48 protein-coding genes, 1 tRNA gene and 3 pseudogenes (2 of these 52 running past the window's edge) are annotated in these 57,671 nt (G+C 59.9%); 17 read left to right on the forward strand and 35 right to left on the reverse strand.

Annotated features, from left to right (window positions below):
• On the reverse strand, positions 1-315 hold the start of the coding sequence (locus tag C2846_RS03255) for an arylsulfatase (protein ID WP_119700651.1). The gene continues 1,479 nt to the left of window position 1, outside the view; the window shows 315 of its 1,794 coding nt (coding positions 1-315); the start codon lies at positions 313-315; its stop codon lies beyond the left edge, outside the window.
• Between the two features lie 332 nt (positions 316-647).
• On the opposite strand from C2846_RS03255, the gene C2846_RS03260 reads away from it, so the two are divergent.
• The 4 genes from C2846_RS03260 to C2846_RS03275 all read left to right on the forward strand — a co-directional run bounded on the left by C2846_RS03260 (position 648) and on the right by C2846_RS03275 (position 4,557).
• Positions 648-1,331: a type 1 glutamine amidotransferase gene (locus C2846_RS03260; protein ID WP_119700652.1), complete on the forward strand. Its 684-nt coding sequence runs from the start codon at positions 648-650 to the stop codon at positions 1,329-1,331.
• Positions 1,332-1,559: 228 nt separating this feature from the next.
• Positions 1,560-3,239, forward strand: a complete 1,680-nt coding sequence (locus C2846_RS03265; RefSeq protein WP_095625469.1) for a carbon starvation CstA family protein — start codon at positions 1,560-1,562, stop codon at positions 3,237-3,239.
• A gap of 28 nt (positions 3,240-3,267) precedes the next feature.
• Positions 3,268-3,525: a cory-CC-star protein gene (locus C2846_RS03270; protein WP_095625468.1), complete on the forward strand. Its 258-nt coding sequence runs from the start codon at positions 3,268-3,270 to the stop codon at positions 3,523-3,525.
• A gap of 24 nt (positions 3,526-3,549) precedes the next feature.
• Positions 3,550-4,557, forward strand: a complete 1,008-nt coding sequence (locus tag C2846_RS03275) for an ArsA family ATPase (protein ID WP_080050569.1) — start codon at positions 3,550-3,552, stop codon at positions 4,555-4,557.
• A 5-nt stretch (positions 4,558-4,562) separates the two neighbouring features.
• On the opposite strand, the gene C2846_RS03280 is transcribed toward C2846_RS03275, so the two are convergent.
• Positions 4,563-5,216 carry a TetR/AcrR family transcriptional regulator gene (locus C2846_RS03280; protein WP_165443747.1) on the reverse strand — a complete coding sequence of 218 codons (654 nt, stop codon included), beginning with the start codon at positions 5,214-5,216 and terminating at the stop codon, positions 4,563-4,565.
• A 105-nt stretch (positions 5,217-5,321) separates the two neighbouring features.
• On the opposite strand from C2846_RS03280, the gene C2846_RS03285 reads away from it, so the two are divergent.
• Both C2846_RS03285 and C2846_RS03290 read left to right on the forward strand, forming a co-directional pair.
• Entirely contained in the window at positions 5,322-6,377 is a 1,056-nt protein-coding gene (locus C2846_RS03285) for an efflux RND transporter periplasmic adaptor subunit (protein ID WP_119700653.1), read from the forward strand.
• Positions 6,374-9,427, forward strand: a complete 3,054-nt coding sequence (locus tag C2846_RS03290; protein WP_080050572.1) for an efflux RND transporter permease subunit — start codon at positions 6,374-6,376, stop codon at positions 9,425-9,427. Before C2846_RS03285 ends, C2846_RS03290 begins: the two co-directional genes overlap by 4 nt.
• On the opposite strand, the gene C2846_RS03295 is transcribed toward C2846_RS03290, so the two are convergent.
• Positions 9,420-10,700 (reverse strand): ABC transporter substrate-binding protein, encoded by a 1,281-nt coding sequence (locus C2846_RS03295; RefSeq protein WP_119700654.1) that lies wholly within the window; start codon positions 10,698-10,700, stop codon positions 9,420-9,422. The genes C2846_RS03290 and C2846_RS03295 overlap by 8 nt on opposite strands.
• A 186-nt stretch (positions 10,701-10,886) precedes the next feature.
• Between C2846_RS03295 and C2846_RS03300 the strand changes: the two genes are divergently transcribed.
• Positions 10,887-12,071: a GGDEF domain-containing protein gene (locus C2846_RS03300; RefSeq protein ID WP_119700655.1), complete on the forward strand. Its 1,185-nt coding sequence runs from the start codon at positions 10,887-10,889 to the stop codon at positions 12,069-12,071.
• A gap of 7 nt (positions 12,072-12,078) precedes the next feature.
• Here C2846_RS03300 and C2846_RS03305 read toward each other — a convergent pair whose 3' ends face one another.
• A complete protein-coding gene (locus C2846_RS03305) occupies positions 12,079-12,501 on the reverse strand; it encodes a hypothetical protein (protein WP_080050575.1) in 423 nt (140 codons plus the stop codon).
• Between the two features lie 1,532 nt (positions 12,502-14,033).
• Between C2846_RS03305 and C2846_RS19020 the strand changes: the two are divergent.
• The 3 genes and pseudogenes from C2846_RS19020 to C2846_RS03315 all read left to right on the forward strand — a co-directional run.
• Positions 14,034-14,159: pseudogene (locus tag C2846_RS19020) on the forward strand (HAMP domain-containing protein); the annotation flags it as partial.
• A gap of 324 nt (positions 14,160-14,483) precedes the next feature.
• A pseudogene (locus C2846_RS19025) lies at positions 14,484-15,026 on the forward strand (methyl-accepting chemotaxis protein); the annotation flags it as partial.
• Between the two features lie 91 nt (positions 15,027-15,117).
• A complete protein-coding gene (locus C2846_RS03315; protein WP_080050577.1) occupies positions 15,118-16,656 on the forward strand; it encodes a phospholipase D family protein in 1,539 nt (512 codons plus the stop codon).
• Between the two features lie 7 nt (positions 16,657-16,663).
• On the opposite strand, the gene C2846_RS03320 is transcribed toward C2846_RS03315, so the two are convergent.
• The 7 genes from C2846_RS03320 to C2846_RS03350 form a co-directional block, all read right to left on the reverse strand.
• Entirely contained in the window at positions 16,664-17,035 is a 372-nt protein-coding gene (locus C2846_RS03320; RefSeq protein WP_080050578.1) for a DUF6746 family protein, read from the reverse strand.
• A gap of 110 nt (positions 17,036-17,145) precedes the next feature.
• Positions 17,146-18,588, reverse strand: coding sequence for a cardiolipin synthase (cls, locus tag C2846_RS03325; protein WP_080050579.1), 1,443 nt, complete (start codon positions 18,586-18,588; stop codon positions 17,146-17,148).
• A 62-nt stretch (positions 18,589-18,650) separates the two neighbouring features.
• Positions 18,651-18,989 carry a TusE/DsrC/DsvC family sulfur relay protein gene (locus tag C2846_RS03330; protein WP_095625457.1) on the reverse strand — a complete coding sequence of 113 codons (339 nt, stop codon included), beginning with the start codon at positions 18,987-18,989 and terminating at the stop codon, positions 18,651-18,653.
• Positions 18,986-19,285 (reverse strand): sulfurtransferase complex subunit TusB, encoded by a 300-nt coding sequence (gene tusB, locus C2846_RS03335; RefSeq protein WP_080051737.1) that lies wholly within the window; start codon positions 19,283-19,285, stop codon positions 18,986-18,988. The genes C2846_RS03330 and tusB overlap by 4 nt, the downstream gene beginning before the upstream one ends.
• An 8-nt stretch (positions 19,286-19,293) precedes the next feature.
• The gene (tusC, locus tag C2846_RS03340) at positions 19,294-19,647 is read right to left on the reverse strand and encodes a sulfurtransferase complex subunit TusC (protein ID WP_080050581.1); all 354 of its coding nucleotides are present in this window, start codon (positions 19,645-19,647) and stop codon (positions 19,294-19,296) included.
• A 2-nt stretch (positions 19,648-19,649) separates the two neighbouring features.
• Entirely contained in the window at positions 19,650-20,039 is a 390-nt protein-coding gene (gene tusD, locus C2846_RS03345) for a sulfurtransferase complex subunit TusD (RefSeq protein WP_080050582.1), read from the reverse strand.
• A gap of 69 nt (positions 20,040-20,108) precedes the next feature.
• Positions 20,109-20,774, reverse strand: a complete 666-nt coding sequence (locus tag C2846_RS03350) for a Bax inhibitor-1/YccA family protein (protein WP_240638141.1) — start codon at positions 20,772-20,774, stop codon at positions 20,109-20,111.
• Positions 20,775-20,962: 188 nt separating this feature from the next.
• Here C2846_RS03350 and C2846_RS03355 point away from each other — a divergent pair.
• Positions 20,963-21,052 (forward strand) — tRNA-Ser (locus C2846_RS03355).
• Between the two features lie 257 nt (positions 21,053-21,309).
• Here the strand turns inward: C2846_RS03355 and C2846_RS03360 are convergent.
• The 8 genes from C2846_RS03360 to C2846_RS03400 form a co-directional block, all read right to left on the reverse strand.
• The gene (locus C2846_RS03360) at positions 21,310-21,561 is read right to left on the reverse strand and encodes a hypothetical protein (protein ID WP_119700657.1); all 252 of its coding nucleotides are present in this window, start codon (positions 21,559-21,561) and stop codon (positions 21,310-21,312) included.
• A 245-nt stretch (positions 21,562-21,806) separates the two neighbouring features.
• Entirely contained in the window at positions 21,807-22,556 is a 750-nt protein-coding gene (locus C2846_RS03370; RefSeq protein WP_119700659.1) for a hypothetical protein, read from the reverse strand.
• Between the two features lie 10 nt (positions 22,557-22,566).
• The gene (locus C2846_RS03375) at positions 22,567-23,964 is read right to left on the reverse strand and encodes a hypothetical protein (protein ID WP_119700660.1); all 1,398 of its coding nucleotides are present in this window, start codon (positions 23,962-23,964) and stop codon (positions 22,567-22,569) included.
• On the reverse strand, positions 23,961-24,317 hold the full coding sequence (locus C2846_RS03380) for a hypothetical protein (protein WP_119700661.1): 357 nt from the start codon (positions 24,315-24,317) through the stop codon (positions 23,961-23,963). Before C2846_RS03380 ends, C2846_RS03375 begins: the two co-directional genes overlap by 4 nt.
• A gap of 412 nt (positions 24,318-24,729) precedes the next feature.
• Positions 24,730-27,408, reverse strand: a complete 2,679-nt coding sequence (locus tag C2846_RS03385) for a hypothetical protein (RefSeq protein ID WP_119700662.1) — start codon at positions 27,406-27,408, stop codon at positions 24,730-24,732.
• Entirely contained in the window at positions 27,405-27,725 is a 321-nt protein-coding gene (locus C2846_RS03390) for a hypothetical protein (RefSeq protein WP_119700663.1), read from the reverse strand. The genes C2846_RS03385 and C2846_RS03390 overlap by 4 nt, the downstream gene beginning before the upstream one ends.
• The gene (locus tag C2846_RS19030) at positions 27,726-27,908 is read right to left on the reverse strand and encodes a helix-turn-helix transcriptional regulator (RefSeq protein WP_119700664.1); all 183 of its coding nucleotides are present in this window, start codon (positions 27,906-27,908) and stop codon (positions 27,726-27,728) included.
• Between the two features lie 314 nt (positions 27,909-28,222).
• On the reverse strand, positions 28,223-29,605 hold the full coding sequence (locus tag C2846_RS03400; RefSeq protein ID WP_119700665.1) for a tyrosine-type recombinase/integrase: 1,383 nt from the start codon (positions 29,603-29,605) through the stop codon (positions 28,223-28,225).
• Positions 29,606-30,330: 725 nt separating this feature from the next.
• Here C2846_RS03400 and C2846_RS19035 point away from each other — a divergent pair.
• Together C2846_RS19035 and C2846_RS19040 are read left to right on the forward strand one after the other, a co-directional pair.
• Positions 30,331-31,254, forward strand: a pseudogene (locus tag C2846_RS19035) (nitrate- and nitrite sensing domain-containing protein); the annotation flags it as partial.
• 21 nt (positions 31,255-31,275) lie between these two features.
• The gene (locus C2846_RS19040) at positions 31,276-32,115 is read left to right on the forward strand and encodes a methyl-accepting chemotaxis protein (protein WP_420848999.1); all 840 of its coding nucleotides are present in this window, start codon (positions 31,276-31,278) and stop codon (positions 32,113-32,115) included.
• A gap of 43 nt (positions 32,116-32,158) precedes the next feature.
• Here C2846_RS19040 and C2846_RS03410 read toward each other — a convergent pair whose 3' ends face one another.
• Positions 32,159-33,127 carry an alpha/beta fold hydrolase gene (locus C2846_RS03410; RefSeq protein ID WP_080050584.1) on the reverse strand — a complete coding sequence of 323 codons (969 nt, stop codon included), beginning with the start codon at positions 33,125-33,127 and terminating at the stop codon, positions 32,159-32,161.
• A gap of 223 nt (positions 33,128-33,350) precedes the next feature.
• On the opposite strand from C2846_RS03410, the gene C2846_RS03415 reads away from it, so the two are divergent.
• Positions 33,351-33,755 (forward strand): ribonucleotide reductase subunit alpha, encoded by a 405-nt coding sequence (locus C2846_RS03415; protein WP_080050585.1) that lies wholly within the window; start codon positions 33,351-33,353, stop codon positions 33,753-33,755.
• Between the two features lie 76 nt (positions 33,756-33,831).
• Here C2846_RS03415 and C2846_RS03420 read toward each other — a convergent pair whose 3' ends face one another.
• From C2846_RS03420 to C2846_RS03475, 12 genes are all read right to left on the reverse strand, one after another.
• On the reverse strand, positions 33,832-35,199 hold the full coding sequence (locus C2846_RS03420) for a tetratricopeptide repeat protein (protein WP_119700666.1): 1,368 nt from the start codon (positions 35,197-35,199) through the stop codon (positions 33,832-33,834).
• Positions 35,200-35,614: 415 nt separating this feature from the next.
• Positions 35,615-35,788, reverse strand: a complete 174-nt coding sequence (locus C2846_RS18600) for a hypothetical protein (RefSeq protein ID WP_165443748.1) — start codon at positions 35,786-35,788, stop codon at positions 35,615-35,617.
• A 146-nt stretch (positions 35,789-35,934) separates the two neighbouring features.
• Positions 35,935-39,417: a cellulose synthase complex outer membrane protein BcsC gene (gene bcsC / locus C2846_RS03425; protein ID WP_119700667.1), complete on the reverse strand. Its 3,483-nt coding sequence runs from the start codon at positions 39,415-39,417 to the stop codon at positions 35,935-35,937.
• A complete protein-coding gene (bcsZ, locus tag C2846_RS03430) occupies positions 39,405-40,508 on the reverse strand; it encodes a cellulose synthase complex periplasmic endoglucanase BcsZ (RefSeq protein WP_119700668.1) in 1,104 nt (367 codons plus the stop codon). The genes bcsC and bcsZ overlap by 13 nt, the downstream gene beginning before the upstream one ends.
• An 8-nt stretch (positions 40,509-40,516) precedes the next feature.
• Positions 40,517-42,811: a cellulose biosynthesis cyclic di-GMP-binding regulatory protein BcsB gene (gene bcsB / locus C2846_RS03435; protein ID WP_095625453.1), complete on the reverse strand. Its 2,295-nt coding sequence runs from the start codon at positions 42,809-42,811 to the stop codon at positions 40,517-40,519.
• Positions 42,798-45,410, reverse strand: a complete 2,613-nt coding sequence (bcsA, locus tag C2846_RS03440) for a UDP-forming cellulose synthase catalytic subunit (protein ID WP_095625452.1) — start codon at positions 45,408-45,410, stop codon at positions 42,798-42,800. Before bcsA ends, bcsB begins: the two co-directional genes overlap by 14 nt.
• On the reverse strand, positions 45,410-46,129 hold the full coding sequence (bcsQ, locus tag C2846_RS03445; protein ID WP_080050591.1) for a cellulose biosynthesis protein BcsQ: 720 nt from the start codon (positions 46,127-46,129) through the stop codon (positions 45,410-45,412). The genes bcsA and bcsQ overlap by 1 nt, the downstream gene beginning before the upstream one ends.
• Complete coding sequence (bcsR, locus tag C2846_RS03450; RefSeq protein ID WP_080050592.1) at positions 46,126-46,326, reverse strand: BcsR/BcsP family cellulose biosynthesis protein; 201 nt, start codon at positions 46,324-46,326, stop codon at positions 46,126-46,128. The genes bcsQ and bcsR overlap by 4 nt, the downstream gene beginning before the upstream one ends.
• Complete coding sequence (gene bcsG, locus C2846_RS03455; RefSeq protein WP_119700669.1) at positions 46,296-47,939, reverse strand: cellulose biosynthesis protein BcsG; 1,644 nt, start codon at positions 47,937-47,939, stop codon at positions 46,296-46,298. Before bcsG ends, bcsR begins: the two co-directional genes overlap by 31 nt.
• A 170-nt stretch (positions 47,940-48,109) precedes the next feature.
• Positions 48,110-49,672 carry a cellulose biosynthesis protein BcsE gene (gene bcsE / locus C2846_RS03465; protein WP_119700670.1) on the reverse strand — a complete coding sequence of 521 codons (1,563 nt, stop codon included), beginning with the start codon at positions 49,670-49,672 and terminating at the stop codon, positions 48,110-48,112.
• Between the two features lie 339 nt (positions 49,673-50,011).
• On the reverse strand, positions 50,012-50,737 hold the full coding sequence (gene lpxH, locus C2846_RS03470; protein WP_119700671.1) for a UDP-2,3-diacylglucosamine diphosphatase: 726 nt from the start codon (positions 50,735-50,737) through the stop codon (positions 50,012-50,014).
• Position 50,738: 1 nt separating this feature from the next.
• Positions 50,739-51,233, reverse strand: coding sequence for a peptidylprolyl isomerase (locus tag C2846_RS03475; RefSeq protein WP_119700672.1), 495 nt, complete (start codon positions 51,231-51,233; stop codon positions 50,739-50,741).
• A gap of 164 nt (positions 51,234-51,397) precedes the next feature.
• Between C2846_RS03475 and C2846_RS03480 the strand changes: the two genes are divergently transcribed.
• Positions 51,398-53,065, forward strand: coding sequence for a glutamine--tRNA ligase/YqeY domain fusion protein (locus C2846_RS03480; protein ID WP_119700697.1), 1,668 nt, complete (start codon positions 51,398-51,400; stop codon positions 53,063-53,065).
• A complete protein-coding gene (gene cysS / locus C2846_RS03485) occupies positions 53,065-54,450 on the forward strand; it encodes a cysteine--tRNA ligase (protein ID WP_119700673.1) in 1,386 nt (461 codons plus the stop codon). Before C2846_RS03480 ends, cysS begins: the two co-directional genes overlap by 1 nt.
• 90 nt (positions 54,451-54,540) lie before the next feature.
• Here the strand turns inward: cysS and C2846_RS03490 are convergent, their stop codons facing one another.
• A complete protein-coding gene (locus tag C2846_RS03490; RefSeq protein WP_119700674.1) occupies positions 54,541-55,758 on the reverse strand; it encodes a serine hydrolase domain-containing protein in 1,218 nt (405 codons plus the stop codon).
• 145 nt (positions 55,759-55,903) lie between these two features.
• On the opposite strand from C2846_RS03490, the gene C2846_RS03495 reads away from it, so the two are divergent.
• The gene (locus tag C2846_RS03495) at positions 55,904-56,281 is read left to right on the forward strand and encodes a YkgJ family cysteine cluster protein (RefSeq protein ID WP_119700675.1); all 378 of its coding nucleotides are present in this window, start codon (positions 55,904-55,906) and stop codon (positions 56,279-56,281) included.
• A 52-nt stretch (positions 56,282-56,333) separates the two neighbouring features.
• Here the strand turns inward: C2846_RS03495 and C2846_RS03500 are convergent, their stop codons facing one another.
• On the reverse strand, positions 56,334-57,296 hold the full coding sequence (locus C2846_RS03500) for an alpha-E domain-containing protein (RefSeq protein WP_119700676.1): 963 nt from the start codon (positions 57,294-57,296) through the stop codon (positions 56,334-56,336).
• A 14-nt stretch (positions 57,297-57,310) separates the two neighbouring features.
• A protein-coding gene (locus C2846_RS03505) for a circularly permuted type 2 ATP-grasp protein (RefSeq protein ID WP_119700677.1) crosses the window boundary here: on the reverse strand, positions 57,311-57,671 show its end. 1,094 nt of this gene lie beyond the right edge of the window; 361 of the gene's 1,455 nt are visible here — the last part of the coding sequence; its start codon lies off the right edge, out of view; it ends in the stop codon at positions 57,311-57,313.

Genomic DNA, 57,671 nt, shown 5'->3' on the forward strand with positions numbered 1-57,671 from the left:
GCCTTTCTGGTTGTCGGCCATGATCTCCTTCATGTTGCCCATGCCGACCTTGTGACTGGTGACGCCGGTCATCAGCATTGCCCGGGTTGGTGAGCAGGTGGCTGACACGTTGAAGTTGCTGAACTGCAGGCCTTCGGCGGCCAGCGCGTCGATATTCGGGGTGCTGATCTCGCCGCCATAAACACCGGGGTCGGAAAATCCCAGGTCATCGGCAACGATCAGCAGAATGTTGGGGCGGGTGTCTGCCAGGGCGGATAACGGCGCCAGTAATGCAAGAGCGCCCAACAGCCGGGCCAGGGGAGGGAGTCTGAACATGCAAGTAGTCCGCTTTGTCGTTGTTGTTATGGGAGCACTGGTTAGATCGAGTTCAGAGTCTGCCCGATTGGCGCTGACCTGTTCTGGACACGCCGTAAACCCTTCCCTGGGGGCTCGTAGATGCCATCCCTGGCATCTAACGGTCCAGAACAGGTCAGCGCCAACCGGGCTACTGAGCTTTCGTGCAGCTAATCAGTGTTTCTCTGGAGCATAGCGCAGAGTTGGCTCATGGCCGAGCATTCGTTGGCACTGTTTCTTAAACACAATGTTCCGGGGAAAGGCCTGCACTGCTACATTGACAGCCCTGTTCAGCGCTTTTGCCAGGAGGATGCATGCGCGCCCATTATCTCCAACACGCACCCTTTGAAGGATTGGGGCGGCTTGAGCCGGCTCTGCTTGCCCGGGGCTATCAGATTAGCGTTACCCGGCTGTTTGCCAATGAGAGCCTGCCGGCATTGGCCGATATCGATCTGCTGATCGTGATGGGCGGGCCAATGAGCGTCAATGATGAGGCCCAGTTTCCCTGGCTGGTCGCCGAAAAGGCCTTTATTGCCGGGGCGATAGCCGCAGGCCTGCCGGTCCTGGGAATTTGCCTGGGCGCTCAGTTGATTGCCTGTAGTCAGGGGGCCAGGGTGTACCCCAATCATCTGCGGGAAATTGGCTGGTTTCCGGTCCAGGCTGTTGGGGCCGGAGCCGAGAACTGGCAGTTTCCGGCGCAGGTACTGGTGTTGCACTGGCATGGTGAGACCTTTGACTTGCCACCTGGTGCAGTGCATCTGGCCCGCAGCCCGGGTTGCGAGCACCAGGCATTCCAGTTGGGGCGCAATGTGATTGGCTTGCAGTTCCACCCCGAAGCCACGCCGGAGCTGTTGCGCGAGTTCGTCGAGCAGGCCGAGGATGACCTGACGGCTGATCAGTATGTGCAGCCGGCCGAGCACATTCTGGCTGTCAGTACCGAGCAATTGGCCCAGACCGGCGCCTTGCTGGAAAATCTGCTCGACTATCTTCTGGCGTAGCTCGTCCACTGACGAGCACGGCCAAGGCTGTGCCGGTATCTATGCTTTGTCCGAGTATTCACTCTGGAATGGGGCTTTGGGAGGAGTTTGCGGGTCATTGGTTTGACCTATTTGTGGAGTTCTGGCTGAATTCGGCACGATCAATACGACCTTTGTCTATATTGAACTGGTGGGGCAGGTCTTTGAAGCTTGCGAGTTCATAACTAAACCAATAAGCAGGAGCCTTGCATGAGTGCCATGATCGTGATGTTCGCGGGTCTGGCCATGATGGCGCTGGGGTATTTCATTTACTCCAAGTTCATCGCGGAAAAGATCTATCGCCTCGATCCCGATTTCAAAACACCCGCCCATGAATACGAAGATGGCGTCGATTTTGTTCCGACCAACAAATTCGTGCTCTGGGGTCACCATTTTACTTCGGTAGCTGGTGCGGCGCCGATTGTCGGCCCGGCGATCGCGGTGATCTGGGGCTGGGGGCCGGCGTTTGCCTGGGTCGTTCTTGGTACTATCTTCTTTGCCGGTGTGCACGATGCCGGGGCGATCTGGGCCAGCGTGCGCAATAAGGCCAAGTCGGTCGGCGCCTTGACCGGCGATGTGGTCGGCAAGCGGGCTCGCAGCATTTTCATGATCGTGATCTTCCTCGTGCTGCTGATGGTCAATGCGGTGTTCGCGGTGGTTATCGCGCGCTTGATGATGAGCTTTCCGACGGCGGTGGTGCCGGTCTGGGGGGCGATCTTCGTTGCCTTGATCATCGGTCAGGTGATCTATCGGCGGATTCTCAGCCTGCCGGTGGTCTCAATCCTCGGGGTGATTGCCCTGTACGCGCTGATCTGGGCAGGCCCTTCCATGCCGCTGCAAATGCCGGCTGAAGTGCTGCCGGGCGTGTCCGGCAACGCTACCTGGATCCTGCTGTTGTTCGTCTATGCCGCGATTGCTTCGGTACTGCCGGTCTGGGTACTGCTGCAGCCGCGTGACTATATCAACGGCCTGCAACTGTTCGTCGGTCTGTTCGTGCTGTATGGCGCGGTGGTGATGCTTAATCCGACCATGGTCGCGCCGATGTTCAACAGCGATGTACCGCCGGGAACGCCTTCGCTGGTCCCCTTGCTGTTTGTGACCATCGCCTGTGGTGCGATTTCTGGCTTCCATGGTCTGGTGTCCTCGGGTACTACCTCCAAGCAGCTCAATCGTGAGCCTGACGCCCGGTTTGTCGGTTACTTCGGTGCCATGGGCGAAGGCGGTCTGGCGCTGGCCGCGATTCTGGTCGCCACTGCCGGCTTTGCCAGCCTGGCTGATTGGCAAGCCATGTACCATGCCTTCGGCCAGGGCGGTGTAACTGCCTTCGTACAGGGCGGTGCTTACATCATTCACCATGGTTTGGGTATGCCGGAAGTTACCGCAGCAACCTTGCTGACCGTAATGGCTGCGCTGTTTGCCGGTACCACTATGGATACCGGCCTGCGTCTGCAGCGCTACATCTTCCAGGAGTGGGGTGAAATCTATAAGCAGGAATGGATGAAGAAGCCGCTGCCGGCAACTCTGCTGGCCGTAGGCTCCTGTCTGTTGCTGGCCTTTGGTGCCGGTGGTGCCGATGGTTCAGGCGGCATGATCATCTGGCCGCTGTTCGGTACTACCAACCAGTTGCTGGCGGGCCTGACTCTGCTGGTGATCACTGTCATGCTGGTTCACCTGCGCCGGCCCATGTGGTTTACCCTGGTACCGCTGTGCTTCCTGCTGGTGATGACCGTGACGGCGCTGCTGTTCCAGTTGCGCACCTTCTACGAGCAGGGCAACTACTTCCTGCTGGGGCTGGATATCGTAGTGCTGATTGCCGCGATACTGGTGGCACTGGAATGTGCCGCGGCGCTCAAACGTCATCGCGCTGCGGTGGCCAGCGAGTCTCAGTAGCATGAAGGCTTCCAAGCCACCGAAAGATATGCGGGCCTGGCTCAGCCAGGCCCGCTTCTTTGCTGAAGAGGTCTACAGCTCACGCTATCGGGGTGCCATAGCCCGGGCCCGGCGCGATGAGGATGACCTGTTCATGTTGCTGGTGTTCTCTGAATTGATGGGCGTGCCGAATCCCGCTTCGTATTACACCCTAGAGTTGCAACCACTGCTGCTCGAGCGCTTCCATGACTGGCATCGACGGATGGGGATGGAACATTCGCCGCTGGATCATTTTCGTTGTTGCTGAGCCGCATACGGCAGGGATATTCGCATGTTCGATTTGCTAGACCGACGCTTGGTCTGGGTTGGTGGAAAGGGTGGGGTGGGCAAGACCACCGTATCTTCAGCTCTGGCGGTGTTGGCCGCCTCCCGGGGTAAACGTTGCCTGGTGGTGTCGACCGACCCGGCGCACAGCCTGGGGGATGCCCTGGGCCGTGAGCTGGACGACAGTGCTACCCGGGTGTTGCCTAATCTGGATGCCATTGAGATTGATCCTGATGCCGAGGTGGACAGCCATCTCAAGCGGGTGCTGGGGCAGATGCGCCGCTTTGCTTCCTCAACCATGATGCCGGAGCTGGAGCGGCAGATGCAGTTGACCCGCCAGTCGCCCGGTACTCAGGAAGCAGCTTTGTTGGAACGGATCGCCCGGTTGATCAATGATCGGGAGTCTGAGTATGACCTGATCATCTTCGATACCGCTCCGACCGGACACACCCTGCGGCTGCTGACCTTGCCGGAGGCCATGGCGGCCTGGACCGATGGTTTGCTGGCACACAATCGCAAATCCCAGGAGTTGGGCAAGGTGCTCAAGCATCTGACGCCGAAAAGCGGTCGTGATATGCCGACCCCGTTCGATGATCCGGACAAGGACCAGTTCAGTGATCTGGATGAGCGCACCCGTGAGGTGGCGCAGACCCTGATCAACCGGCGACGGCTGTTCCATCAGGCCCGGCGTCATCTGGAAGATCCGAAGGAAAGTGGCTTTCTGTTCGTGCTTACGCCCGAGCGGTTGCCGATTCTGGAAACCGTTCGAGCGGTGGCGACGCTTGAATCCGTAGGTATTCCGGTGGTGGCGACCTTGGTCAACCGGGTGATTCCCGAAGATGCCGATGGCGAGTTTCTGCGCCGTCGGCGGGAGCAGGAAGCGACCTATCTGGAGCGGATCGATCAGGAACTGGCCCGCTTGCCTCGGCCGCGCCTGCCCTGGATGGAGACCGACGTGCAGGGGTTGGAGGCTTTGCAGGAGGTGGCCGGGCAATTAGAACGCCTGGGGTTTTAGGTTCCTTAGCTACGTGAGTGAGCGCGCAATAGCAGATCTACCCCGCGTTCGACCCGGCGCCGGCGTGCGGCACTGTCCGGCACGTCGCAGCCATTCATCATCAGCCCGGTAATCAACGAACCTTTCCACAGGCCGATCAGTTGTTCGGCACTTTCAACGGGGTCATCAAGCTGGATCTGCCCACGGGCCGCTGCGGTTTCCAGATACTGTGCCGCACGCAGGACAAAGGCCCAGGGACCGTCTCGGTAGATCATGCGACCGTGTTCGCCATGTCGTGCACCATGGGCAATGATCGAGCGCATGATTTTGATGCCCCGTTCACTAGTCAGAAAATCCAGCAGGTGCTCGCCCAGAGCGACCAACTGCGTGCGCAGGTCATCCAGTGAACCGTTGTGTTCGGGCAGGTGCCCGACCATGGTCTGGTGATGGCGTTCCAGCACTGCCTGCAACAGCGCTTCGGCATTGTCGAAATAACGGTAGAGCGTGCCCTTGGCCACACCGGCGCGGCGCGCCACCGACTCCATGCCAAATTGCGGATCACCCTCGGCAATGCTTTCCAGCGCCGCTTCAAGGATGTCATCCAGCTTGCGTGGATCTACTGGGCGACCGGGTCCATTGCCACTGGATCGTTTACCGGAAAGCTTGCTGGCTGGGGCCATATTGTTATCCATCTATGCGAGTAATGCTCCGGTCATGCTATTTACTGCACGGCACCGTTCTGTAATTATCGGCCTGACTAAAGCCAACAACAAGGTTAACAGGCTATGCGTATTTTCGTCCCGGTTATGGGCTTGGTTTTGCTGGCTGGTTGCGGTTCTGATGCGGCAGCGCCGCCAACTCAACAGGTAGTCAAAGTCCGAGCAGTCGAGGTGCAGGCGGGTGCGGAGCGGCACTGGACGTTGAACGGTACGGTACAAGCCCGGCATCAGGCCAGCCTGGCATTCCGTCTGCCTGGCGAAATCAGTGAGCGGCTGGTGCAGGCTGGCGAGCGGGTTGAGGCTGGTGATGTGTTGTTGCGACTGGACCCAAGGGACATTCGCCAGCAACTCAATGCGGCCCAGGCGGCTTTGAGCGCGGCCAGGGCTCAGGCTGATAACGCCGAGGCCAATCGGCGCCGGCTGGCAACCCTGCGTGAACAGGATCTGGTGCCATTGCAGGTGTACGAGGATGCTGCCGCCAGTGCCCGGGCTGCGCGTGAAGCCATGCGCAGCGCCGAAGCGGCACTTGAGCAGGCCCGCAGTGCTCGGGATTATGCCGAGTTGCGAGCGCCGGCCAGTGGCATTCTGGTTGAGGTCAGTGGCCAGGTCGGGCAGGTGGTGGCGGCCGGGCAGAGTGTGGCTCAACTGGCCTATGACGGGCTCCGCGAGGTCGAGGCATTCATTCCCGAGCTGCGTCGGCGCAGCATCCCACAGCAGGGCCGTGTAGAGCTGTTTGGCAATGGCCAACAAGCCAATGTGACACTGCGTGAAATGGCCGGTTCGGCCGATCCCCAGACCCGTAGTTGGCGGGCCCGTTTCGTGATCGAGCAGCAAGCCAGCGACTGGCCTCTGGGAAGCAGTGTAACGCTGCACCTGAATGGTCAAACCGGCACGGACAGTGAGTTGTTGCTGAGCTTGCCTTTGGGCGCCCTGATTGATCGTGGCCAGGGGCTCGGGGTCTGGGTTATCGAAGAAGGGCGGGTACACCGACAGCCGGTCGAACTGGTTCGCACTGACACCGAGCAAGCCTACGTGCGCAGTGCTCTGGCTGCTGGAGCGCAGGTGGTGGCGCTGGGCGCGCACCTGCTCGAGGATGGTCAGCGGGTCGAGGTGCTGCCATGAGTCTTGACCCTTTGCGCTTCAACGTCTCGGCCCTGGCAGTACGCGAGCGCTCGGTCACCCTGTTTTTCCTGCTGTTGATCTCGCTGGCCGGGCTGTATGCCTTTCTGGCCCTGGGGCGCGCCGAAGATCCGAGCTTTACCGTACGCACCACGGTGGTAACTGCGGCCTGGCCGGGCGCCAGTGCGCTGCAGATGCAGCAGCAGGTGGCGGACCCGCTGGAAAAGCGCCTGCAGGAAGTGGCCTATTTCGACAAGGTGCAGACCACGGCTCGTCCTGGCCGGGTCGATATGCAGGTGACCTTTCAGGACTACACCCCCTCCAGTGCCTTGCCGCAACTGTTCTATGAAATTCGCAAGCGCATGCAGGACGAAGTGGCCAACCTGCCGCCGGGGGTTCAGGGGCCATTCGTCAATGATGACTTTTCCGATGTGTACTTTTCGCTGTATGCCCTCACAGCACCGGGTCTGCCGGCCCGGCAACTGGTGCGTGAGGCCGAGCAACTGCGCGATCAGTTCAGTCGGGTAGCCGGGGTGCAGAAAGTGCGGGTAATCGGTGAGCGCCGTGAACAGGTGTTTGTCGATGTCGATCAGCACCAACTGGCGCAAATGGGAGTTACCCTGGAGCAGATCGGCGATGCACTGGATGCCTATAACCGCTTGCTGCCGGCAGGCCTGATCGAGACAGCCGGGCCTCGTCTGTACTGGCGTCTGGATGCCGATCTGGCCGACCTTGAAGCCATTGCGGCGGTGCCGTTGCGTATCGGTGAGCGGCTGATTCGGCTGGGCGATGTCGCTGAGGTTCAGCGTGGTTACGAGGAGCCCGCGAGCTATCTGGTACGCGCCTTCGGTGAAGAGGCGTTGTTGATCGGGGTAGTAATGCAGGCTGGCGAGAATGGTCTGGAAGTGGGCCAGCGCCTGGCCGAGAAGCATCAGCAACTGGTGGCCGGTATGCCGCTGGGTATGGAGCTGCGCCAGGTCACCAACCAGCGCGAGGCCATCACCCGGGCGGTTGAGCTGTTCCAGTACAAGTTCCTGCTGGCGGTGCTGGTGGTGATGCTGGTCAGCTTTGCCAGTATCGGTTTGCGCCCGGGTCTGATTGTCGGTATTGCCGTGCCGCTGACTCTGGGCATCACCTTCATGTTGATGCTGATGCGCGGGATGAATCTGGACCGGATCACCCTGGGGGCGTTGATCATTGCTCTGGGCTTGCTGGTGGATGATGCGATCATCGCCATCGAGATGATGTTGGTGAAAATGGAGGAGGGCTGGGACCGGGTCAAGGCCGCCGCCCATGCCTGGACGGTGACCGCCGCGCCCATGCTGTCTGGCACCCTGGTGACCATTATCGGCTTTGTGCCTATTGGTTTTGCCCGCTCCGGTGTAGGTGAGTACACCGGCAATATTTTCTGGGTATTGGCCTTTGCGCTGCTGGCCTCATGGCTGGTGGCGGTGGTGTTTACCCCGTTTCTGGGCGTGGTTCTGCTCAAGGACGTGCCCAAGTCTTCTCAGTCACACCAGGGCCAGTACCAGAGCGCCGGTTATCAGCGGTTTCGCCAACTGATCCAGAACTGTGTGCGTTACCGCAAGACGGTAGTGCTGGCCACCTTTGGTTTGTTTGTGCTGGCAGTATTGGGAATGATGGGGCCGGTACAGAAGCAATTTTTCCCCTCATCGGACCGACCCGAAGTGCTGGTCGATATCTACATGCCCGAAGGCTCCAGCATGACCACCACCGAGGCGCTGGCACGGCGGGTTGAGGCGGTTCTGGTGGAAGACCCGGATGTACTGTCACTGTCGAGCTATATCGGTGCCGGGGCGCCGCGGTTCTTCCTGTCATTGAATCCGGAACAGGCCAACCCGGCCTTTGCCAAACTGATTGCGATTGCCGAGGATGCTGCCGGGCGTGATCGGATCATGCAGGCTTTACGGCAACGGGTTGCCGCCGGCGAGTTTGGCGAGGCTCGGGTGCGGGTGCATCGGCTGGTATTTGGCCCGCCAGTGACCTGGCCGGTGAGTTTCAGAGTGCTTGGTCCTGACCCAATGCAACTGCGTGCCTTCGCTGCTCAGGTGCGTGAGGTGCTACAGGCTCATCCGCATATCGTTGATGCCCACCTGGACTGGGGCGAGCGGGTACCTTCGGTGCGTCTGGATATTGACCCTGAACGCCTGCGCGCGATTGGTCTGACACCCCGTGAGCTGGCGCGCCAGCTACAGCTGCAATGGGGTGGGGTGCCGGTCACCCAACTGCGTCAGGACGTGCGCAGTGTGCAGTTGGTGCTGCGTGGCGATGGCAGTGGTCTGGGCGAACTGGCGGACCTGCCGATTCGCACGGCCGACGGGCGCAGTATCAGCCTGGCCCAGGCAGGGTTGATTCGGCTCGACAGCGAAGACCCGGTACTCAAGCGTTACACCCGTGAACCCTATATCACCGTGCAGGCCGATGTTCAGGGTGCCCAGCCGCCGGACGTGACCTGGGCCCTGTGGCGTGATCTGGCTGAACTGCGAGCAGCCTTGCCGCCGGGCTACTACCTGGATATTGGCGGCACTGTGGAGCAATCGGCCAAGGGGCAGGAGTCGATCCGCAAGGTTCAGCCGGTGATGCTGGCGCTGATGCTGGTGGTGATCATGCTGCAGATGCGCAGCTTCTCCGGGACTTTCATGGTACTGGCAACTGCGCCGCTGGGGGTGATCGGGGCGACGCTGGCCCTGTTGGTCGGAAATCAGCCGTTCGGGTTTGTTGCGCTGCTGGGGCTGACCGGGCTGGCTGGAATCCTGATGCGCAACACGCTGATTCTGGCCCAGCAGATCGATGACAACCTGCAAGCTGGCATGGCCCGGCATACGGCTCTGGTCGAAGCGACGGTACAGCGTACCCGGCCGGTTCTGTTGACCGCGTTGGCGGCGGCACTGGCCTTCGTCCCCCTGACTTTCGATGCGTTCTGGGGGCCGATGGCCTATGTGCTGATCGGCGGAACTTTGGTCGGGACCCTGATTACCCTGTTTTTCCTGCCGGCGCTCTATGCGCTGTGGTTCCGGGTAAGGGCTACCTGAGTTGTTCCGGCTGGCCGTGGGCACGGCGCTCGGCCAGCCACTCCGGGTGTGAGATAACGGCCTGTTCACCGGCCAGCCGGCTGACGATCTCGAAATAGTCCTGGCGCATGGGGTCGCGCATGACCTCAGCCCGGGGCTTGATCCGCACAGCATAGACGCTTTGCACATTCTGGTGATCAAACCCGCGCCAGCGCTGTGCGTCTTTGAGCAGTTGATACTCATGGTCTTCCAGAGCACTGATCAGTGCTTCACTGGCCAGTGTGCCGTTGCGGGTAACCGCCTCTGCCCATTGATAGACAATGCTGTAAGCTGAGGCCGCCGAGGTTGACGGGTAGCTCTGATAGCGCTCGGCGAAGTCGCGAACAAAAGCCTGGCCGCGCTGATTGCCCAGCTCGAAGGGCAGGTTCCAGGTCCAGGCGGAGCCAGCCAGCACGCCCTCCATGATCGCCGGGCCAACCTGCTCGACCATGCTCAAGGTAATGTTGGGAACCACGATCTGGGAGTTGCGAGTCAGGCCGAACTCATGGGCCACGCGCATGGCCTTGACCATCTGATCACCGAACAGCACCAGTACCAGCACATCCGGCTTGGCGTCGGCAGCTTGACGCAAGGCGGCACGCAGCTCGCTCTGGGTGGCGCCGGGGAATGACAGCAGGCTGGCGGGATGCTGGCGGCTGTCTTCGGTGGCGGTGAAGCGGCGCATTGAGGCTTCAGTGGTATGGCCCCAGGTATAGTCAGCGGTCACGTAGTAGTAACTGCGTCCTGGCAGTTGCTCCTGCAAATAGCCGCCCAGAACCTTGGAGGCCATCCAGGCGTTGTAACTCTCGCGGAACATGTAGCGATGGGCATCCTTGCCGGTAGTATCGTTGGAGTAGGTCAGGGTGCCGAAATACACCACGCCACGCTGGGCGGCACGCTTGCCGGCGGCGATGGCAACTGCGCTGGAGGCGCCCCCAAACAGCATCCTTGCGCCCTGATCGACCAACGAATCGACATTGGCAACGGCCTGGGCCGGGCGCGAGGCGCTATCGGCTTCGATCAGTTGCAGAGGCCGCCCAAGTACGCCGCCGCGATTGTTGAGTTCTTCCACTGCCAGCAGCGCGCCACGGATCTGCATCAGTCCCTCTTCACGGTATTCGCCGCTACGCGGAACATTCAGACCCAGCACGATGGGCTCGGCAGCCAGGGCAGGGAAGGCTGCCAGCAGGGCCACAACCAACAACAGGTGTTTTAGTGGGGCGAAGAAAAAAATGCTCAGTGAGGGGCGACTCATGGCCTATCCTTGTTTTGTTGTTGTTTGAGTGTCACCTGTCTGGATAACACGGACTGGCACCAGCCCGGCATTACCTATTGGTCGAGTGTTTACAGGGTTGTGAAGTCGATCAATGAACTGGTATCCGCTGCGTGCAGGCATTAGGATGGCGGCCATTACAATACGCCAAGGAACCCGGCGACCTTCATGCTTGATATCAAAACCCTCATGCTGGTGTTGGCACTTGCCACGGTGGTTTCCGTGGTGGGCTTGCTGATCGCCAGTTTGCTCAACCGCCAGGTGCTGGCCATTCGTTATTGGGCGGCGGGTCTGGCCTGCTTCTTTACCGGTCTTTTCCTCCAGGTCGCCAGCCCGCCATTGCCATTGTGGTTGAGTGCTGTAGCCATTACCCAGGCCTACTTCGTGATCTGGTGGGGCACCCGCTGTTACCGCTTCTCGCAACGACTGCCGCGTTTCTGGCTGGTCATGATGCTGATAGGCCTGGCTCAGGGCCTGACGTTCTTCATACTCAGCGATTTGCTACGTTGGAGCATCGTGTTCCACAGCTCAGTGGCAGTTGTTATGTGTGGGCTGACCATCCGCGAGCTGTGGAAGCTGAATCTTGGTCAGCCGCTGCTGCCATTGTTCTGGACTCTGCTTTGGGGCGTACACGGTCTGGTGTATCTGCGCCGGACGTTGCTGTACCTGTTCGACAGCCACTACAGCCAGGTGACCAGCTTCGAGCAGGCAATTGAGATTGAGGCGCTGAACTACCTGGAGGGCACGGTATTTCTCTATGGGTTCTCGCTGATGTGCGTGATTCTGACCACGCTGCGCCTGCAACAGGCTCTGCGTCGCCAGGCGACCCGTGACCCATTGACCGATCTGCTGAACCGTCGGGCTTTTGAAGAGGCAGCACTGAATGCACTGGCTTTGGGGCGGCGCGGGCAACGGCCGTTGACCTTGTTGCTTATGGATCTGGATAAATTCAAGTCGATCAATGATCAGCATGGTCACAAGACCGGTGATCAGGTGCTGGGCGCTTTCGCCGAACACTTGCACGCCCACGCCCGCACGGCTGACCTGATTTGCCGGTTCGGGGGGGAAGAGTTCGTGGTATTGCTGCCTGATACCGATCGGGACCAGGCGCAGAGCATGGCCGAGAGGATTCGACGCTCCTGGGCCGAGGTGGTGCTCGATACGCCCAACGGGCCGCTGGCTACCACGGTGTCGATTGGTCTGGCGCAAACCTGTCATGACCCGGCTGAAACGCTTTACAGCCTGTTGGAGCAGGCAGACCAGGCGCTATACCGGGCCAAACAGAATGGTCGCAACCGGACCGAACAGGCCGACGGCCTGCGACTGTCGGCGCTGGAGGGGGCGATCGTCTGAGGCAGGTCTATTCAGCCTGACTCAGCAGTTGGCGAACCGCCTGAAGATTGCCAGGTTGTTGCAGACGGCCGATTTCTTCACCTGCACCATTGAGCAATACCAGATCACCGTCGTAGGTGCTGTACCGGTCGGCAAAGGCCTGCCCGTCAGGCTGACCCTGGTGGGCGATGCGCATGTCCAGACGGGTCTGATACTCTGGGTTGAGCTGTTTGAGATACTCCAGGACTTCGGCCCCGCCCAGGTAATGGATGTCGCGGGTTAGTACCAGTACCGGCTTGCCCTGGCCTATGCCGGACAGATCGGTGGAAATGCCGGCTCTGGGCAGTTGCTGGATGACCACCGCGCTGACGCCGGCCAGCAGTACCAGCATGAATGTCCATTTGATCCAGGCGGGGATATGCCGTTGGGGCTTGCTGGTGGTCGAGTTCATGTGGCCTCTCAGGGTTAAAGACGCGGATTATCCCATATTCACGGCGCATGTCCGGGCTCGGTTAAAGCTCTGTTACCTTTTTATTAGCAGATGTTCAGGCATGGCCTTTTGATGGCGTTTGTCATGGTGCTGTCATCTTGATGACATAGAGTGATGCCCAACCTCGCAGTTGGAAATTCACTCGTATGACAATCGCAACCCGCCTGATGCTTGGCGTTTCGCTGCTCACTCTCATGGCCGTGGTCATCGCGGCGGGAATCACCGGTTGGCAGGCGCTGGAGCGCAGCTCCGAGGTGGTAGAGCACAGTGTCGAGCAGCAGTTTCAGGCAGTGGCCGCCGGTCGCCAGACCAGCCTCAGCCTGCAGCTTGAGAGTCACCATGACCTATTGCTGTCGATGGCCAACAACCGTCTGACCCAGGAAGCGGTCTATGGATTTGTTCGGCCCTTTGTGTCCTTTCGCTATGAAGTTTCGGCGCCGAGCCTGGATCAACTCAAGGCCAGCATGAAGGACTGGTACGCCAGTCACTATCAGCCCCTGTACGGAGCCCAGACACAGGGCCAGCGCGCTGATTATGAGAGCTGGATCGAAGCGACCCGCTATGAGGGACTGCTGATCCAACAGTTTTATGTGCACGACAACCCCAATCCGGCCGATCAGTTGGGTGAGTTGGTCGATCGGGACGATGCGACCATCTATGGCCAGCAACATCGCCGTTATCAGGAAAGCTACCGGGAAATCACCCAGCGCTATGGTTATCACGACCTGATGCTGATTGATGCTGCCAGCCTTGAGGTGATCTATAGCGTCAACAAGGGGCCGGTTTTCGCCACTTCATTGCGCGATGGACCATTCGCCACCAGCGCCCTGGCCGAACTGGTGCAGAGTATGCGTGAGCAGCCGCTCAAGGATGAGTTCAAAGTGTCACGCTTTTCCCGGTTCGACGCACACTTCAACCAGCATGTGGTGTTCTTCGGCGTGCCGGTATTCCACCCGGTTTATAGCCCCGACAAGCCATTGGGCTTTCTGGTAGTACAGATGCCGGCTGAGCGCTTCACACAGATCATGACTGCCGGTGGCAATTGGGCTGCAATTGGTCTGGGTGATACCGGCGACTCCTATCTGGTTGCCTCTGATGGACGTCTGATCACCGAACCGCGGGCAATGCTCGAACAGCCGGATGCCACGCTGGCACGCCTGAACCTGTCCGGTCAGCAAGCTGGTGACGCTCAGGCTATTCAGCGCTACCGTCAGCTCAATGGTCGGCTGCGGATCGACAGCCCTGCGCTGAAAGCGGCACTGGAGGGTGAGAGTGGCCTTGGCCGGCAAACCAACCTGCTGGGTGAGACGGTATTGATGAGTTGGCAACCGGTGATGCTGGGTGGTGAGCGCTATGCATTGATTACCGAACAGTCGCTGGCTGAGAGTTTTGGCGCGGTGGCGCGTCTGAGCCATGACATCATGCTGGCTGTGGGGCTGGCGGTGGTTGTGCTGGGGGCATTGGCAGCTCTGGCCTCTTGGTGGCTGACCCGAATGATTGCAACGCCGCTGACGCGCTTGAGCGGCACCATCGGGCAAAGCGCCCGTGAGCGGGATTTGCGTATTAGTCTGCCGGTACGTGGGCGTGATGAGATCGCTCAGATTGCCGCCTCACTGAACCAACTGTTCGAAACCTTTTCTGGATTGGTCGCCAGGATTCGTCAGACCGCCGAAGACACGGCCTCAGCCAGCACTCGCACGGTTGGTATCGGTAATGAGTGCCAGGCCGCCGCTGAGCGCCAGCAGCAGGCTTTGCAAGCATTGGATGCTGAATCCAGAGCCTTGCAGCGGGCGCTTCAGGCGATCACCGGGTTGGTGAGCCAAGCCGCTGAGCAGGCGCGGCTGGCCGATGATGGCGCTGTGCAGGGGCACGAAGCGGTACGCCAGGTGAGCCAGTTGATCCGGCAGTTGTCCGATGAAGTCACCCAGTCCTGTGACAGCATGCAGCAACTGGAGCAGGCCGCCGGCGCTATCGTGTCGGTACTCGATACCATTGAAGGGATTGCCGAGCAGACCAACCTGCTGGCGCTCAATGCTGCGATCGAAGCTGCCCGAGCCGGCGAGCATGGCCGTGGCTTTGCGGTAGTGGCCGATGAGGTCAGGCGGCTTTCCAGCAGTACTCAGGAGGCTACCGGTCAGATCCAGACCATGCTCGACCGCTTGCGCTCAACTGTAGCTGACGCTTCGGCAGGCTTGCGCAAGGAGCAGGATAGCGCGACCCAGTGTCTGCACGGGGCAGCCGAGGCCGAGGGGCTGCTGGTACGGATTCGTGATCAGGTTGGAGATATCAGTCAGGCAACCCGGGCCATCGACCGGGCGGTCCGGGATGAAAATCAGCGGGCTCAGGGCATGGGCCAGACCCTGGATGGCATTCGTCAGGATGCCGAACGCACCGCCCAGGCCATGGCCGAGCTGTCTCAGACTGCCACTGCCCAGGAGCGCCTGGCTCAGCAGGGCCGCGAGGCGGCCAACGCTTTCAGGGTGTGATAAGAACGAGTCCAGTGGGTATAAAAGATGACCGTGGGAGGCTGACTGACTAGAATGCCTGGATGACCACAGCCTACAGGGAATCATTGGCTTGAACGCATTCAGGAGCCCGCTGGGCTGGTTGTTGCTGGTCGTTCTGTTGAGCGGCTGTGCAACACGCCTGCCACCACAGGATCTGCCTCTTGAGCATGCCCAGCCTGCCGCCAGCGATGGCTTGATCGGGGGCTATGTCGAAGCAGCGGTGGCCGGCCAGGAGTCAGGGTTGTCGGGCTTCAGTCTGCTCTATCGCGGTATGGATGCGCTGGCCGCGCGCCTGCATCTGATCGAGCAGGCTCGCCAAAGCCTGGATATCCAGTACTACATCTACAATGGCGATGTAACCGGCGGGCTGATTGCAGAGCGCCTGCTGAGTGCGGCTGACCGTGGGGTGAGGGTGCGGCTGCTGCTGGATGATATTGGCAGTGGGGTCAATGAGTTCAAGATCGCTACCCTGGACCAGCACCCCAATATCGAGATTCGGCTGTTCAATCCGCTCAGTTTACGCCAGGGCTGGCTGCGTTATGTCAGCAAGGTTGGCGAGTTCGGACGGATCAATTATCGCATGCACAACAAGGTGCTGATCGCCGACAACCAGGCGATGATTACCGGTGGACGCAATATTGGCGATGAGTATTTCGCCTTGAGCGAGCTGGACTTTCAGGATATCGATGTGTTGGGTATCGGCCCGATCAGCCGAGCCGCCAGCAACAGTTTTGATGCCTACTGGAACAGCCACAAATCGGTACCTGTGCGTCTTTTGACCCGACGCCCCGGGCGTTCCGAACTGGTGCGGCTACGCAAGCGCCTGGAGTCTGTCAGTACCGACCTGCGCCAGGGCCCGTATCAGAAAGCGGTAGAAGGTTCTCCGTTTAATCAGCCGTTTACCGACAACAAGGTCAGTTGGCACTGGGGGGAGGCAACCTGGCTGGCTGACCCGCCGGACAAGGCCGACCCCCACGGCGACCATAATCAGGTTCCCTACCTGGGTATGCACCTGGCCCGGCAGGTGCGTGCCAGCCAGCATGAGCTGCAGTTGATGACGGCTTATTTCGTGCCGGGCGCCGACGGTCAGGGTTTTCTGATGGATATGGTCAATCAGGGGCTGGAGGTCTCGATTTTGACCAACTCGTTGGCCACCACTGATGTCCTGGCCGTACACAGTGGCTATGTGCGCTACCGCGAGCCGTTGCTGGCGCATGGGGTACGTATCTGGGAGTTACGCCCGCTGGCTGCCCAGCAGGAGCGTGCCAGCCCGTTTCTGGGTGAGTCGGTAGCCAGCCTGCATGCCAAAACCTTTGTGTTCGACCGCGAGCGGGTGTTCGTCGGTTCGATCAATCTGGACCCGCGCTCGATCAGCCTCAATACCGAGGCCGGAGTTCTGGTGCAGCAGCCGGCGCTGGCTGGGGAGATGGTCGAGCTGTTTGAGCGCTGGACTTCGGACGATTACGCCTACCGCCTGAGTCTGGATGAACAGGGGCGTCTGCAGTGGCACGCCGAGGGTCAGACCTGGACCCGAGAGCCCAAGGCAGGTCCGACCCGACGCATCATGACCTGGCTATTACGTCTGTTGCCGATCGAGAGCCAGCTGTAGCGTTACCCTAATGAACCAGTTGGCTCGATACCTTGAGGTAGTCCTGGCCATGTTTGCGCACGGCTTCTGCATCATAACGCTCCGAGGCCAGGTGCACTTCCTCCAGGGTTTCCGCCAGCTCTGCGCTGTCCTGGCGGATCCGTTCCAGGGCGTTCTCCAGGGTATAGGTGAGTTCGTGTACCTGGGTCATGGTCTCGGTGGTGAGCTCTCCGGCCAGGATGTTTTCCAGCCGCTTGTTGTATTCAACGAAGTTGCTCAGAGCCTGTTCCAGGCTATTGGCGGGCAGCCCCTTGAAGTGCTCGATATCGCCGCTGGCCAGCGCGGTATTGACTGACATCAGCGCAGCCGTGAGGGTTACAGGTAGCAGGAAGACTCTCATAATCACCTCGATAGTAAATGATAATCATACGCAATTGAGAATCTAGCAGTGCTTGCCTGCGTTGTCTAGCGGGCAGGGCGATAATGTACAGGCTGGGTAGTAGAGCGGCTTCAGAGTAGCGGACTCATGAAGAACATCAACCGCTCCAGTGCCCGTGCCGGGCGGCTGCGTTGTTGCCAGCGGTCCAGTTCAAGGGCCTCGCTGCGGGCCATATAGCCCCTGAGCAGCTGGCGAATATGTGCGCAGCTTTCCGGAGTGAACAGCGCTACGGTCAGTTCAAAATTGAGTTGCAGGCTGCGGATATCCAGGTTGACGCTGCCGACCAGGGCGAGTTGATCATCCATCAGCATCGCTTTGGTATGCAGCAGTCCACCATCGAACTGCAGAATCTCAACACCAGCCCGCAGCAACGGCTCGAAATAGGAACGGCTGGCCCAGCCGACCATCAGCGAGTCATTGTGCTTGGGTAGCAGCACCTGTACCCGCACACCGCGCTTGGCGGCCTGACATAGCGCCTCGAAAATGCTTTCCGAAGGCACAAAGTAGGGCGTGCTGATGACAATGCTTTCGTTGGCCCGGTAGATGCTCGATAGCACTGCCTGCCCGATCAGGTCATCACCAACACCGGGACCCGATGGAATGATCGACATCCACTGATGGCAGCCAAGCTGTCCGGCTTCCAGTTTGGGCAGCCGCCGCTGGCCGGTCTCGACCTCCCAGTCCCAGGCGAATACCTTGGCCAGCCCGGTTGCCGCCTGGCCCTCGATGCGCAGCATGATGTCGATCCAGGGGCCGACATCGGCTTCACGCTTGAAGAACGCCGGGTCAGCCATGTTCATAGAGCCGGTAAAGGCCAGCCGATCATCAATTACTATCAGCTTGCGGTGCATGCGCAGATCGATGCGGTGGACCAGGGCGCGCAACAGGCGCACCGGCAGCGCCGGCACCACGGCGATACCGGCATCGACCATGCGGGTGCGCCAGCGTGAGCGAAAGAATTTACGGCTGCCGGCATGGTCGATCAGCAGCGAGACCTTGACTCCACGCTGACTGGCCTCGATCAAGGCCTCGGCCAGTTCATCAACCCGGCCTCCGGGATGCCAGATGTAGGTCAGAATGTTGATGCTGTGCTGGGCGCTGCGGACATCGGTACAGAGCTGCTCGAAAATGCTCTCAGGGCTGTCGAGCAGGCGCATCTGTTCGTAACCCAGCGCACCGATGCCCATGCGATGAGACAGCAATTGGTGAATAGCCAGGGTAAGTTGCCCACCGGGCCATGGCCTGCGCAGCCCGGCGAACCCATTGGCCAGGTTTTCCAGGTAGGGTTCGACCATGGCCTCGGAGCGGGCTGCCCGCTTGCGGCCCAGGTTGAGCTCGCCAAACATCAGGTAAAACACTGCGCCCAACAGCGGCAGAATATAAATCACCAGCAGCCAGGCCAGGGTCACGCTGACCGGGCGACGACGGGTAATAACGCGAATGGTTACCGCGGCGGTAAACAACCAATACAACACCGCCCCAATCAGGCCCAGAATGGTTTGCAGGTTGTCCATTGCTCTCCCGGTAATGGCTGTTGGGCACGGTTACTGTAGCAGGCCTGGCAACTTCCGGCTGCTTACAAACAGTTGTCTGGCTTGGGCAGTCCGGCAATCTTGCTGGCCAGCTTGGCCGGGCTGCCGGGAAACAGCTTCATCAGATACATACTGTTGCCCTTGTCCGCTCCCAGTTCCTGGCCAATGTACTTGACCAGCGGGCGCATGGCCGGGGACAGCTGGAACTGCGCATAAAAGCGCCTAAGGGCATGAATGACCTCGAAATGCTCGGCGGAGAGCTCAATCCCTTCGCTGCGGGCCAGTTCAGCGGCTACCGCTTCGGACCAGTCCTCGAGGTTGACCAGAAAGCCGTGCTTGTCCAGCGGTACATTCAGCCCGTCGCTTTTAATCGATGTGGTCACCAGCTCACCACCTTGTCGTAACTAACGCACAGGTCGACCATCCGCTGATAATCGATACTGCTGACCCCTGCAGGCAGATCATCCAGCGCCAGCCCGCGGGCCAGCAGGTCAGGCTCAAGGGCAAACAGTTGTATGCCAGGGGCCAGCTGGCTCAGCTGTTGGCGAGCTTCACTGCCGGGCAACAGGGCGTACACCGCGTCTTCGATCAACAGTAGTCCCTGATCCTCGACCAGAACCTGCAGGCAGGAACTCAGACGCGGTTCGTTGTGGGGTGAGTGGCGAACAATATGCAGCATGGCAGGGCTCACAGGTTGATGATCTGATCGTAGTGTTCCATCAGCGTAGCGATCTCGACGCCTTCGAGTGCACGTACCGGCAGGGCGCAGTGCTCAAGTGTCAGCCCCCGGGCGCTGAGTGAGCGCTGACAGGCCAGCAGGTCTTCAACGCCGAACAGGGGCAGCGCCTGGAGGTTGGCAGCCAGGGACTTCTGCTCGATCAGACTGGCGTCCTGCCCCTTGAGCAGTTGCAGCACCCCGTCATCCATGAACAACATACCTACGGGGACGCCAAAGGCCGCAGCGGCCAGTGTCATGTCCAGGGCTTCACGGGCGGCGAGGCGGGTAGGGGGGTGGCGACTGATGATCAGCAGGCTTTTCATGTTCAGCTCCCAAAACTCACGGCCCGGTCAGCGCTTTGCAGCGCATCGACCCACTGGCCCAGCCCGGAAAGATCCCAAGGTGTGCCGGTATTGGCGGCGTGACGATCCCAGCGCTGGGCTTCTTCTTCATTCAGCACTCCACGGCGCAGCGCCGCGGCAATACACACCACCGCATCAAGCTTGTGTTCAGTGATGAACTGGCGCCACTCGTGGGTGATGTCGTTTTCATCCTGGGGCTGCACACCCAGATTCGAGGCGATATGCACCGCGTCCCGATAGAAAAACAAACGGTTGATCTCGTGCCCGGCATCTACTACTGCACGAGCAAAATTGAGTGCGGAGCGGGCCGCAGGATCTTGCGGGCCAGCCAGCAAGGCAATGGCGAAATTCATCGATAGACCACCTGAAGCAATGAGGCCCGCACTGGGCGGGCCTCATTAGTATAAACAAAAGCGTGCCGATCAATCGTTGTTGAACACACCCAGCAACTGCAGCAGGCTGAGGAACAGATTGTAGATGGACACGAACAGCGTCACAGTGGCCATGATGTAGTTGTCTTCACCGCCATGAATGATGGCGCTGGTCTGATACAGGATCACCGCCGAGGAGAACAGCACGAAGCCGGCGGAGATGGCCAGTTGCAGGCCGCTTATCTGGATGAAGAAGCTGGCAACAATGGCGCACAGCAGTACGATGAAGCCCGCCAGAATGAAGCCGGACAGGAAGCTGAAATCCTTGCGGGTAATAATCGCGTACGCCGACAGACCAAAGAACACCAACGCAGTCATGCCCAGCGCCATGCTGACCAGTTGGCCGCCGTTGGGCAAAGACAGGTAGACGTTGAGAATCGGCCCCAGGGTGTAACCCATGAACCCGGTCAGCGCGAAGGTCAGAACCAACCCCATGCCAGAGTTACGGAACTTGGAAATGGCGAACAGCAGCCCGTAGAAGCCGACCAGGGTGATGATCAGGCCAGGGTGCGGCAGGTTCAGGCTCATCGACATCAGTGCAATGAAGGCACTGAATGCCATGGTCATGGCCAGCAGGCTGTAGGTATTGCGAAACAGCTTGCTGACTTCCGCCTCGTTGACACCTGCATGGTGCAGGGCGTTATGGCGCTCTTGGATATTCATAAGTGCAGGGCTCCCCTTGGTCAATCCTTGATGGATGCTGTGATCATACCTGCTGGAAGCGTCAAATCAAGGCATGAGGGGTTTCGAGCTGTTTCATACGCCAACCGGTTAACAGTCTATTTGCGCAATAACACACGCAGGCCATTGACTAGGCTCAGCTTTCCGGTAGTATTGCGGGCCGTGGAGGGATGGCAGAGCGGTTGAATGCACCGGTCTTGAAAACCGGCGAAGGTGAAAGCCTTCCCAGGGTTCGAATCCCTGTCCCTCCGCCACATGCCGTTATAAATCAAGCAGTTGCAGCGCATTCTGATTTGTAACCAACAAAGCGCCCCACAATGAGAATTGCTCAAGTGGGGCGTTTTTTTGTGTCTTGCTCCAGCAGCCGCACGTTCTCAGCCCAGCGCCTGCAAGGGGTCGGTATGGTAGCGGTCTAGTTTAAAACACGGCTGGCTCTTGCCTTGGATGTCTGAATAGGTGCCAGCAAAAATGCTTTCACCTACATTAAGAGACTTCAGCATTTTGCGAACATCTAGCCGCACTCCAGCAGCCGAACAAACCGTTCAGCTATCCACTGCGGGTTATGCCCGGTGAACTGACAGCAGTGCCGTAGCATCGGCCCCACACGCAATACATCATCGAACGCCTGTTCCTGCGCAATGGCTGGCCCATAGCTGCCGCGCCAATACCCCAGCGCATCATCCAGCAGCATGGCCAGCACAGCGCCCCACAGGTCGCGCTCTGGCGTGGGTGAACCGATAGGCTCGCTCGGCTCAAGCTCCATGCGACCGATACCAGCCTGATTCCCTGTGCCGTGCCGCCTCGATCTCAGCGCGTGCGACGAACTGGCCCAAGGTTTCATTGTGGCGGCGGTGCAGGTGCCGACCGGCGACGATAGCCATGTAAGGTTCTGCGGCGGCGTGCCGACTAATCAGGCGAATGTCATCAGGCATCGCTGATACTCCGAAAGGGTGGCCATCCACCGCCACACCGGGGCGCTTGTCCGGAGCAGCAGCTTCAGGCCGTATGTCACATGCGCCGGGCAAGCTCGGCCATCGCCATATCAGCTTGCACCACCTGATCGGCAAACTGCTTTTGAGCAACTGGATTGCCTGCGGCTTTATCTGACAGCAACAGGACTTCGCGTGACGCCTCATCTACCAGGTTCCGTGCTTTGTGCAGGGACTGCTTGAATTGCAGCAGATCAGGCGCATGGGTGGCGGATGCACGCTGTTTGAGTCCTTCCATCGCGGACGGCTCCAGCCCTACGGTGAGCGGGCGACCATGCCAGACAGCGGCGAGGGTGGCCGTGTCTCCCTGCTCGATAGCATTCAGAATCGCCCTATGCCGTTCCTCTGGCTCCAGGCTTCGCAGAATGGCGCGAATCTCGCCGCCGTCTGCCGGGTCGGCGCGGCCTACGCCAATGCGCTCGGCAATCTCCGAGTCTGCGCGGGTTATGCGCTGATCCAGTTCGTTCAGCGCCTCCTGTGCGCGCTTGATATACACCTCCGACAGCTTGCGGGCCTGGCGTTGCACTTCGCCCAGGTGCTGCGCCGGGGTGTGCTCAGGGTTGCGGGTCTGCCGTACCGTTTCCAGCGCGTCCAGCGCACCCACAAGGCTGCCGTGTACGGTCAATGCCTTGTTCAAGGCAGCATCATGACTGAATTGCCCGGCGGCGCTGGTGATCGACTCGCGCCAGCCATCGGCGGCGGTCAGATTGGCGCTGCGTTCTAGGGGCGGCAGGGCTGGATTGACGTTATAGCTCGGTCGTTTTTGCATGGTCGTTTCCTCAGTACATTTTGAAAATAACGCGGGGGAGTTCGTTTCTGTGACTTGCCAGCCAGGCTGCGCCGGCAATGGCGTTGCAGCGGTCGTCGTGGCTGTTGTTGCCGGTGGGGTGGTCGATAGTGTCCCGGCCATTGCGACCAGTGCGGCGCTCCAGCAGGGTGAATTGAACAAGTGCCTTTTCATCGGGCGGCAATTCGATTGCGCCGGTCTGGAGTAGCGGCAGCAGTTCGATATACAGCTCCGAGCGGTTCAGGTCGCTGGGCGTCATGGTGATGCCGTGCTTTTTGTACTCGGCACGCGGCCACTCAGCGGCGAACCTGTCCCCGGTGCAGCGGGTGATCCGGTACTGGCGCATGATCTGGGCATAGTTCGCGGTGATGGTTGCCGGGTCGCCTCGCTCGCCCCATACGCCATCAATCACCGTGCGGTTGCCTTCCTTGTGGCTGATCGCCAGGGTGTATTCATCAGCGCCACCGCCTGCAACGTCCACAAACGCAGCGTAGGTCAGGCCGGATCGCGGCGGCAGCACCAGCGGACGGGTGCGGGCGTTGTTGTCCACCAGGTCGCGGGTGATAAAGGCGGAAATGTCGTTGCGGAACTGCGCCAGGTACTCAGCCGAGGCGCTGGCCGGGTCGCGCTCTAGCGCCTGCTCTACAATCCGGGCGGGTAGACTGGGGTTCATGCTCAGGGTTGGTGCCTGGGCGACTAGCTGCGGCCCAGGCTTGCCGTAGTGGCTGCGGTAGGCTTCCCACAAGGCACCGCGCCGGGCGTAGGGTGACGACAAGCACAGCAGCGGCCCTTCCAGGGTGGCAAGGCCAGGGCGCACCGCGTTCAGAATCTCAAAATCGGGGTTGCTGGTGTCCTCGCTGCGCCAGAATGCGATCTCATCAGCGATAACGGCGGCGAAGGTATAGCCACGGGTCGCCCTGAATGATGCCGTGCCCACCTCGATGGCGGCCCGGTTGGCAAGCTCCAGGGTCTCGGTAGTCTCGCGGACAATCAGCCGTTGCAGCATCGGGCAGGCATTCAGCAGGCCGACGATATACCGGAACACGGCACGCGCCTGCTTGCGGTCAGCGGCCAGGCATAGGACGGTCGCCACCTCACCCGGTGCCAGCCGGTCGCGATGGTCACGGAAACACGCCTCGAACACGGCCAGCAGGGCGGCTATATTACTTTTCCCGCCTCTGCGGCCAATGGCCATCCATAGTTCATCATGCGCGGCCTCTGGTGCGCTCTGGCGGCCCGTCAGCGCCTGCCAGTGGGTAAGCTCATCCTTGGTCAGTTCCAGCCCGTAGAAGCCTGCCAGCAGCGCACGCCATGCCGTCCAGCTCTCGCCGCCGAACTGATCCCCGAACAATGCCGGGTCTGTCATCAGGTCGCGTATCGTGACGCTCATTGGCCGGCCTTCGCTTTCAGGTACTGCGCCAGATCCGGCACGTCACGCGCCACGCGGTGCAGGCCCAGCTTGGCCAGCACGCCTTGCAGCGTATTGGTGGCGGCGGCGTGCTTGCCCACGTCGAAGTCACCGCCGTCAGCCAGGCTCTGTTCTTGCGCCCTCAGCCAGTAGTGCAGCCACAAGGCACGCTCTATCAGCATCCGCTGCGCAAGACTCAGTCGGTCAGCGCCCCCCAGATCCGTGGTCATTTCCTCCCATTGGTCGCGCAGTACCTGGGCGGCGGTCGTGCGGTGGTCTAAGCGTTCGAGGAAACCGCGCTCGAACTTGACCGGGGGTGTCTGGGCTTTGGTCATAACTGCCTGCAATCACTGTATAAACACGCAGTAACTTTAGCACGGTTTTTGCCTCTGTTGTTGGTTTTTTTGTTGGAAACGAAAGGCCGCAAAGCCACAGGCTGCGCGGGTTCTAGGCATTATGCGGAGTAACTGTCCGCCAGAGGGTGAAAAAGCAGGGCGCTGCTCGAGGGTGTGGGGTTTTGGGGTTGCAGGTTCTGCGGCTGGTTCTGCTCGTTCAAGCGCCGGGGTCTGCCGTCAGGTGCAAGTCACCGAGCAAAAGGGGGGATTAGTGGTATTAGTGGGATATTTCCTGACCCCTATATGAAATATGTCATGACAGTTTTCCCCTTGGGGTTGGAAAAAATACCAATAATCCCACTAATCCCCCTCTTAACGTAAAAGCCCCAGCGGGTGCTGGGGCTGTTGGTGGTTAAAACCGCATGGTCACACGCCAGCCGGGTTCCTTGCGCTGCTGGTCGCCCGGGTCAACACGCAGCCCGGCGACTACGCGCCCTTTGTGCCTTCGGAGCCATCCGGCAAAGTATCTGCCGTTAAACCCACCGCGCGGCGGCGCAATCTCGCACACGGCCTCAATGAATGCAGCCTCGGCCTTGGTTTGTCCGAACTCGCCACCGGCCACCAGCTTGGCAATTTCGCGCACCTTGACTTCACGGTCGCCGTACAACTCCCACCAGGCTTGCAGCACTTCAATATGCTGCTGGTGATAGGGATCTTCGGCCTTGCTCAGTTGCAGCACTTCCACCGGGTCAGCCATAGGGGCAGGGGTGACGCCCTCACGGATCAGCCAGCACACGCACTGGCGCACCAGGCTTTCCCATTCGTCGAAGCTCCCCAAGCCACCGGCAGCGATTACGGGCGCACCTTCCCACTGATAAGACAGCAGCACGCTCAGCAGGTCGGCCCGGTAGGCGTCCAGGCGGTCGCGGATCAAGTCTCGGGGGTTGAACGCGAACTTGCGGCGCTCGGGTGACTCGCAATCGGCGTCCAGGCCAATCGGCAGAATGCGCCGGAAGGTGTCACCGCCTGCCGTGACGTTGTTGCCGTTGAGCACCCACAACACGCGGTTGATTGCGCTTCGAGTTTCGGACTGGCCCAAAATACGCCCCTCGGGTTCGGCGCTGGTCAGAAACACGCACAGGTCAGCACTGTCGATAACGCCTGTCAGGTTGTCCAACACAGCACCGGCCCGGCCCGTCAGCAGGATGGAAAACAGGCGTTTGCCGATTTCCTCCGGGTTTCCCTCGGGCAGCGGCATTGCCTTTTCGGGCGCACCGGCCAGCATCATCAGGCATTCAGACAGCAGGGTTTTGCCAGTGCCTGCCGTATAGGCCCGCACCAGGTAGCCCGGCGCTGTCGGCAGCGCAGCCCGGCAAACGGTGGTCAGCAGCGCAGCCAGAAACACGCCTCGGCTTGTGTCGCTGTCGAACGGGAACAGGGCGAACGGTTCCCATATCCGGCGCAATGCCTCGGCCAGTCCGGCCCGGTCGAGCGGGTGCGGCACGGGTCGGCTGTTGCTATCGCTCAGGTACAGCAGGCCGGTCGCCTCATCAAAGCCTGGTTGAGTGATAACGCTGCCGTCCGGGCGCATCACGGGAAACGATACCAGGCCTGTGACTTTCGGCAGATCCCACGCACCACGGGCAGCCATGACACGGGCGGCCACCTTGTCGGGGCAATCGCGCACTGACCATTCGCCGCTTCGGCCATCGAACACCAGAAAGCGGAAAGCGCCCTCGAGGTACGTTTGCAGCCACGGTTTTTCAACGGTCAACAGCTCGCCATCAGCCAGGCGCATCAGACGCCCCCCGCGCTCGAATATCTCGCCATCCAGTGCCAGGCGCTGCATGATCTTGGGCAGTACCTGGGGCAGCTCGCCTTGTTGCAGCTTTAACTGCTGCACCGGACGCAGCAGACGGTAACGGGTGCCGCCATGCGCGTGACTGTAAATGTACGGTGCGCCACCGCTTTTCAGGTTGGCCCAGGCAATCCGCTTGTCGCCGTTGGAATAATCCGGCTCGAGCGGATCATGGAAACGCTCGCCGTGCCACTGGTCGGGGTTGTCCAGCAGATCCCCGACCATCACGCGGCGGCCACTCGAGTGGATCAGCTCGAAGTCACCAAACAGGCGGCCACGCTCCACGGCATCACGCAAACGCTCGCGGGCTTCCTGTTGCTCGGCTTCGGGCAGGTCAGCCACTGCGGCCAGGCGCTCTTCAATCCATGATTCACGCGCTAGGTGGATTTCGGCCAGCAGATCATCACAGCCACGCTCTGCGGCCTGAATGTCGGCCAGTTGTTGGCGCTCGGCTTCGGTTAGATCCGGCAGGGCTTGGGCGGTGTCCAGCGGCGCGGCGTCATTGTTCAGCGCCTCGGGTGCCGGTCGGCGTGCCTCAAGCGGTGCAATGCACACAGGCGGCGCGGCAAAGTCGAGGCGGTTGGTCTGCCACACGCTGGCGTCCACGGCGGCGCGGCTTAGGGTCTTGCCTGACTTGCTCACCACATAGCGGCCACGCCCGGCCAGCCACAGGCGTTCAAACAGTACCTTGCCTGCTCGCGGAATATCGCGGGCATCAGCTACCAGGACATACAGCCGCTGCCCTCGAACGCCTGTTATCTGCTCGCCGGTTTCGCTGTTGTGAATGCAGCTTGAACTGCTCACGCCCCACACACAGGGCGCATCAGCCAGAGCGGGTGCGACCTTGCACAGCAGCGCCAGCCACTGGTCACGGGTCAGCGGTTCATCACCGGGCAGCGGGTCGCCGTCCAGCAGTAGCCAGCCCGGCCCGGCGTGCCATTTGAAAGTTTCCTTTGTCCGGGCAATCGTTCCAGCGGGTGCGGTCGGCAGTTGCGCTTGTGTGACCACAGGCGCGGACGCTACAGGTGGAAGGCCGAAGATTAACGCCTGGTTGCATTCCATTTGCTCGAGCGCGGCGGCCAGGTCGGCAGGGGTCGGCAGATCCACTACGTTGACGTGACCGGCGACCATTTCCCCGGCTTGTTGTTTCACCGGCTTGTCGTCCTTGATCTGCCACAGCTTGGTCAGGCGTTGGGGGTTGCTGCTGGTGGCGATGGTTAGGGGTGCGGTCATTGCAGCACCTCCTGCCGATACGCAATCGACACTGTGCCGGACTCGCACGCTTCCCAGATCATCAGAGCGGTGGCAATGATGGCGTTGAACTCGTCACTGAATGACTGATCGGTGTGGCGCTCGATGTTGTCAAACAGGGTGTCCAGACGTATGCAAAAGCCTGTTATGGCATCGGTCTGCGCCTTGGTGGCGGTAGTGATGCAAACGGCATTGCTGATCGCCTGATAGACCAAACCGACCAGCTCGAAAGCTATGGTATTATCAGGGTGCGTATTTTTCGGGCTGGCCTTTTGGTTGGCCTTTTTCTTGTCTGTCATTTATGCGGCCCCCTGCAATTGCTGGATCTGATCCAAGCGCCAGCGGGTACAGCCAGGTGACAGCTTTACAGGTTGGGGCAGTCGGCCTTCTTTTACCCAGCGCCAAACAGTTGAGCGGGAAACGGCAAACGCGGCGGCGATCTGAACGTCAGTGATGTATTGCGGGGCGAGTGTTGTGCTCATGTCGGTTTCTCCAGCACCCGGCACGCACACACAAAAAAGGCGATGCACGGGCTGCTAATCAATATCGATCGATTCGCTACCCATGGCATCGCCACAGTGCATTCAGATTGTATGCAGTGGGCGGCAAACACTAGCCAGCGGTCGATCAGTTGCTGATCCGCATAGCCAGTGGCCTCGCCACTTTTATGAGCTAAACCAAAACCCTCTGCCATGGACACCGGCTCTGCCGGAACGCTTACGCGCTGGGGATGACATTCGCTCAAGCTGCATTAAAACGGCAGGGGTTGTGTGTCCTGTCGTGTGTCACACTATATCTAGGGTTTTTGTTGGGTGTCAAGCCGTCCTGCTGCTGTAGTCTTACCTGCCAGATACTCACCCCACGCCTGCATCAGTTCGCGGCGTTCCTCGAGCAATTCATCCCGCGCATAGGCGGCGCGGGTCTGGTCATTGTTGACGTGCGCCAAGGCAAGCTCTGCCCATTCATCCGGGAAGCTCGAGCGGTTGCCGTCAGCCATCACGCGGGACGTGCTGCGGCGGCTCCAGTCCTTGAAGCTCGAACGCGCCGTGCCGTGTGGCGTAGCAATGCGCCCCTGATCCGGGTCAAGGTAGCCTGCGCCCCCTGCTTTGGTCTGTGCTTCGTGCATGTCGCGGATCATCTTGCCCAGGGTGGCATCGGACAATTCCCGGCCCTTGAAGCCCGGAAACACAAGGTCAGCGGCAGAACCACGCGGCAGGCGCTCCAGCAGCGCCACAGCAGCGTCAGACAATGGCACCTTGTGCGGTCGGTCGGCTTTCATGCGCTCGGCACTCAGCGACCACACACGGGCTTTCAGGTCGAACTCGCCCCAGGTCGCGCCCCTGACTTCACCCGACCGGGCAGCGGTCAACACAGCGAACTCCAGAGCCACGGCGCTGATACTGGTGCGGGTTCGCAGATCCGCCATGAATGCCGTCATGCCATCCACCGGCACGCGCGGGTGGTGCTTTTTCCCTCCGGCCTTTTTGCGGACGGCGGCAGACTTGGGCAGCAGCTCCCGCAGATTGCCTTTCATGTCGGCAGGGTTCGGCCCGGATCTCAGCTCCGCAGCCGTGGCGTAGTCAATCACGGTGCCGATACGCTGGCGCACACGGGTTGCCGTTTCGTGCTTGGTTGTCCATATCGGCGACAGCAGTTCCACTATATGCGCCGTGCTGATCTCGGCCACCGGCAGGCGTCCGATAGTCGGGAAGGCGTAAGTCTCGAGCGTGCCAATCCACTGGGCGGCGTGCTTGGGGTTGCGGAACTCAGACTCGCGCACCTTGAAGCACTCCCGCGCCACCTCCTCGAACGTGCGAACCTTGGCGATCTGTGCCAGCCGTTCGGCCCGTTCGGCCTTGCGCTGCTCCACCGGATCAATACCGGCCCGGAACTGCTGCCGAAGCTCTGCGGCTCGCTGGCGTGCTTCGGATAAGCTAACGTCAGGATAGCCACCCAAACCGAAGTCGCGGCGCTCGGCAAATGGCTTGCCGTTGCTGCTGATACGGATGCCACCAGTGGCCAGACGCAGCACCCAGGAACGCGCCACGCCTTCGGCATCCTTGCCGCGCTTGGCGGTCACGCGCAGCGCCAGCCCGTTGACTCCACCGACCGGGTACAGTCCCGGCTTTTTGAGTGCAGCGATTTGTTTATCACCCAGCTTTTTGGCTTCCCTCGGCATGACCGTTTCCCCTATTGTTTCCAACAAAAAGAATTGGACACAATGCTATGTCATGCGACAAGGTAAGACAAGGAAAACTAGCGTAGCCCAGTAACTGCAAGGCTTTCAGGTGTTTTGATTAGGTGCAGGGTGTCGCATGGTGTCGCGTAAAAGGCAGACTGTCCCTCCGCCAAACAAATAAGAAACCGGCCTTGTGCCGGTTTTTTTATTTCTAATGCCCAGCCCTTTTCGGTTTATCAGTACAACATTTCCTCCAGCCATTAATTCCTCGACTTGCTCTGCTACGCTGGAGTTGTCAGGCGCGCTGTTGCCCTGCATTGCGCCCGAACCTGAAGTCAGCAAATCTACTACCTTGGAGGGATACAGCTCGTATTGAGCTGCAGCTAGACTTGCGTTACGACAATTAGACCGCAGGCACTACATATGTGCACGGACGGCACTACGGCTGCTCCTGAACCAGGGGGCTTACCGAATCATGACCGCGTCTGATTGCTCGTGCTGGCCGATCCCAGTGAGCCAATGACCGGTCTCAGGAGATCGACATGGACACTCTTTTGCGCAACATCCGCCTCAGCCGCAAGTTACTGCTAATTCTAGCCTTGCCGATGCTGGGGTTCATCGTTCTGGCCGGTTTGCTCATCAATGACAGCCTCAAAGCGCTGGATATTAATCGCCAGATCGTCCAGGCGACTGTCCTCGCCGAGGATGTCAGCAACCTGGTCACCATGTTGCAGCGTGAACGTGGCGGCAGCGGGGTATTCATTGGCAGCCAGGGCCGTTCGATGCGCGAACAGTTGTCGGTCTTTCGCGCCGATGTTGACCAGGCGTTAGCCAACCTGCGACGCAGCGCGGCGGCGGATCAACGAGTGCAGGGTATCCTCGGACAGTTTGGCGAGCTTGAGGTTTTGCGTCGCGAGGTCGATGGGCTTGGTATCAGCGGCCGTGACTCGGGAGCCCGTTACACCCGCCTGATCCTGGAGCTTATCGGTTTCACCCATGCTTTAGGGGAAGATGTGAACGATGTGGCGCTGGCCCGGGCGTTGGGATCGCTCACCCAGTTTGTTGAGATGAAGGAACGGGCCGGGCGGGAACGGGCCTTGCTGGGCGTGGTCTTCAACCAGAATTACTTCGACTCGACGCTATTGTCGAGTTTTAGCCGTAATCTGGGCGAGTTTCAGGCTTATTGGGAGGTCTTCCAGCGTAGTGCCGATGTTGCTTTTACCCGTCAGTATGAGCAGCTCATACAGCACCCTGGCGTTCAGGAAGTGGCGCAACTGCAGCAACTTGCCTTCAGCGTGAGCATGGGGGAGCCGTTGAACGTCAATGCTGAACACTGGTTTCAGAAATCTACCGAACGTATCGACATGATGGCCGAGATTGAGCAGGGCTTGGCGCAGGCGGCCAACCGCCTGGCAAGTGCAGGCTATGCAGCGGCCATGCGTTCGCTGGTGCTTACCCTGGTGGCGGTCGGCGTGGCGTTGTTGGCCGTGCTGCTGCTGGCGTTCGTCATCATCCGCAATATCAATCAGGCGGTGACCGAACTCAATCGCTCGCTCGGCAGCCTGGCTCAGCGCGACCTGACCGCCCGTGCGAACTACCACGGCACCGATGAGTTCGGCCTGATCGCTGGCAACCTCAATCGTATGGCCGATGAGCTGAACCGGGTCATCATGGAAATCGGCGGGGCTACCGTTCAGGTCGCCACTGCAGCCGAGGAGGCCTCGGCCGTCACCCTGCAGACCAGCCGGGGGCTGGACCAGCAACGCCAGAGCACCGAACTTGTAGTGACCGCCATGCACCAGATGAGTGCTACGGTGCGCGATGTGGCGCGCAGCACCAATGATGCTGCGGCGTTGTCCAGTCAGGTCAACGACCATGCTGCCCAAGGCCGGGAGGAAATTCGTCAGACGGTTGCACTGATTCAGCAACTGTCCGAACAAGCGCGAGAAACAGCCAAGACTATCGGCGAAGTGAAGAAAGAGAGCGCGTCGATCTCTTCGGTAATTGACGTGATCCGTGGCATAGCTGAGCAGACCAATCTGCTGGCCTTGAACGCAGCCATTGAGGCTGCCCGTGCCGGCGAGCAGGGCAGAGGGTTCGCGGTGGTAGCCGACGAGGTGCGCTCGCTGGCACAGAAAACCCAGGAGTCGACAGGCTATATCCAGAATATGGTGTCCAACCTTCAAAGCGGCTCGGATAAGGCTACCCAGTCCATGGACATTACTCTGGCCACTGCCGAATCGGGTTCGGCGCGGGTGGCGCGGGCTGGTGAACTGCTGGCGGAAATCGCCGAAGGCGTGGCGGGTATCAATGACCGCAACATCCAAATCGCTTCGGCCGCCGAGGAGCAGAGTTCGGTAGCCGAAGACATCAACCACAATGTGTTGTCGATCAACGAAGTGGCCATCCAGGTCAGCGCTGGGGCTGAGCAGACCGCCGCGACCAGCCACGAGTTGGCTCGCCTTGCTGAGAAGCTGCAAGCGCTGGTCGAGCGTTTCAGGACTGCTTAGTTCAGGTCTTGGTGGAGTGGTAAGAGCGGTCGTCTGCAGGCTTTTAAACCTCCACAAACGACAATAGCGCCGTATTCACTTGCTCAACCGCTTCGCTCTGAATCCAGTGGCCTTTGCCTGGCAGCATGAGGATTTGCAGATCGGGGATTCGTTTGCCCATCATTTTTCTCAGCCTGTCTTCATCGGCACCGCGGATGGTGCTGTCGCCGCTGCCAACAAGGAATAGCACTGGGCAGGTAATCTGGTGCTCACGGTATGGCTGCATCAGGCGCCAGTTCTCATCCAGATTGCGGTAGTAATTGATGCCGCCAGCGAATCCACTATGCCGGTAGGTGTCGATGTAGTAGGCCAGTGCCTCGTCGCTCAGCCAGGCCGGCTGCTGGCGTGGTTTGCCCAGACGGCCGATCCAGCCACCACCTTCGCTGATTGAACGGCCAAGGATCGGCGGATGCCGAGGGGTATCCGGTGAACAGTAGAGCGCGCGCAAAATGCCCTCCGGGTCGGCATCGAATTCGGCTTCGGCGACACCCGGCTGCTGAAAGTAAAGCTGATAGAAGAAGTCGTTCTGGAAGTGTTCACGCAACTGGGTAATGGGCGAGCGCTCGGAGACCGGGTGCAACGGGACGCTCATATTGACGAGCCTGGAAACCAGTTCCGGGTGGCGCAGGGTGAATTGCCAGCAATTGATTGCGCCCCAGTCATGACCAATCAGCACTACTGGGGAGCCACCGCTGGCCTGGAGCAGCAGTTCGCGCATGAACTCGCAGATGCGCACCGCGTTGTACTGCTCAATCGAATCAAGCGCATCGGTTTCACCAAACCCGGGCATGTCCGGGGCAATGGCGCGGTAGCCGGCATTGGCCAGTGCGACCATCTGCCGGCGCCAGGAGTACCAGCACTCGGGCCAGCCGTGAATGAACAGCGCTACCGGCCCCTGACCCAGGCAAGCTACACGGGTACTCAGATTGCTGACAGTCCAGTTCTCGAGGGTGATGTCTTCAACAGTGTACATATCCGTTCCCTGACTTGTGATTGGGGGCTTAACGTGCCGATAGACAAAGCATGACAAATAGCTGGATCAAGAGCAGCCAATAACACCTGGGTCTATTGGAGGTCATAAGGTAGGGCGTCAGGGGTGCTCCCTCTTAAGGGGTACGCGGCTGCCTCTTTTTAGTCGCCAGTGTGGTTGTTTCGGCTGCTAAGCTGGCTGCATTCGCCAGTAGAGATCAGAGGCCATGACAATTCAATCCTATGCCGACTTTATTCAGGCCGCGCGCAGCCAGAGCGAGCCGCAGCGTCTGCTGTTCGTGTTCGCCAGGGCCGAGCTTCCGGAAGGGGCGACCGAAGAACAGCGCTTGCAGTTTGAGCAGGGCATCGGCGGGGCGCTGAGCCCGGTACTCTGTGTCGACAAGTTACCGCATCAGGCGGCGAACTTTGCCGATCTGGTGGCCGAGTCGCAGCAGACCGGGGTGCATTGGGATCTGGCGTTCGTTTCGGCCATGAGTGGACGTGGGGGCATAACGCCGAACAGTGATGAGGCTGAGCAGCCGCTGAAAATGATGATGGAGCAGATCCAGGCCGGCATGGTGGCGCAGTTTCTGGCGATCAGTCGTGCTGGTGAGCTGATCGAGCTTTACTGAATGTATGGTCCAGCTGGCCGGTCGCTGGGGTTGTTTGTAATACCAAACCTCCACGCGATCCGGCCATTAATCTGAATCAAAGTCGGGCCAGGGACTCTCTGGCTTGAGTGATTTCCGCACGCTCGCTGTCATGTGCTGCACTCATGGTGATCAGGCGCTGGTAATAATCACGAGCCTTGCTTGAGTCGCCACTGGCTTCAGCTGCACGGGCGGCGCCATAGAGACCGCGGAATCGATTGGGATCGCGTTGCAAGGAACGTTCAAACTCCTCCAGAGCCAGGGTAGCCTGCCCGTTGCTCAGCAGCATTTCGCCAAGCAATTCGCGCGAGGGTACAACATTACCGGGTGTTACTGGGCTCTTGTCGCTTGCGTCTTCAGCATCCGCCGCCGCACGCATCAGTTGTAGGGCTTCGTCAGTGTGCTGTTCGCCCAAAGCGATCCAGGCACGTACGGCGTTGATCTGAAAAGCACTCTGGCCGGCCCAATAGCTGTTGTTGGCCTCTGCCAGCTTGGCCTGTAGCGCCTCAAGCTGTTTTAGGTCGCGCCGTGCTGCGGCAAGATCGCCAGTCCGTGCTGCGCCCAGGCCGCGGGTGAATACCAGAATGCTTTCGGCTTGCGGAAACCGCTCCCAGGCCAGGCTGGATGGTTTTAAGGTGAGTGCTGCGGCCTGATTCCAGTCGCCCCGTTCACTCGCGTAACGGGCAGGCATGGCGGCAAAGGCATACGCGGCAACGAAATTTTCCACATTGACCTGCTGAATCGCTGCGGCTTCCTCAACGAGGCGCAGCGCAGCCTGATCCTGGCCCTGTTGCATATGGCCGTAGACCATGTAATCCATGGCATGCAAGGCGTCGTAGGCTCCGATACCCAGAGTCGTCTCCTTGAGTTCGTTCTTGGCGGCCTGGTAAGAGGCCTGGTTGCTGTCGACTACCTCCTGCCACATGCCAAGCCGGGTAAAGATATGCGACGGCATATGCAGGGCATGGGGAACATCGGGAGCTATGTGGCTATAGGACTGCGCTGCCTCGAGGCCTTTATCAACCAGTTCGGCGTAGTCGTAAGTATGGATCAGGTAGTGTGCTACGCCGGGGTGCTCAGGGTAACGCTCGAGTAATGGTTCCAGAATCGCAGCAGCCTTGTACTGGTTGGTGAAGCTCTTGTCCGCTGGCTGCGCGGTAATGTTCAGGGCCAGGGCATAGAGGATTTGTGCTTCAACATCTTCCTGGTACTTGTTGGCCAGAGCCTCCATGGCTTGCTCGTAGGCCAGGGCGCGAGGGCGAAACTCGGTGGTTTCCCAGTTCTCGAACAGATTGCCCAGCGCAGCGATGTAGTCACGCTCACGTTCACTTGTGGCACTAATCTTTATGGCCAGCTCAGCATCCGGGGCACCTGCTTTTGAGGCGTTCGGGTTGGTTGCCCAGGTGAAGGGATTGCCCATGGACATTATTGATAATCCCCAGTGAGCCATGCCGCACTCAGGGTCTAGCTCCAAAACAGTGGTAAAGGCGGACTTGGCGGGGTCGAACCAGAACGAATGGAACAAGGCCATCGCTCGGTTAAAGGCCTGCTGCGCTTCAGGGTTGCAGGATACTACGAAGTTTACTTCGCCTAGTCGCTCGACAGCCTGGTCTGGTTTGGTGTCAGCCAGAGCGGTACTGGAAAGCAAGCAGGATGCTGCGCTAAACATGAACGCGTTGATCAGATGTATGCATTTCATTTTGGGCCTCCCGGGAGCACGAGGAGTCTCGTGACAGGAAAAGGGTGGGAGAGTGGTGTGGCAGGTGGTGTTATGTAAGGTTAGTTGAAATGCAGCGCTTGTCGATTTGCCGGTCAGGCTAAGGATGATCCAGTTGGCTACTTCAAATAGCGACCCGATGCAGAATGACGGCAAACACCGGAACCAGCATGCACAGTGCGCCGGCCCAGAGCATGCCGATGCCGCGGGGATTGTCGCGCAGACCGAAGCCCAGGCCGAGCAGGGTCAGGCCCAGCAGGAACAGTATCAGTGCGTACCAAAAGTAGTCGGTATCCATCAGCCAATCCTTGTGTCGCGGGTCATTATCAGCCTGGCTTGTGGACCCTGGCTGCTGAAGCCAGAGCCCAGCTCCTGCTGACAGTCTAGGCGCTGGCGCCGGAGCGTATGTTGATCCGGGTCATCTTTAGCCTGTTCTGCCCATTGTTATCGCCAGTCAGCATAAGGCGACAGCGGCTCAACGGGCATTGGCAGGTTGCCGCGCCAGGGTTTGAGCGTATAGCGCAGGTACATGAAAGCCTGGCTGGGGGCGTAATCCTTGCTGTAGGCCCAGTTGATCCCACCGCCCAGCACCAGATGATCAGTCAGGCGGCGCTCACCCATGCCCTGCATGCGCAGGCCAACACCACTGCTGTTGCTTGAGTTGTTGAACTGGCGTGCGCCAGGGTCAGGGGTAAAGCCTGCGGCAGTGATGCGCTCAGCAGCGCTACTCAGATACAACCGGTCACCGCCATCGTATTTGGAGGTTGACCAACCAACCGAACTCTCAAAAGCTACCGACCAGTTGGCGGTGCGTCGGGCATAACTGAAGGGTATCCCAACAGAGAAGTAGCGTTGGGGGCTGTAGTAACCACCTTGGCCCAGGGTGTATTCGTCGAGCCCTTTGTCGTAGCCCCAGTACATTAGGGTCAGGCCGGTGCGCATGCGCTCGTCGACCCGGTCGATCAGGCGGTAGTAATAACCGGTCATGGCGGTCAGGCGCTGATTGTCCTGAACCTTCTCGCCCTGCAGGCGGTGGAAGCCGAAGCTGGCCCAGATGCCATCAACGCCGCCCTGGTCATGGCTAAGACCCAGAGTCAGGCCGTTGGCAGTGACGCCGCCCCAGGAGGTGCGAGTGACCGGATCCACTGCACCGGCATAGGACAGCACCGAGTTGCTCATGGGCCGACGCGAGGCGGTCAGGGTGTAACCCAGGGTGCGCCAGTCACCACGGTAACTTAGCCCGCCTAACCAGTTCGATAGTTCAAAGCCGAGCGGGGAGTGGCCGATATCCCAGCCCCAGCGTTCACCGGCCCAGCCCACGGCCAGGCCGGTGCCGGAGGTGCTTTGTGAGGGAACCTGGCAACCTTCGATGGTGAAGTTACAGGTGCCGAACAGGCTGTTTTGCCCGGGCTTGCTGACATTCAGGTCGACATGCTCGGCCTGTACAAAACCGGTCCCGCCATGCACAGGTGCATCGACGCGCAAGATGGTGGTCTGGCGCTTGAGGTCGGACAGCCCGGATACGTCGCTGTCGCTGCGCCAGCCGTAATCGTGTTGCAGTCGTACAGTCGGGTTCTGTTGTTGATACAGGCTGTCCACGCTGCTGCGCAGGCTGCGGGTCAGCCAGTCATCGTCGTCCTTGAGTCGGCTGGCGGCGGTCATTTGCCGATCATTGCGCGGGTTCACCGCGCCGGGGGCCAGCAAACCGTTGGCAGCCATACCCTGAGCGTAGAGGTCCAGTGCGCGCTGCGGGTCTTGCTGGGCGTGCAGGCGAGCGGCGTCACGGTAGAGCAGGGCGTCGGCCTGGCCGCTTTCGATCAATTCGTCGAATATTGCATTGGCGGCAGCCGGGTTGCCCAGGCCGGCCAGTGCGTTGGCGTAACGCCGGCGGTAGTTGACGCTGGTGTCTTGCGGGAGTTCCAGTTGCTCCAGCGTCTGGCGGGCCTGGACAGTCCGACCTTCTGCGGTCCAGGTTTCCACCAGCCCGAGGATGGCGTCCGGATTGCCGGGCTCCATTTCCAGCGCTTGTTGGTAATAGGCTTCGGCCTGGCGATAATCCCCGGCCAAGTAGCGCCAACTGGCGACGGTAGCCAGATCGCCGGCGGTGGGATTTTCCAGCAACATGGCAATGGCCTCGGGTTCCTGGCCAGCATCGCGCAGTGCGTAGGCTTCAGCCAGGCGCTGTCTGCGGGCAATTCGCTCGGCCAGTGCCTGCATTCCTTCGCTCCAATCAGCTTGTGGAATGGGGTGCAGCGTCGCCAGCGCTTCCTGGTCGCGTTGCAGACCGGCCAGGTAAAGGCCGTGAGCATAGCGGGCCTCGGGGTTGGCGCCCTGGCGCTGCAGCAGCCTGCTGAACTGGTCGTCGGCTTCAGGCATACGCCCTTGTTCGGCTAGCAGGTTGGCCAGCCGATAGGTGGTCCAAGGGGCGTCGGGCGAGAGACGAACACTTTGTTGGAGCAGGGCGATGGCCCGGTCCCAGTCCTGTTGCTCCAAAGCGCTGTCAACCTGAGCCTGCAGTTGTTCCTGCACGACACTGTTGCGCAAGTCAGCGTAGCTGGCCCGTGTTCCTGCCGGCAGTGAGTCAATGACCTGCAAAGCCTGGTCGGGCGAGCGCTGGCGATAGAAGTCAACCAAGGTATAGATGAGCCGACCGTTGGTGGGTTGTTGTCGTTGAGCCTGACGCAACAGTCGCTCGGCGGCCTGGTCGTTGCCTTGTGCCAATTCGACGTTGGCCAGACCGATCAGGCCGTCGACGTGATCGGGCTTGGTTTGCTGGGCCTGCTGGTAGGCCTGGCGGGCGGCACTGTAGTTGCCAGCCTCAAGGGCGACATGGCCCTGTTGCAGGAACAGCAGGCTGCGGTTGAAGTTTTTCAGGTCTTCCCACTTGGCCAGCCAGGCGCTTTCCTGTTCGTATCGCAGAGCATTGGCAAATGAGGTGGCGGCCTCCTGATAACGGCCCTGATTCATCTGTACCTGAGCAAGATGGCCATGCAGATTGCCGTCATTGGGATAGTTGCGCAGGGCCTGGCGCAGCAGCGGTTCGGCGGCGGCATGTTCGCCGCGATCGACCAGGGCCTTGCCACGTGCTCCGGCTTGCCAGGCCGGATCGGCCAGCAGGCGTTGCTGACGGCTGAGGTTTTCCTGGGCGTTAGTCAGTAGCGGGGAATCGGGATAGCGTTCTACGAATGACTGCAGGGCCCGCACAGTGGATTGGCTGATCGGCAGATCGCTGAGGTGGTTATATTCCAGCTCTGCGGCCTTTTCCCTGGCTTGCGGGTCGGTTGCCAGTGCCTGCAGTGTAGTGAGAGCTTCCTGAGGGCGATCCTCGGACATCAACAGACGGGCCAGGAGTTCTCTCAGTTCCCGGTTGCCTGGGTATTGGCGGTCCAACTCCTGGAGTTTCCGGATTGCTTGCGCACGCTGTTGCTGCACGCCGCTCAGGGTGCGCCAATACTCCAGTGATAGGGCAAAGTCCGGTGGCTCGTCGCCGAGTAAGGCCTGGTAGCCTGATGCAGCTTGCTCGGTGTGGCCTGCGGCGGCCAGCAGTCGGGTTTCCTGCAAAGCCTGTTGGCCCTCAGGCGTATACAGGTGGAGCATGGTTTCGGCACGCTTCAACAGACTGGAGCCGGGCGCTCGCTGGCGCAATTCGGTGAGTCTGAAGTCGGCCGCTTCCCGGTCACCCGCCTGCAACTCCTGCGTCAGCCTGGTTATGACAACGTCAGGGTGTTCCGGCGCTATCAGTTCGAGACGCCCTAAAGCGTCTTCAACCAGATCATCGCGATACATGGCCTGGCCTGTGCGCAGCCGCTCGACCAGCCATTGCTGTTGATCAACGGCTGCGTCCGGCTGTGCTACTGCTGTGTTTGACAGGCCGCTGAGCAGCAAAACCCAGGTGGCCAACAGCTTACGTCCGGCTAATTGTGGCATGGCGCTGTCCAGGCCGGCTGTAACCGACCTGCCTCATCGAAGCGATAACGTTGTTCGTCCCAGCCTTGGCCAAACAGCAGCAATGACTGGTTGTAGTAGGCATCCTCGGCGGGAGGGTGCTGAATCAGGCGTTCGCGTTGTGCCTTCAATTGGTCGTCGTAACCCTCCAAGGCTTGCAGCATGGGCAGTAGTGCTGCGGAAAATCCGGCCGGACCCTGACCCTGGGTTTCGCCGCTCAGGCTGTCGACTGCTTCCGGTGGTAGCCCCTGACTGCGGGTCTGTTCGAGCATGGGTTGAAAGTGCTTGAGCAGTTCCGCCCGACCGGGGGCCTGCGGTGCGAGCATGCCGATCCACAGATAGACCCGAATGGCGTCATAACTGCCCTGGGCCTGATCTTCGGGTATGTGCACTCCCTCACCTATGCGCCAGTGCAGCCAGTTCGGGGCAAAGCCCTTGGGCGAGCCAAGCAACATCAACTGGTGACTGTTGGTGGCCAGCTCGGCCCAGACGCCGGCTATCTGGGCAAATCTTTGCAGTAACTGCGGAGGCAGGTAACTGGGGTTGAAGCGCCAGCCTTCGCTGGTCTCGAATCCACGGTCGCCGGGTAGCAGCATCAGACCCAGATCGGGGACCACACGCAGGCTCTGCGCGGCGGTACGCCAGAGCATTTCGGTGCCGAGCCGGGTGTAGTCAGGCTCGTCCCAGAGCCTGCCGGCTTCGAGCAGACTGTAGGCGATCCACAGGTCGGAGTCGGTGGCGTTGTTGCTGTCGAGCACCCGCCACTGACCTTCGTCGTCACGCCCCCATTGCCAGGCTGGCAGCTGTTGGCTCAGGTCGCCGCCAGCCAGGTTGTTGCTGGTCCAGCGCACGAGCTTGTCGAAGCTTGCCCGGTCGTTGGCCACCAGGGCGAAGAACATGGCATAGCTTTGCCCCTCTGAGGTAGTGATCAACTGGGCTGATGAGCGGTCAATGATGCGCCCGTCCTCGTTCATCATGGCCTGGCGGTAGCGCTCCCAGGCCGGCCACTGGCACTCAGCAGCCATGAGTTGCCAGGGCAGAGCCAGTAGCGACGCGAGTGCCAGGGCGCGCATAGTTGTCCTCAATCCTGTTGGTGCAGACGTCGTTCAGAAACCCAGCGCAGTGCCTGCCACAGCAGGAATGCCGCCAGCAGCATGCACAGGACCGCCATGACCGCCAGCCAGACCGGGTGGTTGGACAGCAGATACCAGAGTTTCAGCCACCAGGGCAGGTAGCCGACGAAGTATTGCGGCCCAACCAACTGGCTCTGGACGCCACTTTCGCGGATCACCGCCACCGAGCCACGTACTGCATCCAGCTTGCCCGAGTCGCCCAGCGTTTCACGCAGCAGGCTGAAGTCGGCATCATCGTTGGCCATGAAGGCCACGACGCTGCGCTGGTTGTGGAATGGCGACTGCATGCCGGCAATGGCCGCAATTGGGGCGCGGGCGGTGACGTCAACCCGTGAGTCAGCTGGGAAGGCGGTATGGTCGATACGGTCGACTTTTTCCCGCAGCGGGCTGGAGGCATGCATGATCCAGTCGCTGGAGCGCTCAAGAACCAGGTTCAGATCGGAGCGGTCATGCAGGTCGGGAGCCAGTGAGCCCAGAACCAGCAGGTCGGCGTTGGTCTGCCGGGCGGCACTCCAGTCGTCGCTGATCTCGAAGGCCATGGCCGGGTAGCCGGTCCGGGCACCGACGCTGGCAAGAATCTCCAGCAGTGTAGAGAGCTGGACGGCGCTGGGGGCGCTGGGCACGATCACCAGGGTTTCCGAGAGGTCAGCCATACGGCTGAACGGGAAGCCGCTGTGGGCGAAGGCCCAGAGATCCGGCATGGCCATGTAGTGGTAATAACCGGACAGATCGATGCTGGAGTCTTCATCGATCAGGGCGCGGGTATCGACCGGCAGTGAGGTCTGACAGAAGTCGCGCTGGGCGCTGCCGTAGGTACTGGCAAAGCTGAAGTCATAGCGCAGGGTGTTGCGGGCGCCAAGCTTGAGCGAAGGGACCAGCAACCGATCCTGGGCATTGGCGGTTTCTACCGCGGTGACGGCCAGACGCATGCGCTCAAGACGATTATGAGTGCCGCGCGAGAGTGACAGACTGGTGATGAACTGGTCATTGAGGCTGATGCTCAGACGTGATTCATCTTTGGTTGCCGGCGGTGTGTAACGATATTTGGTCTGCAGGGGAATGCCCTGGTTGCGCCAGACGAACAGATCTGGCGGCAAGTTGATGTCCACTGTGATCGGTCGCGGTTGCAGGCCGGAGGTGTGCAGCTGCGTTGGGTAGTCGATCAGCTCGGCAAAGCGCACGGGGCGGTCGGTCGGTGTCCAGTTGGGCGCGTCATAGGGTTTGCGCGGCTGCAGGGTTTGCACCTCGTTGATGACGACCCGCGAACCACGGAACAGGTTGCCGCCCAGGGCCAGAGCGCGGGCACCGTCGAGCAGATCCTGCTCATCCCGGCCCCAGATCACCAGCACTTTGCTGTAGCTGTGCTCGGGGTGGTCGATCAGTTCGACCACAGGGGCTTCTACCGCTGGGAAACGTTCCAGGTCAGCGAGGAAGCTCGGACGCCGGTCATTGGCCGCGAACACAACCGAGCTATGCACTTGGTCCCGGTTTACCCCGGTTGAGGGCAGGCGATCAAACAGTACCGGGAACTCCGTGCCACGCCAGCCGGCCAGACTGCCGAAATACGAGGCCAGAACCCCGGCAGCCTTCTGCTCACCGAGCGTGGGCTGATCGTGAAAGACCATGTGAACCTGGGTCTTACCATGATCGCGGGAGTCGAAGAACGGCAAGGGGAAAAATGCCAGGTCATTTCTCAGGGCTACGGCATGCTCGCGTAGGGAAATCTGGCTGCCGTGGGCGACATTCAGCCACAGCGCGCTGTTGCCCGGATCTTCGCAGATGTCGGTGTAGTGACCGATGAACTCCAGGCGCACCCGGTTGAAGTCCGACAGCAAGTAGGGGGCCAGGGCGACCTGGCGGCGAGTCCGGGTACCCAGTTGCTCTTCATCGATAACCACGGTGCCCATCAGCACGTCGTTGAGGTAAACCCGCAGGTGCGACAGGTTCGGCAGCAATGCTGGCGAAGGGGTGTAGTCGAGCATCAGGCTGGCGTCACTGGCTATCCGGTCACGACGCAGGGTGAACTCGATCTGCTGGCTGTTATGAATCCCGAGCAACAGGCTGTCTCTGGGATCACCCAGTTCGCCAAAGGTACGGTTGCTGATCCAGGTCGGCGTGCGCACAACCTCTTCGGTAACAGGTTGCGCAGTCTCGTCTGGCAGAGAGTCTGCTTCTTGAGCGTTGACACTGGCCAGGGCCAGCAGCGCGACAGGGACGATCAGAAGATATTTAAAGCGGCTCATATGTTGCCAACCGTTGCTGTGAAGTGGGAATGGTGACGGGCGCAGGGCCGGTCGGCCAGCGCGGGAAAAAACTGCCGATCCAGGCCAGCAGGGACAGAATCGGGTCGATGAATATACGCAGCCAGGCCGGCAGGAACTGATACAGCCGGTAATAGCCTTTGGCACCGACTCGCAGCATGTCCATAAAACTTTGCACCGGGCGTTCCGGGCCGTTGTCCAACTGCCAGTTCAGCCAGGCGTCGGCACGGGCGAAGGTGCACTGGACGAAGTCGATCTTTTGCTCCTGACTTAGTTCGGCAAAGCGGATCCCGACAAACCGTGCGTCGCTGCGGCTGATAACACCGGGGAAGGTGAACTCCTGATCGCCACGGCGCATCAGCAGGGATACCTCCGAGCCAATCGGCAGCGACAGGCTGGTATTGAGTACCAGACCAACCCCGCCGCCTGAGTAATCCTGCAGAACTCCGGGGTAGAGGTGCCCGCTGCCAAGCTTCAGAGCGGCCGGCAACTTGACCTGAACGCGATGGTTTTCACGTACCTGCCGCACTTCGGCAGCAATCGCCACGGCGGCGCCGATCAGCAGCAGGTTGTAGAGCACCCAGAGCGAGGTGATGATCACAGTGCCGACTTCCTGCGGCGGGCCGTAGAGAAAACGCCAGACAGCAAACCCCAGGCCGGTGAAGTTCAGCGCTGCCAGTACCAGGTAGGGGCGGGCGATTTTCCAGTCGAACTGGTTTGACTCGATCAGCCCGCCTTTGGCGGTGACATTGAACTTGCCTTTGCTGGGGTTGATCAGGGCAACAGTAGTTGGGCGGGCGATATACCAGGCCAACACTGTTTCGTAGACCTCGCCCCAGAAGGTTTTACGATGCTGGCCCTGCATTCGTGAACTGGTCAGGCTCGAGTGCACCATGTGAGGTATCACGTACAGCACGATCATCAAGGCTGGTGCGTAAATGATGTAGGCATGCAGAAGCAGGAAGGCCAGCGGAGCCAATAGGAAGATCAGGCGCGGTAGGCCGGCCAGAAAGTGCAGCATGGCATTGGCGTAACAGATCCGCTGGAACAGGCTCAGGCCCTTGCCGAATAAGGGATTGTCGATACGGAAGATCTGCGCCATACCGCGAGCCCAGCGAATCCGCTGGCCGATATGCGCGGACAGGCTTTCGGTTGCCAGACCCGCCGCCTGGGGGATACGCACATAGGCCGAGTTCCAGCCACGCCGGTGCATACGCAGGGCGGTATGAGCGTCCTCGGTCACAGTTTCCACCGCGAAGCCGCCAATCTCTTCCAGCGCCTTGCGCCGCAGTACGGCGCAGGAGCCACAGAAGAAGGTGGCATTCCACATATCGTTGCCGTCTTGAACCAGCCCGTAGAACAGCTCGCCCTCATTGGGGTTGCGGCGAAACACATTGAGGTTGCGCTCGAACGGGTCCGGAGACAGAAAATGGTGTGGGGTCTGGACCAGCGCCATTTTCGGGTCACGCAGGAACCAGCCAACTGTAAACTGCAAAAATGAGCGTACCGGGATATGGTCGCAATCGAAAACTGCGATCAGTTCACCGTCGGTTTTGGTCAGCGCATGGTTGAGGTTCCCCGCCTTGGCGTGGTTGTTGTCGGGGCGGGTGATGTAGCCCACACCGACTTCTGCGGCAAATTTGCGGAACTGTTCGCGACGACCATCATCAAGCAGGTAGATGCGCAGCTTGTCTTTGGGCCAGTCAACACCCATGGCGGCGTAGACAGTGTTGCGGACGACGGACAGTGGCTCGTTGTAGGTGGCGATCATCAAATCCACAGTGGGCCACTGGCTGGAGTCTTTGGGCAGCTCGACAGGTTTGCGTTTCAGCGGCCAGCAGGACTGGATGTAGCCCAGTATCAGGATCAGCCAGGCATAGGTTTCGGCCGCCAGCAGTAACAGGCCGGTGGTCAGGTCGAGCCAGTCGTTCCAGTTCAGTGTTGCGGTGTAGCGCCACCACAGGTAACGACACGAAATCAGCACCGATAGCATGATCATCAGCAGGGTCGGAAATCGCCCTGGCATATGCCGTACCAGCATGGCTACGACCCACAACAGCAACACGAAAACCAGCTGGGCCATGTAACCGAAGGGCTGCGTTATACAGAAAATACCAAGCGCCAGGGTTACCACTCCCAGCAATATATTGACCAGGCGTTGCTGCTGCCGGCTGCTGCGATTCCACCAGTGCCGGCTGCGCTGCATGGGGCGGCTGTCCATGGTTCTGAACGGGACAGACTCCAGATAACCGCGCAGGCGGATGGCAGATGTGCGGTAACCGGCCCGGAATGAGCGCCAGGCATCGCGAATGGCATAGGCCTTGGGTTTGGGTTGATGGTGGATCAGCAACAGCCAGATCGACTGCACTGCATAGCGCAACGGGTCGCCCAGACGCGGCCGCTGGGCGCTGGCGATCTGTGGGAACCAGTAATCGGCATACTTGCGTACCGACCGCCAACTGGGATTTTCCAGGCGCAGAAAGGTCCAGGCCAGCAGGGTACAGAAAGCCAGGAGCAGGGCGGTCAGGGGACCGGCACCGCGCTCTTCGCGCAAGCGACTGTAAGGGAAATAGCGGTCCATCAGGCCGGCTCCCCGCGCAGGGTCAGGCACCAGGTGGCCAGCGTCAGCAGTTCATTGGCTACCAGACTTTGCGGCGCGTGCAGGCCGACCGGAGCCTTGAATGCCAAGGCTTCGCGCATGGCCTCGTCGCGATGAATGATCAAGGGGACTAGGCGGGCAGCAAAACGTTCGCGCCAGAGCAACAGCAGATCACTCTGCAGCCGGCTGGCCGGATCGTGGCGGTTGACCAGCAGCAGCCGGTTTGAGGGCTGTTGCTCAAGCAGGATATGGCAACTGGCGTCAGCTTCGACGACCTGAATCTTGATGTCGCAGTTGCTGGCAGCCGTGTGTCCGGGCAGGCGCTGGGGCAGGTCGAGCAACGCCCAGTCATACTGATCACGCAACTGAGCGGTGCGCTCAGCCCAAAGCCCGGGGGAGCTGGCCAGTTTTTGTTCGACAATCCGCTGTTCTGACGTGCTGACCTTGCCATAGGGCAGTATGCAAAGCCCGGGTTCTATCTCCCAGGCCTGCTCGTGCCATGGTTGACCGTCAAGCATTGCCCGGGCCCAGCCGCCGGACTCGCTAACGGCCAGATTGAAATGCAGGCGCAACAGGTTTTCCGGGCATAGGTCCACCAGTATTACCCGCTCCCCAAGAGCATGTAGAGCGTGCCCCATCGCGGCCAGTAGAGAAGTTACCCCCACACCGCCGCGCACACCCTGAAGACTCAAGGAGATCAACGTGTGATCTCCTGTTCCAGTTCGGCCAGTAGCGGCCAGTAGCTACGGGCCTGTTGCACCCGGTTCAGCAGCGAGGTGTCCTGGTAACGCAGTTCCGGCACCCCAGCCTCTGTCAACAAGCGCCCGGTGTCGTTGGCATCCAGTGCCTGCTCAAGGCCCAACTGACTCAGGGGAAGCGTGCGGGGTAGGGTAGCCATGTCCCATTCTCCTTGATACGAACATAGGGTTTGCCGTCATACTCGAGCACCACAGTGCCGGAGTTTTCGGCCACCCAGGGGGTTTCTGGCAGGTCGGCCAGCAGACTGTCCCATGCCAGTGGGGAGTCAGGGCCAGCGGCATGTAGGCGATGAATGATTTCAGCCAGAGCCAGATAGCTGCTTTGGCCGCCGATGCGTGCAGGCTGATTTCGAGCTTCTATATCCATGCCGATGAATTTGATTGCGACCGGCACATGGGTAATGGCCTGGCTGGGGATTTCACGCATGCCTGAGATCTGCATACGGTCGCCATGCAGGTTGGCGCCATGTTCGGGGACTATCATCACCACGATCCGACGGCCACTGCGTTCAAGTTGCTGAATGAAGGCCGCCAGGTCGTTGACAAGGGTGTTGGCCAACTCCTGATAGTCGGCCCGACGGGTACTGCCATTTGGCAGGACCATGCGGTTGCCGTCATGCAGGGTGGTGGTGTTATAGAACAGGGCGACCGATTCGTCTGCACGGTTTTCGCGCTGTTGCCACCAGCGCGCCAGGACTTCCCTGTCGCGCCAGATTGGCGAGCTGTCGAAGCTGACTACCGCGCGCTGCATGCCGGCGGTATCCAGTTGCGGTTCAGGCAGGTTGCCCTGGGCGCGAACGTCACCGATAAAGTTGTCGAACTGACCATTGTGGTTGAGCAGTACGTTATTGTTGAAACCAAGCTGGCGCAGCTGATCCATGAGGAAACATTGTTCCGGGGTCGAGGCGTACAGGCGCTCATGCGAGGACTGTCCGCATCCGGCCCGCAACAAACGTATGGCCGCCGGGCCACTGTAGGCAGTGGCCGAGTTGAAGTTGTCAAAGATCACGTCCATCTGCTCGAACAGACGGTTTTCCTTCAGGCCAACGGCGCTCAGGTCATCCCAGGCCAGGGAGCAGACATTGAGCAGCAACAGGTCAAAGGGCTCTGCCGGCGTGGCTACTTCACTAAAGTCGATAAAACGCTCGGCTTCACGGTTGTAGAAGTCCTGCAAGTAGCTGTTCAGGGTCGGGGTGTCCGGCTCAGCACGAGGTGCCTGGCCCGGTTGCGTTAAGACTGCCAGTTCGGCACCAGGAATCTGGGCCAGTACTGGCTGATTGAACGGGGTGAAGTCGGTGAACTGCTGCAAACTCAACCAGCCTAAGCCCAACACAGTAAAGGTGGTTAGCCTGACCCAGTGCTGCAGGTAGAGGTACACGACCAACATGACCAGAATCAGAGCGCTTAACTGCCAGTTGATGAAGCGCTCTAACAGCTCCAGCATGTACATCCAGCTGAAGTCGAGCACTCCGGGTTGTTCCAGCAGTCTGGAAAATGGTGGGAACCAGGTGTCCTGGTAAAACAGGGCAACCCCGATTGGAATGGCGATCAGTGTGCGCAAAATCCTAAGTGGTCGCCAGCCGAGTGGGAACAGCAAAAAGGCCGCAAACGCCAGGTTCGGCAGCAGCTGCAGGTTCAGATAGCCGAGCCAATACAGCACCAGCTTGAGCAGGAAATACAAATTCCAAAGCCCCAGCCCAGTCCACCTGGACTCGCTTTGCGCAGCAACGGCTGGCAATTCATAGTTACTCATGCTGGTCACTCGAGTCGGCGGTGGACGTTGGTTCTGCCAGGCGGCGCACCCCCCGATATTTCATGTAGCGAGGTAGCATCAGGCCCTCGATCCAGCGCGAGAACTGCTTCCCGATGCTCATGAGGGCAAATACGACCAGCACAGTTAGCACGCTGCTAAGTGCTGCAACTTCAAGCAGTTCCGAATACATCGTCATGTGACTCGTTAAGTTTTAGCGTGATGCGTCGCGGGCTCAGATCGGTGCGGGCAGGCTGCTCCAGCGGGCTGTCCAGCTCATGCTCAACCGGATCGGCTTCGGCGGTATCTTCGGGTAACTCTGAGTGGGCAAAGATTTCCCTGGGGAGCTGTTCGGGATGCTGAAACAGCTGGCGCTGGGAGAACAGGCTGGTCCAGGGCAGCTTGCAGATGTTGCCCAGTGCAGCTTCCAGTCCTTCGGCACTGCAGGCGAACAGGAACAGATACAGCTTGCCATCAATCATCGTGGCAATATCGCCAAAGCGGCGGATGCTCAATTGCCCAAGACACTGGGCGGGTTTCAGACTGCTGGAGATCTGCAGCTCGACCAACTGATGGGAAATATCGCCGGAGGCGGTTTCGTACACCTGATCAAGGGTGGCCAGAAACTCCGATGGTTGCAGCAAACCACGTACTTGCGGCGGCTGTAATCTGGCCATCAGCGCTTCCATGTCATCGCTGGCCGGACGAAACCAGAGCTGTCCCTGAATGCTGTTGATCAACATCAGGAAGTGTTCGCCTGGGGTACGGGCAGGAATGATCAGGTTGGCGCCGCTGACCAGCAGCAACTGTTGATCGCGGTGGCGCAGACAGGCATTCAGCTCCCGGACGACAATTTTTATGGCACTGCCGCAGGCGTTGCGCAGGCGCCTGGCCATACGCGCCAGGGATTCGACCTGACGGTTTTCGTTGACGGCCAGTATCACGGTCGCGGCTTTGGCGTTAAGGGCTCGGTTGAACAGGGTTTCGGCCTGCTCGAAGACGAGCCAGCGTGCCGATAGCGAAGGGATGTCTTGCAGAGCGCTGCGTTGTATCAGGAACTGGTCATGATCAGGGGCATGTAACGCTGACTTGTCCAGCAACCCCAGTTCCCGGCCAACAAACGACTGCTTGTGCCATTCCAACTGGTAGGTTCGGGCGGCGCTGACGCCGAGACTGTTGCGCCAGAACTGTACCTGATAGGTAATGCTGCCCTGTTGACGCTGCATGGTGGCGAATCCGGCCATATAGGCGTTCATGCGCACTGGGTCTTGATCAAAGATGGTGCTCAGTCCGTGATTCATTACCACCAGCGTGCAGTGGGACTTATGCAGCCAGCGACTGAGCTGACGCAGCCAGGAGGCAGCCTCATCATCCTCAATGGCTGACCAGGCCGATTCAGGCAGCACCATAAGCACCAGACTGCCCTTGGTCTTGATGCAGCGTTTGAGTTCGATGAGCAGATGGCGCACCGCCAAAGGAGCTGCGTCCAGAGCGATGTCGAACAGGCGCAGGCGGTTGGGGCCCTTGTCAGAGGGTATTGGTTCAAGGATGGCGTCGAGCATCCCGTTGGCGGCAATCAGCGTGGTGCTTTGTGTGGAGGGGAGAGCGGCCAAAAACTGCCGTGCCAGGCGGCGGATATCCGACTCCTGCTCAATTGCCAGCCAGTACAGGCAACCCTGATCGAGGGCAGTATGCTCCCGCGGCAGCTTACGAAAAGCTAAAGTAGGGTACTCCAAGTGACTCTCCCATCCTTCCGTAGTTTTTTCGACATCCACTATCAGTAATCACAGCCCTGATATGACAGGGTGTAGTTAATGTCTTGCCCTATGCAGGGGCAAACAATTCTCTGAACCTTCTCCGTTCTGCGCTCGGGAAGTTATGACACTTCAGGTGCGGGGGGCGGAAGAATTCCCGTGCTTGATCTACTTGCGCGCTGTCATATTTCTGGCGATAAATTTTCTTTGTGATGATCAGGATAATGACATGTCAAAGAAGTGTCATTCTGGTGGGTCGCCTGGAGTGGTGTCAATACGATACCGCTTGGATGGCATATAAAAAATGGGGGAATAGCTGGCTTAGGGCAGATCAAAGGACTCTAGCTGCTGGCCGTTCTGATCGATACTCAGAACCCAGCCGTACTTGTCCCAGTCGCCAAGCACAATGCGTTGGGCGGGTTGGCCGTCAAGCATAAGATCATGCACGGCAGGCCGGTGGGTATGGCCATGAATCAGGGTGTGAACCTTGAATTTACGCATGACGTCAGCGACGGCGCCCAGATTGACATCGGTGATGTCGCTGGGCTTGAGTCGGGTACGGGCCATGCTTTCGGCGCGTAGTTTGCGACCGATGCGATGGCGGGTCTTCAGCGGCAGATTGCGCAGGATGAAACGACTGACCGGGTTACGCAGCCAACGGCGCATTTTCATGTAGCCCAGATCATCGATGCAGAGGCTGTCGCCATGCATCAGCAGTACCGGCTCGCCGTTGAGTTCGATGCGCTGGGGGTCGCTCAGCAGGGTGCAGCGCGCTTCACGGCAGAAGCGCCGGCCAATCAGAAAGTCACGATTGCCGTGCATCAAAAATACCTTCACGCCCTGGTTAGCCAGTTGGGCGAGGGCGGCGGCAACTTCGCGTGCCAGCGGGTTGGGGTCGTCATCGCCGAGCCAGACCTCGAAAAAGTCACCCAATATATAGAGGGCGTCGGCCGTTACTGCGCGCTCGTGCAGGAAAGACAAGAACGCCCGGGTGATATCCGGGCGTTCGGCTTCCAGATGCAGATCGGAAATGAACAGGTAGCGCAACTTACTCGACCAGTTCAGCGCGCTCGATGATCACGTCCTCGACCGGCACGTCCTGATGGCCGGCGCGCATGGTGGTCGATACGGCCTTGATCTGGTTGACTACGTCCAGACCCTCGACCACCTGACCGAATACGGCATACCCCCAACCCTGAATGGTCGGGGCACTGTGGTTGAGAAAGTCATTATCAGCGACGTTAATGAAGAACTGGGCGCTGGCCGAGTGCGGCTCCATGGTCCGGGCCATGGCGATGGTGCCGATCTTGTTGCCAATGCCGTTGTTGGCTTCGTTCTCGATCGGGGCGCGGGTATCTTTCTGCTTCATGCCCGGCTCGAAGCCGCCGCCCTGGATCATGAAGTTGCCAATCACCCGGTGAAAGATGGTGTTGTCATAGTGGCCGTCACGGACATACTGCTTGAAGTTTTCAACGGTCTTGGGCGCCTTGTCGGCAAAGAGCTCCAGGGTAATGACGCCATAGTTGGTGTGCAGTTTGACCATGTCGGATAGTCCTCGGGGTTGTTCGCGAATAAATCATTGATCAGTCAGGTGCGCGCATTCAGGCGCCTGACCATTTGCGTTATGATAAGCGTTTTGGCCAAGGCGGCCTAGATAAAATCGGCAATGCTCACCAGCTGCGCCCCGAACTGAGTCACGTAAACCCTATGAACAAACCGGAATCCACCGCGCCCGCCCACTTCCTTCGCCAGATCGTCCAGGCTGACCTGGAAGCAGGCAAGCACAGCCAGATCGTCACCCGCTTTCCGCCGGAGCCCAACGGCTACCTGCACATCGGGCATGCCAAGTCGATCTGTCTGAACTTCGGCCTGGCTGGGGAGTTTGGCGGCGTCTGCAACCTGCGTTTCGATGATACCAACCCGACCAAGGAAGAGCAGGAGTACATTGACGCGATCAAGCAGGACGTCGAGTGGCTGGGTTTCCAGTGGGCGGGCGCAGTGCGCCACGCCTCGGACTACTTCGACCAGTTGCACGCCTGGGCCATCGAGCTGATCAAGGCGGGCAAGGCCTATGTCTGCGACCTGACCCCGGAGCAGGCCCGCGAATACCGTGGCAGCCTGACCGAGCCGGGCAAGAACAGCCCGTTCCGAGATCGCAGTGTCGAGGAAAACCTGGACCTGTTCGCTCGTATGACCGCCGGTGAGTTCACCGATGGTGCCAAGGTGCTGCGGGCCAAGATCGACATGAGCGCGCCGAACATGAATCTGCGTGACCCGATCATCTATCGCATTCGTCATGCCCATCACCACCAGACCGGCGACAAATGGTGCGTGTATCCCAGCTATGACTTCACTCATGGCCAATCAGACGCCATCGAGGGCATCACTCACTCGATCTGCACCCTGGAGTTTGAGGATCACCGCCCGCTGTACGAATGGTTCCTCGACAACCTGCCGGTACCCTGCAAGCCACGTCAGTACGAGTTCGCCCGCCTGAACCTGAACTACACGGTGACCAGCAAGCGCAAGCTCAAGCAACTGGTAGATGAAGGCCATGTGGATGGCTGGGATGATCCGCGCATGTCGACCCTGAGCGCTTTCCGTCGGCGCGGCTACACCCCTGCATCTATTCGCGAGTTTTGCGAACGCATTGGCGTGACCCGCTCTGACGGTGTGGTCGATATGGGCATGCTGGAGTTCTGTATTCGTGACGACCTGGATGCCCATGCGCCGAGGGCCATGTGCGTGCTGCGCCCGCTCAAGGTGGTGATTACCAATTACCCCGAAGGGCAGGTGGAGACCCTGGAACTGCCGCGTCATCCCAAGCAGGATATCGGTGTGCGTGTGCTGCCGTTCAGCCGTGAGATCTACATCGACCGTGACGATTTCATGATCGATCCGCCCAAGGGTTACAAGCGTCTGGAGCCGGGTGGTGAAGTACGCCTGCGTGGCAGCTATGTGATCCGTGCCGACGAGGCGATCACCGACGCCGAGGGCAACATTGTCGAGCTGCGCTGCAGCTACGATCCGGACACTCTGGGCAAGAATCCCGAAGGCCGCAAGGTCAAGGGGGTGATTCACTGGGTACCGGCGGCTGAAAGCATCGAGTGCGAAGTGCGCCTGTATGATCGCCTGTTCAAGACCGCCAACCCGGACAAGGGCGAAGAGGGTGGCAGTTTCCTCGACAACATCAACCCTGAGTCGCTGGTGGTGCTCAAGGGCTGCCGCGCCGAGCCGTCGCTGGCCGAGGCCAGTCTGGCCGATCGCTTCCAGTTCGAGCGAGAGGGTTACTTCTGCCTGGACAGCAAGGACTCCAGTGCCGAGCTGCCGGTGTTCAACCGCACCGTCACCCTGCGTGACTCCTGGGGGGGCTGATGGCGCTGTCGATCTACAACACCCTGAGCAAGGACAAGGCCCCGTTCCTGCCGCTGGAAGGCAATCATGTACGCATGTACGTGTGCGGCATGACCGTATATGACTTCTGTCATATCGGCCATGCCCGGGTTATGGTCGCTTTCGATGTGATCGCGCGCTGGCTGCGCCACAGTGGCTACCAGCTTACCTACGTGCGCAACATCACTGATATCGACGACAAAATCATCAAGCGCGCCAACGAGAACGGCGAGAGCTTCCAGGCCCTGACCGGGCGGATGATCGAGGCCATGCACGAGGACGAGCGCAAGCTCGCCGTGCTGCCGCCGGATCAGGAGCCACGGGCCAGCGAACACATTGCCGGCATGCATACGATGATCCAGACCCTGATCGACAAGGGCTACGCCTATGCCGCCAGCAATGGCGATGTGTATTACCGGGTTGGCAAGTTCGAGGGCTATGGCAAGTTGTCGCGGCGCAAGATCGAGGACCTGAAGATCGGGGCCCGCATCGAGGTCGATGAGGCCAAGCAAGACCCATTGGATTTCGTGCTGTGGAAAGCGGCCAAGCCTGGTGAGCCGAGCTGGGCCTCACCCTGGGGCGAGGGGCGCCCCGGCTGGCATATCGAATGCTCGGTGATGTCCACCTGCTGCCTGGGTGATACCTTCGATATCCACGGCGGTGGTCCGGATCTGGTATTTCCACACCATGAGAACGAGATTGCCCAGAGCGAAGCCGCAACAGGCAAACCTTACGCCGCTGCCTGGATGCATGCCGGTGCGGTGCGGGTGGATGGCGAAAAGATGTCCAAGAGTCTGGGCAACTTCTTCACCATCCGTGAAGTGTTGGAGAAATACCACCCTGAGGTGGTGCGCTACCTGTTGGTGGCTAGTCATTACCGCAGTGCGATCAATTACTCCGAGGACAACCTCAAGGAAGCCAAGTCGGCGCTGGAGCGTTTTTATAATGCTCTCAAAGGCTTGCCTGAGGTTTCTGCGGCTGGGGGTGAAGAGTTTGTCGCGCGTTTTGCCGCAGCGATGGATGATGACTTCAACACCCCGGAAGCCTGCGCGGTGCTGTTTGATATGGCGCGTGAGATCAATCGCCTGAAGGACAGCGATCCCCAGTCTGCTGCCGCGCTGGCCGCACGCCTGCGTGAGTTGGCTGGGTTGCTGGGTGTGCTGCAACTGGATGCCGAGGCCTTCCTGCAGGCCGGTGCTGCCGGCAAGGTTGATGCGGCTGAGGTGGAAGCGCTGATTCAGGCCCGCCTGCAAGCGCGGGCTGAGAAGAACTGGGGCGAATCCGACCGTATCCGTGATCAGCTCACTGCCATGGGGGTGGTGCTGGAAGACGGCAAGGGCGGTACCACCTGGCGTCTGGCTGACTAGCTTGGGGCGGGAGCGCTCTGCGAGCGCGAATGAATCTTGCAGCCGCATTTGCGACTGCAAGCCGTTCCTAGCCAGGGTGATACATGCGGCTCAATCGACTATCGCGCCATTGATAATGGCGCGTAGCTCCTGCCGAATCGCGTAACTGGAGGAAGGGATCAACTGGGTCATGAAGATCATGATCAGATCCTCGACCGGGTCGATGAAGAAGTTGGTACTGGCCATACCGCCCCAACCGTACTCGCCGCACGAGCCAATGGTTTGTGATCTGGCGACATCCTGCTTGACCGAGAATCCCAGGCCAAAGCCGGTGCCATCATAGGGCGTTTCGCTGAACGAGCCAGCGCGGGCCAGGCTGGGCAGATCCTGGTTGCCGGGCAGGTGATTCAGGCGCATGAACTCGAGTGTCTTGCGGCCAATGATTCGGGCACCGGCAAACTCGCCGCCATTGGCCAGGGCCTGGGCAAAGCGGTAGTAGTCATCAATGGTCGATATCAGGCCGCCACCGCCGGAAAGAAAGTTGGGTTTGCGGCTGAAGTGCGATCTGTGCGGGTCGTCCTGCAGGCTGAAACGGTCACCCGACTGGTACTGGTAGCAGGCAGCAAAGCGCGCGAGCTTGTCGGCCGGTACGCTGAAAAAGGTATCCTGCATCCCCAGCGGCTGGAAAATATGCTCGGCGAAATACTCGTCCAGGCTCTGGCCTGACAGCAGCTGGACCAGATAGCCGCAGACATCGGTAGCCACCGAGTAATTCCACGCGGTCCCCGGCGAGAACTCCAGCGGCAGGCGCGACAGTTCATCCACCAACTGTTCCAGGGTCATCCCGCCGCTGCCATCGAGCTTCAGCTCGCGGTAGGCCGCATCGACGTTACTGCGATTCATGAAGCTGTAGGTCAGGCCCGACTGGTGGGTGAGCAGGTCACGCACGGTCATCGGCCGCTGGCAGGCGCTGGTCACGAACTGAGGGTAGACCCCGGCCTTGTAAACGCGCAGATTCTGCCACGAAGGAATGTATTTGCTTACCGGATCATCCAGCAGGAAGCGACCCTGCTCGTAGAGCTGCATCAAAGCGATCGAGGTGATCGGCTTGGTCATCGAATAGATGCGAAACAGCGTGTCGCGCTCAATCGGCAGATTGCGCTCGACATCCCGCAGCCCTTGAGCCTCGCACCAGACCACCTGGCCGCGCCGGGCTACCATGGTCAAGGTACCGGCCAGTTTCCCGGGGGCCAGATAGGCACGCTGAATGTGCTCGGCAATACGGTCTAGGCGGCCAAGGTCAAGGCCGGCGATCAGGGAGTCGGTCATGCAGGGGTGTCCGGTGGATCATTAGAGGTGGCTACGTTACCTGTATCTCATTGACTGCTTCAAGCTTTGTCGTTGCCCTCTTGTGGGCAGGGTGGCCGATCGGTAAGAATCGCGCCATCTTCAGCCACATGAGGAATGCCATGAAATGAGCCAGGCGTCTCCCTGTCTGAATTGTGGTGCCTGTTGTGCCACTTTCAGGGTTTCGTTTTACTGGGCAGAAACGGATGCCGCCCCGGAGGGTTCAATCCCCCAACATCTGACGGAACAGATAACTCCGCATATCAGCTGTATGCACGGCACCAATCAGAAACCGACACGCTGCGTAGCGCTACTTGGTGAGGTTGGTGAGGCAGTACGCTGCAGCATCTACGAAAAAAGATCTTCCACCTGCCGGGAGTTCATCTGGCATGGTGAGAATGGTCAGGACAATCTGGATTGTCAGCGCGCCAGGGCCGCCCATGGCCTGCCCCCGCTGCCATCCAATCCCCAAGGCCCGGGCCTGATCCCGATCATCGCTGCGTGAAACCCACGCTCCGCCACTAAGGCGGGGCGTGAGGGTTAAGCCGTTTTAACGCCTACTGCTGTTGCTGGGCCTGCACATCTTGCGGGCCATTGAACCATGTGTGGTGGATAGCCTCATGTAGTTCGATAAAGTCGAGCTGAATCTCATCGACGAAGGCATGCAGCCGGTCCGGCTCGGCCGCCAGTGGCAGGATATCGGCTTCGGCCAGATGCTTGAGGCAGGCTTCGACCTCCTTTAGTGCCGTTTCATGGCGGGGCAGGGTGCGCAGCCCGGCAGCCAGTTGTTCCAGACTGCAGGCTACCGACCGGGGGAAATGGCGATCCTGCAACAGGTAACGCAGTACGTCAGGCCCGCGAATGCGCAGGCGTACATGCTGGCGATACATTTGATATCCGCTCAGGGACTTGAGCACGCTCATCCACTGCAGGGTTTCAAAGGGGGTCAGGTCCTCGGGGCTGCGCGGCAACAGGTTGGCTGAACGCACGTCGATCACCCTGGTGGTCATGTCAGCGCGCTCCAACTGCCGGCCCAGCATCAGGAATGTGCGTGCCGGGGTGTAGCTTAAAGTTCCCTCGATCAAGCCGGTGACGGTCTGACAACTACGAATAACCCGTCCGAGAAAGGCATCGCGCCGACGCGGGGTGATACCGGCTTGCACCTGTTCCTTGACGTTGAGATAGAGCTGGTTGACCTCTTCCCAGATTTCCCGCGGGATGACATCCCGAGTGGTGCGCAAATTCTCCCGGGATGCGGCCAGGGAGCTTATGATCGAGCCGGAGTAGCGGGTATCGCCACACATGAACGACAGCACGCTGGCTTCATCGCGAACCGGATAATGCTCGTCGAACAGTTCGTCGTTGCCGGTAATGGCAATGATTTCCGACCAGCCGAGTTTGGTCGGGCGCGGTAAATCCAGCAGCAGATTGCTGGTAACGCTGAGCAGGCGGGCTGTGTCTTCGGCTCGCTCGAGGTAGCGGGCCAGCCAGTAAATGTTTTCTGCAACGCGTGAAAGCATAATGTGTCCCTTGCTCAATTGCCTGACAGGTCGACGATCCAGGTGTCCTTGCTGCCACCACCCTGGGATGAGTTGACCACCAGCGAGCCCTTGGTCAGCGCCACCCTGGTCAGCCCGCCAGTGGTCACCCAGGGTGTTTCGCCAGAGAGAATGAACGGTCTGAGGTCAACGTGCCGGGGCTCCATTGCGCCGTCGCACAGGGTTGGCGAGGTCGACAGGCTCAGGGTCGGTTGCGCCATGTAATTGCGGGGATTGGCCTTGATCAGCTCGGCAAATTTCTGACGTTCCTTCTTGCTGGCATGAGGACCGATCAGCATACCGTAGCCACCAGACTCGTTGGCCGGCTTGACTACCAGCTTGTCGAGATTGGCCAAT

This window comes from Pseudomonas jilinensis (genome assembly GCF_003586265.1).
Taxonomy (GTDB): Bacteria; Pseudomonadota; Gammaproteobacteria; order Pseudomonadales; family Pseudomonadaceae; genus Halopseudomonas; species Halopseudomonas phragmitis.

Coding starts and splice junctions, on each gene's coding strand:
- C2846_RS03260 (WP_119700652.1), top strand. CDS start 648: ATGCGCGCCCATTATCTCCAACACGCACCCTTTGAAGGATTGGGGCGG.
- C2846_RS03265 (WP_095625469.1), top strand. CDS start 1,560: ATGAGTGCCATGATCGTGATGTTCGCGGGTCTGGCCATGATGGCGCTG.
- C2846_RS03270 (WP_095625468.1), top strand. CDS start 3,268: ATGCGGGCCTGGCTCAGCCAGGCCCGCTTCTTTGCTGAAGAGGTCTAC.
- C2846_RS03275 (WP_080050569.1), top strand. CDS start 3,550: ATGTTCGATTTGCTAGACCGACGCTTGGTCTGGGTTGGTGGAAAGGGT.
- C2846_RS03280 (WP_165443747.1), bottom strand. CDS start 5,216: ATGGCCCCAGCCAGCAAGCTTTCCGGTAAACGATCCAGTGGCAATGGA.
- C2846_RS03285 (WP_119700653.1), top strand. CDS start 5,322: ATGCGTATTTTCGTCCCGGTTATGGGCTTGGTTTTGCTGGCTGGTTGC.
- C2846_RS03290 (WP_080050572.1), top strand. CDS start 6,374: ATGAGTCTTGACCCTTTGCGCTTCAACGTCTCGGCCCTGGCAGTACGC.
- C2846_RS03295 (WP_119700654.1), bottom strand. CDS start 10,700: ATGAGTCGCCCCTCACTGAGCATTTTTTTCTTCGCCCCACTAAAACAC.
- C2846_RS03300 (WP_119700655.1), top strand. CDS start 10,887: ATGCTTGATATCAAAACCCTCATGCTGGTGTTGGCACTTGCCACGGTG.
- C2846_RS03305 (WP_080050575.1), bottom strand. CDS start 12,501: ATGAACTCGACCACCAGCAAGCCCCAACGGCATATCCCCGCCTGGATC.
- C2846_RS03320 (WP_080050578.1), bottom strand. CDS start 17,035: ATGAGAGTCTTCCTGCTACCTGTAACCCTCACGGCTGCGCTGATGTCA.
- cls (WP_080050579.1), bottom strand. CDS start 18,588: ATGGACAACCTGCAAACCATTCTGGGCCTGATTGGGGCGGTGTTGTAT.
- tusB (WP_080051737.1), bottom strand. CDS start 19,285: ATGCTGCATATTGTTCGCCACTCACCCCACAACGAACCGCGTCTGAGT.
- tusC (WP_080050581.1), bottom strand. CDS start 19,647: ATGAAAAGCCTGCTGATCATCAGTCGCCACCCCCCTACCCGCCTCGCC.
- tusD (WP_080050582.1), bottom strand. CDS start 20,039: ATGAATTTCGCCATTGCCTTGCTGGCTGGCCCGCAAGATCCTGCGGCC.
- C2846_RS03360 (WP_119700657.1), bottom strand. CDS start 21,561: ATGGAGCTTGAGCCGAGCGAGCCTATCGGTTCACCCACGCCAGAGCGC.
- C2846_RS03370 (WP_119700659.1), bottom strand. CDS start 22,556: ATGCAAAAACGACCGAGCTATAACGTCAATCCAGCCCTGCCGCCCCTA.
- C2846_RS03375 (WP_119700660.1), bottom strand. CDS start 23,964: ATGAGCGTCACGATACGCGACCTGATGACAGACCCGGCATTGTTCGGG.
- C2846_RS03380 (WP_119700661.1), bottom strand. CDS start 24,317: ATGACCAAAGCCCAGACACCCCCGGTCAAGTTCGAGCGCGGTTTCCTC.
- C2846_RS03385 (WP_119700662.1), bottom strand. CDS start 27,408: ATGACCGCACCCCTAACCATCGCCACCAGCAGCAACCCCCAACGCCTG.
- C2846_RS03390 (WP_119700663.1), bottom strand. CDS start 27,725: ATGACAGACAAGAAAAAGGCCAACCAAAAGGCCAGCCCGAAAAATACG.
- C2846_RS19030 (WP_119700664.1), bottom strand. CDS start 27,908: ATGAGCACAACACTCGCCCCGCAATACATCACTGACGTTCAGATCGCC.
- C2846_RS03400 (WP_119700665.1), bottom strand. CDS start 29,605: ATGCCGAGGGAAGCCAAAAAGCTGGGTGATAAACAAATCGCTGCACTC.
- C2846_RS19040 (WP_420848999.1), top strand. CDS start 31,276: ATGGAAATCGGCGGGGCTACCGTTCAGGTCGCCACTGCAGCCGAGGAG.
- C2846_RS03410 (WP_080050584.1), bottom strand. CDS start 33,127: ATGTACACTGTTGAAGACATCACCCTCGAGAACTGGACTGTCAGCAAT.
- C2846_RS03415 (WP_080050585.1), top strand. CDS start 33,351: ATGACAATTCAATCCTATGCCGACTTTATTCAGGCCGCGCGCAGCCAG.
- C2846_RS03420 (WP_119700666.1), bottom strand. CDS start 35,199: ATGTCCATGGGCAATCCCTTCACCTGGGCAACCAACCCGAACGCCTCA.
- C2846_RS18600 (WP_165443748.1), bottom strand. CDS start 35,788: ATGGATACCGACTACTTTTGGTACGCACTGATACTGTTCCTGCTGGGC.
- bcsC (WP_119700667.1), bottom strand. CDS start 39,417: ATGCCACAATTAGCCGGACGTAAGCTGTTGGCCACCTGGGTTTTGCTG.
- bcsZ (WP_119700668.1), bottom strand. CDS start 40,508: ATGCGCGCCCTGGCACTCGCGTCGCTACTGGCTCTGCCCTGGCAACTC.
- bcsB (WP_095625453.1), bottom strand. CDS start 42,811: ATGAGCCGCTTTAAATATCTTCTGATCGTCCCTGTCGCGCTGCTGGCC.
- bcsA (WP_095625452.1), bottom strand. CDS start 45,410: ATGGACCGCTATTTCCCTTACAGTCGCTTGCGCGAAGAGCGCGGTGCC.
- bcsR (WP_080050592.1), bottom strand. CDS start 46,326: ATGGCTACCCTACCCCGCACGCTTCCCCTGAGTCAGTTGGGCCTTGAG.
- bcsG (WP_119700669.1), bottom strand. CDS start 47,939: ATGAGTAACTATGAATTGCCAGCCGTTGCTGCGCAAAGCGAGTCCAGG.
- C2846_RS03475 (WP_119700672.1), bottom strand. CDS start 51,233: ATGGTCAAACTGCACACCAACTATGGCGTCATTACCCTGGAGCTCTTT.
- C2846_RS03480 (WP_119700697.1), top strand. CDS start 51,398: ATGAACAAACCGGAATCCACCGCGCCCGCCCACTTCCTTCGCCAGATC.
- cysS (WP_119700673.1), top strand. CDS start 53,065: ATGGCGCTGTCGATCTACAACACCCTGAGCAAGGACAAGGCCCCGTTC.
- C2846_RS03490 (WP_119700674.1), bottom strand. CDS start 55,758: ATGACCGACTCCCTGATCGCCGGCCTTGACCTTGGCCGCCTAGACCGT.
- C2846_RS03495 (WP_119700675.1), top strand. CDS start 55,904: ATGAGCCAGGCGTCTCCCTGTCTGAATTGTGGTGCCTGTTGTGCCACT.
- C2846_RS03500 (WP_119700676.1), bottom strand. CDS start 57,296: ATGCTTTCACGCGTTGCAGAAAACATTTACTGGCTGGCCCGCTACCTC.